General features: G+C 54.9%; 65 protein-coding genes, 1 tRNA gene, 1 rRNA gene and 2 pseudogenes (2 of these 69 only partly in view). 40 read left to right on the top strand and 29 right to left on the bottom strand.

Translation table 11 applies throughout. The annotated features are described in order from the left end of the window. From ACZ5ER_RS11270 to ACZ5ER_RS11250, 5 genes and pseudogenes are all read left to right on the top strand, one after another. Positions 1-785 (top strand): annotated as a pseudogene (locus ACZ5ER_RS11270) (ABC transporter substrate-binding protein); it begins 1330 nt to the left of the window's first position. Between the two features lie 56 nt (positions 786-841). Next, positions 842-1843 carry an ABC transporter permease gene (locus tag ACZ5ER_RS11265; protein ID WP_050001893.1) on the top strand — a complete coding sequence of 334 codons (1002 nt, stop codon included), beginning with the start codon at positions 842-844 and terminating at the stop codon, positions 1841-1843. 12 nt (positions 1844-1855) lie between these two features. Then, complete coding sequence (locus ACZ5ER_RS11260) at positions 1856-3016, top strand: ABC transporter permease (protein WP_050001892.1); 1161 nt, start codon at positions 1856-1858, stop codon at positions 3014-3016. Further along, the gene (locus ACZ5ER_RS11255) at positions 3009-3989 is read left to right on the top strand and encodes an ABC transporter ATP-binding protein (protein WP_464934476.1); all 981 of its coding nucleotides are present in this window, start codon (positions 3009-3011) and stop codon (positions 3987-3989) included. The genes ACZ5ER_RS11260 and ACZ5ER_RS11255 overlap by 8 nt, the downstream gene beginning before the upstream one ends. Before the next feature lie 10 nt (positions 3990-3999). Further along, on the top strand, positions 4000-4977 hold the full coding sequence (locus ACZ5ER_RS11250; RefSeq protein WP_464935220.1) for an ABC transporter ATP-binding protein: 978 nt from the start codon (positions 4000-4002) through the stop codon (positions 4975-4977). Here the strand turns inward: ACZ5ER_RS11250 and ACZ5ER_RS11245 are convergent. After that, the gene (locus ACZ5ER_RS11245) at positions 4972-5550 is read right to left on the bottom strand and encodes a hypothetical protein (protein ID WP_050001889.1); all 579 of its coding nucleotides are present in this window, start codon (positions 5548-5550) and stop codon (positions 4972-4974) included. The genes ACZ5ER_RS11250 and ACZ5ER_RS11245 overlap by 6 nt on opposite strands. Before the next feature lie 73 nt (positions 5551-5623). Here ACZ5ER_RS11245 and ACZ5ER_RS11240 point away from each other — a divergent pair, with 73 nt between their 5' ends. Next, positions 5624-7789, top strand: a complete 2166-nt coding sequence (locus ACZ5ER_RS11240) for an ATP-dependent DNA helicase (protein WP_464934475.1) — start codon at positions 5624-5626, stop codon at positions 7787-7789. Between the two features lie 50 nt (positions 7790-7839). Beyond that, positions 7840-8412 (top strand): dephospho-CoA kinase, encoded by a 573-nt coding sequence (locus ACZ5ER_RS11235; protein ID WP_050001887.1) that lies wholly within the window; start codon positions 7840-7842, stop codon positions 8410-8412. On the opposite strand, the gene ACZ5ER_RS11230 is transcribed toward ACZ5ER_RS11235, so the two are convergent. Continuing rightward, complete coding sequence (locus ACZ5ER_RS11230) at positions 8381-9187, bottom strand: ZIP family metal transporter (protein WP_464934474.1); 807 nt, start codon at positions 9185-9187, stop codon at positions 8381-8383. The two genes, ACZ5ER_RS11235 and ACZ5ER_RS11230, sit on opposite strands and share 32 nt — an antisense overlap. Before the next feature lie 76 nt (positions 9188-9263). Between ACZ5ER_RS11230 and ACZ5ER_RS11225 the strand changes: the two genes are divergently transcribed. After that, positions 9264-9680, top strand: a complete 417-nt coding sequence (locus tag ACZ5ER_RS11225; RefSeq protein ID WP_050001885.1) for an RNA-binding domain-containing protein — start codon at positions 9264-9266, stop codon at positions 9678-9680. A gap of 77 nt (positions 9681-9757) precedes the next feature. Here ACZ5ER_RS11225 and ACZ5ER_RS11220 read toward each other — a convergent pair whose 3' ends face one another. The 7 genes from ACZ5ER_RS11220 to ACZ5ER_RS11190 are packed head-to-tail and all read right to left on the bottom strand — an operon-like array spanning position 9758 to position 13381. After that, entirely contained in the window at positions 9758-11035 is a 1278-nt protein-coding gene (locus tag ACZ5ER_RS11220) for an ABC transporter permease (protein ID WP_050001884.1), read from the bottom strand. Then, entirely contained in the window at positions 11032-11790 is a 759-nt protein-coding gene (locus ACZ5ER_RS11215) for an ABC transporter ATP-binding protein (RefSeq protein WP_050001883.1), read from the bottom strand. Before ACZ5ER_RS11215 ends, ACZ5ER_RS11220 begins: the two co-directional genes overlap by 4 nt. Continuing rightward, entirely contained in the window at positions 11787-12158 is a 372-nt protein-coding gene (locus ACZ5ER_RS11210; protein WP_227738731.1) for a hypothetical protein, read from the bottom strand. Before ACZ5ER_RS11210 ends, ACZ5ER_RS11215 begins: the two co-directional genes overlap by 4 nt. Further along, positions 12145-12342: a helix-turn-helix transcriptional regulator gene (locus ACZ5ER_RS11205; protein ID WP_050001881.1), complete on the bottom strand. Its 198-nt coding sequence runs from the start codon at positions 12340-12342 to the stop codon at positions 12145-12147. The genes ACZ5ER_RS11210 and ACZ5ER_RS11205 overlap by 14 nt, the downstream gene beginning before the upstream one ends. Then, positions 12343-12633: a DUF2178 domain-containing protein gene (locus ACZ5ER_RS11200; RefSeq protein ID WP_050001880.1), complete on the bottom strand. Its 291-nt coding sequence runs from the start codon at positions 12631-12633 to the stop codon at positions 12343-12345. It abuts the gene before it with no gap. Beyond that, complete coding sequence (locus ACZ5ER_RS11195) at positions 12634-12996, bottom strand: DUF2178 domain-containing protein (protein WP_050001879.1); 363 nt, start codon at positions 12994-12996, stop codon at positions 12634-12636. It lies immediately after the preceding gene. Position 12997: 1 nt separating this feature from the next. After that, positions 12998-13381, bottom strand: a complete 384-nt coding sequence (locus ACZ5ER_RS11190) for a DUF2178 domain-containing protein (RefSeq protein ID WP_227738730.1) — start codon at positions 13379-13381, stop codon at positions 12998-13000. Positions 13382-13483: 102 nt separating this feature from the next. Here ACZ5ER_RS11190 and ACZ5ER_RS11185 point away from each other — a divergent pair. Further along, a tRNA-Leu gene (locus ACZ5ER_RS11185) sits at positions 13484-13571 on the top strand. A 129-nt stretch (positions 13572-13700) separates the two neighbouring features. Here ACZ5ER_RS11185 and ACZ5ER_RS11180 read toward each other — a convergent pair. Beyond that, positions 13701-14132: a CoA-binding protein gene (locus ACZ5ER_RS11180; RefSeq protein ID WP_050001877.1), complete on the bottom strand. Its 432-nt coding sequence runs from the start codon at positions 14130-14132 to the stop codon at positions 13701-13703. Positions 14133-14198: 66 nt separating this feature from the next. On the opposite strand from ACZ5ER_RS11180, the gene ACZ5ER_RS11175 reads away from it, so the two are divergent. Continuing rightward, positions 14199-14636 carry a hypothetical protein gene (locus ACZ5ER_RS11175; RefSeq protein ID WP_050001876.1) on the top strand — a complete coding sequence of 146 codons (438 nt, stop codon included), beginning with the start codon at positions 14199-14201 and terminating at the stop codon, positions 14634-14636. Here the strand turns inward: ACZ5ER_RS11175 and ACZ5ER_RS11170 are convergent. Both ACZ5ER_RS11170 and ACZ5ER_RS11165 read right to left on the bottom strand, forming a co-directional pair. Further along, positions 14593-15009 carry an NfeD family protein gene (locus ACZ5ER_RS11170; RefSeq protein ID WP_050001875.1) on the bottom strand — a complete coding sequence of 139 codons (417 nt, stop codon included), beginning with the start codon at positions 15007-15009 and terminating at the stop codon, positions 14593-14595. The two genes, ACZ5ER_RS11175 and ACZ5ER_RS11170, sit on opposite strands and share 44 nt — an antisense overlap. Beyond that, complete coding sequence (locus ACZ5ER_RS11165) at positions 14985-15635, bottom strand: M48 family metallopeptidase (RefSeq protein WP_050001874.1); 651 nt, start codon at positions 15633-15635, stop codon at positions 14985-14987. The genes ACZ5ER_RS11170 and ACZ5ER_RS11165 overlap by 25 nt, the downstream gene beginning before the upstream one ends. 37 nt (positions 15636-15672) lie before the next feature. On the opposite strand from ACZ5ER_RS11165, the pseudogene ACZ5ER_RS11160 reads away from it, so the two are divergent. After that, positions 15673-16472, top strand: a pseudogene (locus tag ACZ5ER_RS11160) (SPL family radical SAM protein). Between the two features lie 199 nt (positions 16473-16671). On the opposite strand, the gene ACZ5ER_RS11155 reads toward ACZ5ER_RS11160, so the two are convergent. Beyond that, entirely contained in the window at positions 16672-17340 is a 669-nt protein-coding gene (locus ACZ5ER_RS11155) for a TIGR00703 family protein (RefSeq protein WP_050001873.1), read from the bottom strand. A gap of 34 nt (positions 17341-17374) precedes the next feature. Beyond that, positions 17375-17803 carry a DUF371 domain-containing protein gene (locus ACZ5ER_RS11150; protein ID WP_050001872.1) on the bottom strand — a complete coding sequence of 143 codons (429 nt, stop codon included), beginning with the start codon at positions 17801-17803 and terminating at the stop codon, positions 17375-17377. Between the two features lie 117 nt (positions 17804-17920). On the opposite strand from ACZ5ER_RS11150, the gene ACZ5ER_RS11145 reads away from it, so the two are divergent. After that, positions 17921-18124 carry a 30S ribosomal protein S17e gene (locus tag ACZ5ER_RS11145; protein WP_042691737.1) on the top strand — a complete coding sequence of 68 codons (204 nt, stop codon included), beginning with the start codon at positions 17921-17923 and terminating at the stop codon, positions 18122-18124. A gap of 33 nt (positions 18125-18157) precedes the next feature. Here the strand turns inward: ACZ5ER_RS11145 and ACZ5ER_RS11140 are convergent, their stop codons facing one another. Both ACZ5ER_RS11140 and rbcL read right to left on the bottom strand, forming a co-directional pair. Next, complete coding sequence (locus ACZ5ER_RS11140; RefSeq protein WP_050001871.1) at positions 18158-18751, bottom strand: ArsR/SmtB family transcription factor; 594 nt, start codon at positions 18749-18751, stop codon at positions 18158-18160. Positions 18752-19005: 254 nt separating this feature from the next. Further along, complete coding sequence (gene rbcL, locus ACZ5ER_RS11135) at positions 19006-20340, bottom strand: type III ribulose-bisphosphate carboxylase (RefSeq protein WP_050001870.1); 1335 nt, start codon at positions 20338-20340, stop codon at positions 19006-19008. 354 nt (positions 20341-20694) lie between these two features. Here rbcL and hpkB point away from each other — a divergent pair, with 354 nt between their 5' ends. Beyond that, complete coding sequence (gene hpkB / locus ACZ5ER_RS11130; protein WP_011251239.1) at positions 20695-20898, top strand: archaeal histone HpkB; 204 nt, start codon at positions 20695-20697, stop codon at positions 20896-20898. A gap of 26 nt (positions 20899-20924) precedes the next feature. Here hpkB and ACZ5ER_RS11125 read toward each other — a convergent pair whose 3' ends face one another. The 3 genes from ACZ5ER_RS11125 to ACZ5ER_RS11115 are packed head-to-tail and all read right to left on the bottom strand — an operon-like array spanning position 20925 to position 22653. Next, positions 20925-21419, bottom strand: coding sequence for a metallophosphoesterase (locus ACZ5ER_RS11125; RefSeq protein WP_050001869.1), 495 nt, complete (start codon positions 21417-21419; stop codon positions 20925-20927). Further along, on the bottom strand, positions 21416-22327 hold the full coding sequence (locus ACZ5ER_RS11120; protein ID WP_050003899.1) for a transcription initiation factor IIB: 912 nt from the start codon (positions 22325-22327) through the stop codon (positions 21416-21418). Before ACZ5ER_RS11120 ends, ACZ5ER_RS11125 begins: the two co-directional genes overlap by 4 nt. Positions 22328-22332: 5 nt before the next feature. Next, on the bottom strand, positions 22333-22653 hold the full coding sequence (locus ACZ5ER_RS11115; RefSeq protein WP_050001868.1) for a Gar1/Naf1 family protein: 321 nt from the start codon (positions 22651-22653) through the stop codon (positions 22333-22335). A gap of 109 nt (positions 22654-22762) precedes the next feature. Between ACZ5ER_RS11115 and ACZ5ER_RS11110 the strand changes: the two genes are divergently transcribed. The 3 genes from ACZ5ER_RS11110 (at position 22763) to ACZ5ER_RS11100 (ending at position 24555) form a co-directional block, all read left to right on the top strand. Next, positions 22763-23602 carry a carbohydrate kinase family protein gene (locus tag ACZ5ER_RS11110; RefSeq protein WP_464934473.1) on the top strand — a complete coding sequence of 280 codons (840 nt, stop codon included), beginning with the start codon at positions 22763-22765 and terminating at the stop codon, positions 23600-23602. A 78-nt stretch (positions 23603-23680) separates the two neighbouring features. Continuing rightward, complete coding sequence (locus ACZ5ER_RS11105) at positions 23681-24193, top strand: NUDIX domain-containing protein (RefSeq protein ID WP_464934472.1); 513 nt, start codon at positions 23681-23683, stop codon at positions 24191-24193. Between the two features lie 5 nt (positions 24194-24198). Beyond that, positions 24199-24555: an Mth938-like domain-containing protein gene (locus ACZ5ER_RS11100; RefSeq protein WP_050001866.1), complete on the top strand. Its 357-nt coding sequence runs from the start codon at positions 24199-24201 to the stop codon at positions 24553-24555. Between the two features lie 52 nt (positions 24556-24607). Here ACZ5ER_RS11100 and ACZ5ER_RS11095 read toward each other — a convergent pair whose 3' ends face one another. Continuing rightward, complete coding sequence (locus ACZ5ER_RS11095; protein ID WP_464935219.1) at positions 24608-25291, bottom strand: diphthine--ammonia ligase; 684 nt, start codon at positions 25289-25291, stop codon at positions 24608-24610. Positions 25292-25384: 93 nt separating this feature from the next. On the opposite strand from ACZ5ER_RS11095, the gene ACZ5ER_RS11090 reads away from it, so the two are divergent. Genes ACZ5ER_RS11090 through ACZ5ER_RS11065 form a run of 6 tightly spaced genes read left to right on the top strand, consistent with a single transcriptional unit; the run spans position 25385 to position 30149 of the window. Then, positions 25385-26668, top strand: coding sequence for a bifunctional L-myo-inositol-1-phosphate cytidylyltransferase/CDP-L-myo-inositol myo-inositolphosphotransferase (locus ACZ5ER_RS11090; protein WP_050001864.1), 1284 nt, complete (start codon positions 25385-25387; stop codon positions 26666-26668). A 58-nt stretch (positions 26669-26726) separates the two neighbouring features. Then, a complete protein-coding gene (locus ACZ5ER_RS11085; RefSeq protein WP_464934471.1) occupies positions 26727-27875 on the top strand; it encodes an inositol-3-phosphate synthase in 1149 nt (382 codons plus the stop codon). Between the two features lie 47 nt (positions 27876-27922). Beyond that, the gene (locus ACZ5ER_RS11080; protein ID WP_050001862.1) at positions 27923-28516 is read left to right on the top strand and encodes a DUF4443 domain-containing protein; all 594 of its coding nucleotides are present in this window, start codon (positions 27923-27925) and stop codon (positions 28514-28516) included. Positions 28517-28520: 4 nt separating this feature from the next. Then, complete coding sequence (gene pyrF / locus ACZ5ER_RS11075) at positions 28521-29168, top strand: orotidine-5'-phosphate decarboxylase (RefSeq protein ID WP_464934470.1); 648 nt, start codon at positions 28521-28523, stop codon at positions 29166-29168. Positions 29169-29170: 2 nt separating this feature from the next. Beyond that, a complete protein-coding gene (locus tag ACZ5ER_RS11070; RefSeq protein ID WP_050001860.1) occupies positions 29171-29689 on the top strand; it encodes an RNA-binding protein in 519 nt (172 codons plus the stop codon). 1 nt (position 29690) lies between these two features. Next, positions 29691-30149, top strand: coding sequence for an FAD synthase family protein (locus ACZ5ER_RS11065; protein WP_050001859.1), 459 nt, complete (start codon positions 29691-29693; stop codon positions 30147-30149). Positions 30150-30193: 44 nt separating this feature from the next. On the opposite strand, the gene ACZ5ER_RS11060 is transcribed toward ACZ5ER_RS11065, so the two are convergent. The 4 genes from ACZ5ER_RS11060 to ACZ5ER_RS11045 form a co-directional block, all read right to left on the bottom strand. Then, a complete protein-coding gene (locus ACZ5ER_RS11060; RefSeq protein ID WP_464934469.1) occupies positions 30194-30520 on the bottom strand; it encodes a CopG family transcriptional regulator in 327 nt (108 codons plus the stop codon). Next, on the bottom strand, positions 30507-31277 hold the full coding sequence (locus ACZ5ER_RS11055; protein WP_464934468.1) for a ParA family protein: 771 nt from the start codon (positions 31275-31277) through the stop codon (positions 30507-30509). Before ACZ5ER_RS11055 ends, ACZ5ER_RS11060 begins: the two co-directional genes overlap by 14 nt. Before the next feature lie 31 nt (positions 31278-31308). Beyond that, on the bottom strand, positions 31309-32547 hold the full coding sequence (ftsZ, locus tag ACZ5ER_RS11050) for a cell division protein FtsZ (RefSeq protein ID WP_050001856.1): 1239 nt from the start codon (positions 32545-32547) through the stop codon (positions 31309-31311). 65 nt (positions 32548-32612) lie between these two features. Beyond that, on the bottom strand, positions 32613-32804 hold the full coding sequence (locus tag ACZ5ER_RS11045; protein WP_050001855.1) for a ribbon-helix-helix domain-containing protein: 192 nt from the start codon (positions 32802-32804) through the stop codon (positions 32613-32615). Between the two features lie 161 nt (positions 32805-32965). Here ACZ5ER_RS11045 and cgi121 point away from each other — a divergent pair, with 161 nt between their 5' ends. The 4 genes from cgi121 (at position 32966) to ACZ5ER_RS11025 (ending at position 36119) form a co-directional block, all read left to right on the top strand. Beyond that, positions 32966-33373 (top strand): KEOPS complex subunit Cgi121, encoded by a 408-nt coding sequence (cgi121, locus tag ACZ5ER_RS11040; RefSeq protein ID WP_464934467.1) that lies wholly within the window; start codon positions 32966-32968, stop codon positions 33371-33373. Between the two features lie 85 nt (positions 33374-33458). Continuing rightward, the gene (locus tag ACZ5ER_RS11035) at positions 33459-34637 is read left to right on the top strand and encodes a pyridoxal phosphate-dependent aminotransferase (RefSeq protein WP_050001853.1); all 1179 of its coding nucleotides are present in this window, start codon (positions 33459-33461) and stop codon (positions 34635-34637) included. 12 nt (positions 34638-34649) lie between these two features. Continuing rightward, on the top strand, positions 34650-34913 hold the full coding sequence (locus ACZ5ER_RS11030) for a TMEM165/GDT1 family protein (RefSeq protein ID WP_050001852.1): 264 nt from the start codon (positions 34650-34652) through the stop codon (positions 34911-34913). 12 nt (positions 34914-34925) lie between these two features. Beyond that, positions 34926-36119, top strand: coding sequence for an MFS transporter (locus ACZ5ER_RS11025; RefSeq protein WP_050001851.1), 1194 nt, complete (start codon positions 34926-34928; stop codon positions 36117-36119). On the opposite strand, the gene ACZ5ER_RS11020 is transcribed toward ACZ5ER_RS11025, so the two are convergent. Next, positions 36116-37216: a TRM11 family SAM-dependent methyltransferase gene (locus tag ACZ5ER_RS11020; protein ID WP_050001850.1), complete on the bottom strand. Its 1101-nt coding sequence runs from the start codon at positions 37214-37216 to the stop codon at positions 36116-36118. The two genes, ACZ5ER_RS11025 and ACZ5ER_RS11020, sit on opposite strands and share 4 nt — an antisense overlap. 66 nt (positions 37217-37282) lie before the next feature. Here ACZ5ER_RS11020 and ACZ5ER_RS11015 point away from each other — a divergent pair, with 66 nt between their 5' ends. From ACZ5ER_RS11015 to ACZ5ER_RS11005, 3 genes are read left to right on the top strand one after another with little or no spacing between them, the layout of a single operon-like run. Continuing rightward, positions 37283-38590, top strand: coding sequence for a prenyltransferase (locus ACZ5ER_RS11015; protein ID WP_464934466.1), 1308 nt, complete (start codon positions 37283-37285; stop codon positions 38588-38590). Continuing rightward, positions 38544-38825 (top strand): hypothetical protein, encoded by a 282-nt coding sequence (locus ACZ5ER_RS11010; protein ID WP_050001848.1) that lies wholly within the window; start codon positions 38544-38546, stop codon positions 38823-38825. Before ACZ5ER_RS11015 ends, ACZ5ER_RS11010 begins: the two co-directional genes overlap by 47 nt. Positions 38826-38830: 5 nt before the next feature. Continuing rightward, the gene (locus tag ACZ5ER_RS11005; RefSeq protein WP_050001847.1) at positions 38831-39256 is read left to right on the top strand and encodes a secondary thiamine-phosphate synthase enzyme YjbQ; all 426 of its coding nucleotides are present in this window, start codon (positions 38831-38833) and stop codon (positions 39254-39256) included. 7 nt (positions 39257-39263) lie between these two features. On the opposite strand, the gene ACZ5ER_RS11000 is transcribed toward ACZ5ER_RS11005, so the two are convergent. After that, positions 39264-39821, bottom strand: coding sequence for an Era-like GTP-binding protein (locus ACZ5ER_RS11000; protein WP_464934465.1), 558 nt, complete (start codon positions 39819-39821; stop codon positions 39264-39266). Positions 39822-39870: 49 nt separating this feature from the next. Between ACZ5ER_RS11000 and ACZ5ER_RS10995 the strand changes: the two genes are divergently transcribed. From ACZ5ER_RS10995 to wtpC, 7 genes are all read left to right on the top strand, one after another. Continuing rightward, positions 39871-40179, top strand: coding sequence for a GTP-binding protein (locus ACZ5ER_RS10995; RefSeq protein ID WP_464934464.1), 309 nt, complete (start codon positions 39871-39873; stop codon positions 40177-40179). Positions 40180-40181: 2 nt separating this feature from the next. Further along, positions 40182-40757 carry an HD domain-containing protein gene (locus ACZ5ER_RS10990; RefSeq protein WP_464935218.1) on the top strand — a complete coding sequence of 192 codons (576 nt, stop codon included), beginning with the start codon at positions 40182-40184 and terminating at the stop codon, positions 40755-40757. A 91-nt stretch (positions 40758-40848) separates the two neighbouring features. Next, positions 40849-41871: a tungstate ABC transporter substrate-binding protein WtpA gene (wtpA, locus tag ACZ5ER_RS10985; RefSeq protein WP_464934463.1), complete on the top strand. Its 1023-nt coding sequence runs from the start codon at positions 40849-40851 to the stop codon at positions 41869-41871. Between the two features lie 36 nt (positions 41872-41907). Beyond that, on the top strand, positions 41908-42651 hold the full coding sequence (gene wtpB / locus ACZ5ER_RS10980; protein ID WP_464934462.1) for a tungstate ABC transporter permease WtpB: 744 nt from the start codon (positions 41908-41910) through the stop codon (positions 42649-42651). A 46-nt stretch (positions 42652-42697) separates the two neighbouring features. Then, positions 42698-43774, top strand: a complete 1077-nt coding sequence (locus ACZ5ER_RS10975; protein WP_081947174.1) for an AAA family ATPase — start codon at positions 42698-42700, stop codon at positions 43772-43774. A 4-nt stretch (positions 43775-43778) separates the two neighbouring features. Continuing rightward, positions 43779-44492: a DUF3226 domain-containing protein gene (locus ACZ5ER_RS10970; RefSeq protein ID WP_050001841.1), complete on the top strand. Its 714-nt coding sequence runs from the start codon at positions 43779-43781 to the stop codon at positions 44490-44492. A gap of 4 nt (positions 44493-44496) precedes the next feature. After that, the gene (gene wtpC, locus ACZ5ER_RS10965) at positions 44497-45531 is read left to right on the top strand and encodes a tungstate ABC transporter ATP-binding protein WtpC (protein ID WP_464934461.1); all 1035 of its coding nucleotides are present in this window, start codon (positions 44497-44499) and stop codon (positions 45529-45531) included. Between the two features lie 85 nt (positions 45532-45616). Here the strand turns inward: wtpC and ACZ5ER_RS10960 are convergent, their stop codons facing one another. Then, positions 45617-46882 (bottom strand): adenosylhomocysteinase, encoded by a 1266-nt coding sequence (locus ACZ5ER_RS10960; protein ID WP_464935217.1) that lies wholly within the window; start codon positions 46880-46882, stop codon positions 45617-45619. A gap of 53 nt (positions 46883-46935) precedes the next feature. On the opposite strand from ACZ5ER_RS10960, the gene ACZ5ER_RS10955 reads away from it, so the two are divergent. Next, positions 46936-47514: a cyclase family protein gene (locus ACZ5ER_RS10955; protein WP_050001838.1), complete on the top strand. Its 579-nt coding sequence runs from the start codon at positions 46936-46938 to the stop codon at positions 47512-47514. 224 nt (positions 47515-47738) lie between these two features. Continuing rightward, entirely contained in the window at positions 47739-48938 is a 1200-nt protein-coding gene (locus ACZ5ER_RS10950; protein ID WP_050001837.1) for a hypothetical protein, read from the top strand. Here the strand turns inward: ACZ5ER_RS10950 and ACZ5ER_RS10945 are convergent, their stop codons facing one another. After that, entirely contained in the window at positions 48939-49301 is a 363-nt protein-coding gene (locus tag ACZ5ER_RS10945; protein WP_050001836.1) for a ribonuclease P protein component 4, read from the bottom strand. Between the two features lies 1 nt (position 49302). Next, on the bottom strand, positions 49303-50790 hold the full coding sequence (locus ACZ5ER_RS10940) for a hypothetical protein (protein ID WP_464934460.1): 1488 nt from the start codon (positions 50788-50790) through the stop codon (positions 49303-49305). 54 nt (positions 50791-50844) lie between these two features. Here ACZ5ER_RS10940 and rrf point away from each other — a divergent pair. Beyond that, a 5S ribosomal RNA gene (rrf, locus tag ACZ5ER_RS10935) occupies positions 50845-50966 on the top strand. Positions 50967-51040: 74 nt separating this feature from the next. Continuing rightward, a protein-coding gene (locus ACZ5ER_RS10930) for a coiled-coil domain-containing protein (protein ID WP_050001834.1) crosses the window boundary here: on the top strand, positions 51041-51456 show its beginning. The gene runs 631 nt beyond the window's last position; 416 of the gene's 1047 nt are visible here — the first part of the coding sequence; its start codon is at positions 51041-51043; the stop codon falls past the right edge of the window.

Below are 51456 nucleotides of genomic sequence, written 5' to 3'. Positions count from 1 at the left end.
CCGTTGGAACCGGACCGTTCTACGTCAAGGACTACCAGGAGAACAGCTACATAGTCCTCGAGTACAACCCGCACTACTGGAACGCCACGGGCAGCCCAGGTCACAAGTACGTCATCTACGTCATCAACAACGACGCCCAGGCCAGGATAAACCTCTTCAAGACCGGTACTGCCGATGTCGTCGCGATACCGCCTGAGAAGATGGACAGCGTGAAGGGCCTTGAGCTCAACGGCTTCCACTCGGTCGTTAAGACCGACATCCTCCAGCCGATTCTGACGTTCCTCGTCTTCAACACCCAGAAGGAGCCCTTCAACAACCCGAAGGTCAGGCAGGCCCTTGCCTACGCCATTCCGTACGACCAGATAAGGCAGCTCGTCTACCAGGGACTCCTGGAGCCCAACTACGGCCCGATACCCAAGCCGTGGCCGGGATACATGGAGGAGGGCATCACCAAGTACACCTACGACATCAACAAGGCCAAGCAACTTCTCCAGGAGGCCGGGATTGACCCGAGCAAGTACTCCATCGAGCTCATCTACAACGAGGGCAACGCCGCCCGTGAGAAGATTATGACCCTCATACAGAACGTCTGGAGCCAGCTCGGCTTCCAGGTCACCGTGAACAGCTACAACTGGCCGACCTACCTCAGCAAGACCGAGCACGGCGACTACGACGTCTACGTCGTCGGATGGGTTCCGGACTACCTCGACTCCGACAACTGGGTTGGCCCGTTCCTCTACGGTGCCACCGAGTTCAAGAGCCTTGAGGTTAACGTCTCTGAATGAAGCTTCCATTTCTTTTCTATTTTCTAACGACATGCACGGCAAGGGGGTGAGCAAAGTTGGCCAACCTTAAGAAGTTCCTCGTCAGGAGGCTCTTGACGTTTATACCCACAATAATTGGAGTCACTCTTATTGTGTTCCTTATCGCCTATGTCATCCCCGCCGACCCCGCAAGGGCGTGGGCGGGTGGAGAAAAGGCTACCCCTGATGCAATCCAGAGGATACGTGAGCAGTACCATATGGACGACCCCTGGTACGAGCAGTACTGGTTTTTGGTTAGTGGGCTCGCTAGGAACAAGATTGTTGACCCGAGGACGTCGAATTACGTATTTGACGATATCGAAAAGAGGTTTCCGGTAACGTTTGAGCTGACGCTGGTGGCGTTCTTTTTCATCCTGATAATAGGTCTTCCACTCGGTATACTCGCCGCGCTCAAGAGGAACACGTGGATTGATACCGTGGTTAGGATATTCGCCCTGACCGGTGTTTCAATGCCCATATTCTGGCTGGGATACATGCTCATGTACATCTTCTTCGTCAAGTGGCGTGTCATAACCCTGGCGGGCTTCCCGGCTCCACCTGAACGTGTGATAACTCACGTCCCTATGATAGACGCGCTCCTTACGGGGGACTTCTCGACGTTCGCCCAGCACATCCACAGGCTCTGGCTTCCGGGCCTCACCCTTGGATTTACCGGCTCTGGAGTCCTCGCCAGGTTCGTGAGGAACTCGTTCCTTGAGGCCCTCAGCAGTGACTACGTGGCCTTCCTCAAGGCGAAGGGCGTCCCCAAGCTCAGGATATACAGGCACGCCCTGAAGAACGCCCTCGTCCCAATCCTGACCGTTTTGGGCCTTCAGTTCGGCGGACTGCTCGGAGGAACTCCGATCACCGAGACCGTCTTCGGACTGCCTGGAATGGGTTCCTACGTCCTGGACGCCATAAGGAACCTCGACTTCCCGGCGGTGGTCGCGATAACCTTCATCTTCGCCCTGATCTTCGTGACGACCAACCTGATAGTGGACATACTGTACGCGGTCGTTGACCCGAGGGTGAGGTACTGAGGTGGTGGTGACATGACGCAGGAAGAATACAAGAAGGGGATTCTTGACAGGCTCGCTGACAAGCTCGTCGATGCAATAGGCTCGTTCATATCCCTCTTCAAAAAGGACTGGAAGAATAAGAACCGCTCGAAGATGGAAGAATGGAAGCTGATGCTCTACGCCCTCAACCGCTCGCCCCCCGGGTTAATCGGCCTTTTCCTGATAGGGATTTTCATCTTCCTCGGCATCTTTGGACCGAGCATTGCGCCGTGGAGCTACCGCTATTTCCCCGCCCTTGAGAACATGACCACCTACCTCGCGCCCCCCGGCACCAAGGCGTATTTGCCGTTCGCCGACAAGACAATAACCTATCCCCTCGGTGCCGACCACTACGGTAGGGACCTGCTGAGCCTAATCCTCTACGGAGCAAGGACGTCGTTCGTGATATCAATCATAGTCATAGTCCTCGGAGTACCCCTCGGCATAATCCTTGGCCTTGTTGCGGGCTACTACGGGGGAAAGATAGACGAGCTCATAATGCGTATAACCGATATGTTCCTTGCGTTCCCGGCGTTAATCCTTGCCATAGCGTTCTCCGCCGTCCTGCCGGATAGGTTGCAGTCCTTCATCAGCAATCACGAGTTCTTCGAGACCCTGTTCCTCAGGATATTCGCGCTGGAGCCGCAGGAGGCAGGAAACCTCGGAAAGCTGCTGGCGGTCATACTGGCGATGGTCATAGTCTGGTGGCCGGCATATGCGAGGATAACCAGGGGTTCAACTCTGACGGAGAGGGAGAAGCTCTACGTTGAGGCGGCGAGGGCGATAGGACTGAGCTCCAGGACGATAATGTTCAAGCACATCCTACCAAACATCGTGGGCCCGATACTGGTCTACATAACCCTCGACTTCGGTGGCGTTATCCTCATGGAGGCCGGCCTGAGCTTCCTAGGTCTCGGTGCGACACCGCCGATAGCGGATTGGGGTAGGATAGTCTACGACGGCTCCCAGTACTTCCCTGAGAAGTGGTGGCTAGTCACGTTTTCGGGCTTCATGATACTCATCGTGGCCCTCGGATGGAACCTCCTCGGTGACACCCTTAGGGACATACTCGACCCCAAGATGAGGCGCAGCATAGAGTTCAAGGTGAAGAAACAGAAGCAGATGGAGGAAAAGGAGGGTGAGGAGAATGCCTGAGCCCATACTCGAAGTCCGCGACCTCACTGTTCACTTTTACACCTATGCAGGCATAGTCAAGGCGATAGAGGACGTTTCGTTCGACGTCTATAGGGGAGAAACGTTCGCCCTCGTTGGAGAAACCGGCTGTGGAAAGAGCGTCACGTCGAGGGCATTGACCCAGCTGATAGAGAGCCCTGGAAGGATTGTCAAGGGCAAAGTGCTCTACCACAGGGACGACGGGTCTACCATAGACCTGCTGAAGCTCAGCGAAGAGGAAATCAGGAAGATAAGGGGCAGGGAGATAGCCTACATATTCCAGGACCCCCACGCCTCTCTCGACCCGCTTTACACGGTCGGCTATCAGATTGCCGAGGCCATGGTGGTTCACGGGACTGTGGAGGGCTGGAAAGAAGGCTTCAGAAAGGCCGTTGATATACTCAGGCGCGTCCTAATTCCAGACCCGGAGAACAGGGTCAAGAACTACCCGCACGAGCTCAGCGGTGGTATGAAACAGCGTGTCGTCATTGGAATCGGTGTCTCCAACGACCCGAAGATTCTGATAGCGGACGAGCCGACCACGGCCCTTGACGTAACTGTCCAGGCGCAGATACTCGACCTCATGAACAAGCTCAAGAAGGAGTACAACACGACGGTGATACTCATCACGCACAACATGGGTGTCGTCGCCGAGATGGCGGACCGTGTTGCTGTCATGTACGCGGGCAAAATCGTCGAAATAGGCTCCGTTGACCAGATTTTCAAAAACCCGCTCCACCCGTACACAAAGGGCCTGCTGAGGGCAGTTCCGAACCCGCTGGCGAAGATAGAGAGGCTTGAGGCAATACCTGGAACCGTGCCCAACCTGATAACCCCTCCGAAGGGATGCCGCTTCCACCCGAGGTGCCCCTACGCGACCGAGAGGTGCAGAAGTGAAGTGCCGAAGCTGAAGGAGTTAGAACCCGGCCACTTCGTGGCCTGCCATCTGTACTGAGGTGGTGACGATGGAACCGCTCCTCAAGGTTGAAAACCTCAAAAAGTACTTCCCCGTCAGGGGACTCTTCAGAACTATAGGATACGTTAAGGCCGTTGACGGCATAAGCTTCGAGATAAACAGGGGTGAAACCTTCGGACTGGTGGGTGAAAGCGGCTGTGGAAAGACGACAACGGGAAGGACGATACTGAGGCTCATAGAGCCAACGTCCGGAAAGATAATCTTTGACGGTAAGGACGTCACCACGATAAAAGGCGACGAGATGAAGGAGTTCAGGAGAAGGGCCCAGATAATGTTCCAGGACCCATATTCCTCCCTGAACCCGAGGCAGACGGTCTTTGAAGTCATAATGGAGCCGGTCCGCTTCCACGGCATCCCGGTTGACGACCCGGAGGAGTTCGTCATAGACCTGCTCGAAAGTGTCGGCCTTAACGAGATGCACCTCTACCGCTACCCCCACGAGTTCTCAGGAGGACAGAGGCAGAGGATAGCCCTCGCAAGGCTCCTCGCCCTCAAGCCGGAGTTTATCGTGCTCGATGAGCCAACCTCAGCTCTTGACGTCTCGGTTCAGGCGAACATTCTCAACATGCTCAAGGACCTCCAGAAGAAGTACGGGTTCACTTACCTCTTCATCAGCCACGACCTCGGTGTCGTCAAGTACATGAGCCACAGGATGGGTGTGATGTACCTCGGAAAACTCGTGGAAGTCGGCCCGGCTGAGAAGATATTCGAGAATCCACTGCACCCATACACCCAGATGCTCCTCTCGGCGATTCCCGTCCCTGACCCCGACTTGGCAAGGGAGCTCAAGAAGAAGCGTGCTCGGATAGAAGGCGAGCCGCCGAGCCCGATAAACCCGCCGGAGGGATGTCACTTCCACCCGAGATGTCCCTTTGCCAAGGCCGGGCTCTGCGACAAGAAGGAGCCACCGCTTGTTGAGGTCGAGAAGGATCACTACGTGGCCTGCTGGTTCTACGCCAAGTCATGACCTTTCCTTTTCTAAACCTTTTTCTTTCTGCAGGAGCCCGAAAAGGGCCCTTCTGAAACCGGCGTCGTCTTCGTAGAGCTGTGCATAAACAGGGTCAACTGGTTTTCCGTCCATCACTTCCAGCCTGAAGACGGCCCATCCAAGGGGCTCAACTGAGAGGTTCTCCAGGTCTGAGGGGCCTTTTATCCCGAGGACGTGTTCTACAATCGAGAGTGCCAGCAGAACCCTCCTTATCCTTCCCGCCAGCTCCTCGTCCTTCTTCAGGTTTTTGAGGTAGCCTGAGGGAATCCCCAGAAAGCGGAGTATGTTCCAGCGCCTCATGTGTTTGCTCCTCTCATCAAAGCTCCTGCCCGCGAGCCTGTACAGTTCGAGGGCAAGCTCTCTGAGGATGTCCTTCACGTTGTCTGGGGTTACGTGGTACTCCCCGCTGACCTGTGGGAGCGGTTTTAGCTCCATCTTTCTAAGCAGGGCCGCCCTGTGCTCAGCTCTCTCCAGAGCGGGGTAGAAATAGCTGTCCAGTCCATAAACCCCGGATTTTGTCCTGAACAGGACGTAGGGCACCTCTATTTCCATACCGCATCCCATCTCCCATTGGGACAATAGACATATAAAACCGCCGGCCAATGGAATGTGGAGCTGAGGGAGAATGAAAGTTGATGAACTCCCTGTTGATGAGAGGCTTAAACGGGTCATCAAGGAGAGGGGCATAGAGGAGCTTTATCCACCCCAGGCCGAGGCGCTGAAGAGCGGGGTGCTGGAGGGCAGGAACCTCGTTTTAGCCATTCCAACGGCGAGCGGAAAGACCCTCGTGAGCGAGATAGTTATGGTCAACAAGCTCCTCAGGGAGGGAGGTAAAGCCGTCTACCTCGTCCCGCTCAAGGCCCTGGCGGAGGAGAAATACCGAGAGTTCAAGGAGTGGGAGAGCCTAGGCCTTAGGGTCGCCGCGACGACGGGTGATTATGACTCAACCGACGACTGGCTCGGGAAGTACGACATAATAGTGGCCACAGCTGAGAAGTTTGACTCACTCCTCAGGCACGGGGCCAGGTGGATTAGAGACGTAAAGCTCGTCGTTGCTGACGAGGTTCACCTCATAGGCTCCTACGACAGGGGGGCAACGCTTGAGATGATTCTCACCCACATGCTCGGGCGGGCCCAGATTCTGGCCCTGAGCGCGACCGTTGGCAACGCCGAGGAGCTGGCGGAGTGGCTCGATGCCGCTCTAGTTATGAGCGAGTGGAGGCCCGTCCAGCTGAGGAAGGGAGTCTTCCACACCGGGACTCTCATATGGGAAGACGGCACGGTGGAAAGATACCCTGAGAACTGGTACTCCCTCGTGACCGACGCCGTGAAGAGGGGCAAGGGGGCTCTCGTCTTCGTCAACACGCGCCGCTCGGCTGAGAAGGAGGCTTTAGCCCTATCGAAGCTCGTCTCAAGCCACCTCACCAAGCCCGAAAAGAGGGCCCTTGAAAACCTTGCCTCCCAGCTTGAGGACAACCCGACGAGCGAGAAGCTGAAGAAAGCCCTCGTCGGGGGCGTTGCCTTCCACCACGCGGGCCTCAGCAGGACCGAGAGGACGCTCATAGAGGACGCCTTTAGAGAGGGGTTGATTAAGGTCATAACAGCTACCCCTACCCTCAGCGCTGGAGTAAATTTACCCTCATTCAGAGTAGTAATCCGCGACACCAAGCGCTATGCGGGCTTCGGCTGGACGGATATACCCGTCCTTGAGATACAGCAGATGATGGGAAGGGCTGGAAGGCCAAAGTACGACAAGTACGGCGAGGCGATAATAGTGGCCAGAACCGACGAGCCGGGCAAGCTTATGGAGCGCTACATCCGCGGGAAGCCCGAGAAGCTCTTCTCGATGCTCGCCAACGAGCAGGCCTTCAGGAGTCAGATCCTTGCCCTAATCACAAACTTCGGGGTTAAGAGCTTCTCTGAGCTCGTCCACTTCCTTGAGAGAACCTTCTACGCCCACCAGCGGAAGGACTTGAGCTCGCTTGAATACAAGGCTAAAGACGTCGTCTACTTCCTCGTTGAGAACGAGTTCATAGACCTCGACCTTGAGGGTAAGTTCCAGGCCCTGCCCTTCGGAAAGAGGACTTCCCAGCTCTACATAGACCCGCTCACAGCCAAGAAGTTCAAGGACGCCTTCCCTGCCCTCGAGAAAAACCCGAACCCCTTCGGAATCTTCCAGCTCATCGCCTCGACCCCGGACATGGCCACCCTGACGGCCAGGAGGCGCGAGATGGAGGACTACCTCGACCTTGCCTACGAGCTCGAAGATAAACTCTACGCGAGCATACCCTACTACGAAGACTCCAGGTTCCAGGGCTTCCTAGGGCAAGTGAAGACGGCCAAGGTGCTCCTCGACTGGATTAACGAGGTGCCCGAGACCAGGATTTACGAGACCTACAACATAGACCCCGGAGACCTCTACAGGCTTCTTGAGCTGGCAGACTGGCTGATGTACTCGCTCATAGAGCTTTACAAGCTCTTCGACCCCAAGGAGGACGTCCTGCAGTACCTGAGAGACCTCCACCTGAGGCTGAGGCACGGCGTCCGCGAGGAGCTCCTTGAGCTGGTCAGGCTCCCGAACATCGGAAGGAAGAGGGCCAGGGCGCTCTACAACGCCGGCTTCAGGAGCGTTGAAGACATCGTTAAGGCTAAGCCTGCGGAGCTCCTCAGAGTCGAAGGCATCGGTGCGAAAATCCTCGACGGAATTTACCGCCACCTTGGAATTGAGAAGAGCGTGAGCGTGCAGGAAAGGCCGAAAAAGAGGGGGACGCTTGAGGACTTCCTGAAGTGACCATTGGGTTACCTTTTTAAATCCCCTCCGAGCTACTCCGGGTGGGCTCAATGATAGTGATAGTAACTGGAATGCCCGGTTCTGGAAAGAGTAAGATTGTGGCGGAGTTTGAGAGGAGAGGTTTTCCCAGCGTTTCCCTCGGTGACATCGTCCGTGAGGAAACGGTGAAGCGGGGTCTTGAACTAACCAAGGAAAACGTCGCAAAGGTGAGCATACGCCTGAGGCAGGAGCTCGGTCAGAACGCGGTCGCGAAGCTCGCCGTTGAGAAGGTGAGGGCTTTTTTAGAGAAGAGCCCGCTCGTTGTCATAGACGGCGTTCGCTCCCTTGACGAGGTGGGGACCTTCAGGAGTGCCTTTCCGGGGGAGGAAATCATAATCATCGCCGTCCACACACCGCCGAAGCTCCGCTTCGAGAGGCTCAGAGAGAGGGGCAGGCACGACGACCCGCAGAGCTGGGAGGACTTCGAGGAGAGGGACTGGAAGGAGCTCCGCTTTGGGATTGGAGGCGTCATAGCGATGGCGGACTACATGCTGATAAACGACGGCTCGAAGGAGGAGTACGAGGAAAAGGTAAAGGCCCTCGTTGAGAGGGTCATCCAAGACTTGAATCGAGGAGGAGCATAACGTAGAACCCTGCGAAGAAGCCCAGCGTGACGAGGGTCTGGTTCTTCTCTTCTCCATATATCTCGGGGATCATCTCCTTTATCGTCACGTAGAGCATCGCACCTCCAGCGAGGCCCAGGCCGTAGGGCAGAACACTTGAGAACGCCGTGAAGAAGAGCGCGCCGATGACCACCATCACCATCTCGGCCAGCCCGCTAAGGATGCCTACTAAAACTGGGCCCAGGCTTTTCTTCTGTATAACTGCTAAGGGGAGCGAGACGACTGTTCCCTCAGGGAAGTCCTGGATGCCTATTGCTATCGCAGTAACGAGCCCGACCTCAAGATTGTAGATAAGGGAAGTCCCGACGGCAAGCCCCTCCGGGAGGTTGTGGATTATCATTGCGAATATGAGGAGCCAGACCTTCCTTAGCTTCTCTTTCATCCCTTTGGGCCCTTCATAACCCCTGACGAGGTGTTCGTGGGGAAGAAGTCTGTCCACGGCATAAATCAGGAGGACACCGAGGGCTATCCCCACCCCCACCGGCAGGAACCCCGCGCTCTCTATCCCTGGGAGGATAAGGGACGTGAAGGACGCGACTATCATCACACCCGCCGCGAAGCTGAGCGAGAAGTCAACACCCCCCTCTGGAATCTTCTTCGCGAAAATTGCCACCATAGCACCTAGAGACGTCATGAGAGCGACGAAGAGACCGGCATAAAAGGACACCCATATCAGGCTTCCCCCGCTCAAGTTCAGCAGGTAGCTTGCAAGGTTTTCGATGAAGCCTTCTAACATATTTAGGCCACCCTAATTCTTTCGGCGGTTGGGTTTATAAGCGTTCCTTCGAGCTTAGCCTGGTGAGGTGAGAAAGATGGAAGAGCTGTTCGAGGAAGTTGAGGTTGAGGCTTACGTTTACCCCACTGAGGACATCGAGAAGGTAAAGAGGGCGATGCTGAACCTCATCCCGGGCCTGGAGTTCGAGGCCTTTGACAGGGGCGATTACATAATCCTCACCGGAAAGACAAAGAACAGAAAAGCCCTCAGCAGGCTCTACGAGCTGTTCAGGGGTCAGGCTATACTCGACACGGCGCGTTCCTTCCTTGAGGAGGGCTACTTCGGGGAGGAAATTATCATAAAGGTGAACAAGCAGGCGGCCTACGCGGGAGTTGTGAACTTCAACGAGGAGTCCCCGCTCGGCCCGATAACGATAATAATCCGCACGAAGAACCCGAAGAAGCTAATGAAGTGGTTAGCTCCGAGGACAAAGGACGGCGTGCCGATAGAGTGATTTTTGTGCTGTCCGCCGTTTGATTTTTGTTTTCGCCGTTTTTGTTTGTTTTGGGCTCTAAAAAAGGAAAAGTCGAGTCAGGTTTTCTTTCTCTTCTTCCCCCAGCTGATTTTGGCAGTCAGCACCTTTTCGCTTGAGAATATCCTGGCAGTCATGTAGAGGGTCACGAGGGCTATGACGCTGAGGTATGCAACGCTGAGGAGCATTGAGGAGTAGTCACCGGTGAGCGCATACCGGTACGCGACTATCGGGTGCGTGAAGGGCAGCGCGAGGAGAGCGTAACGGGCCACCGTCGGTACCTGAGTTAGGTCAACGAACATCAGCATGAACGCCGGGAAAGCGAGGGGCAGTATGACAGAGCTGACGACGGTGTTGGCGCTCTGGACGTCCTCTGCGTAGACTGCCAGAAGCATTGCCAGTGAGAGCGCGAAGATTATCGTCAGGAACACTATTAGGGCAAAGAGCGCCATGCCTTCGGGGGTAAGCCCTAGTCCGAGCTCTTCAAGGCTTATGCCAGTGTCCACCTGGAAGGTACCGAGGTAGCTTCTGAGCCCTATCATATACGCCAGCGCAGCTACGAGGCCCATGACCGCAGTCCCGGATATCTTGGACGCCACTATCGTCGTCCTCTTGACCGGGAGCGTGAGGAGCGTTTCGAGGGTCTTGTTCTCCTTTTCGGCCGCAACCGCTCCAGCAGACATCTGGGCCGTTATCGTTACCATGAGAAAGACTATTAGAGGCAGGCTTACCGATTGTGAGGAGAGTACCTGCGAGACCACCGTCGGGGGGACGTCTACCACCCGTCCCATGAAGTACGACTTGCTCTCGGCGCGTATGGGGTGCAGGACTGCCCCAGGGTTTGAAACGCCGAGCCTGGCAACCTTAAGCCGTGCAATCTCCTCGGAAAGGACATTAATGACCGCATTAATCCTGCCCTCGCTTACACTCTCAGCCATCCCCGAGCTCAGCCCCTTGAAGACGCCGTATATCTGGACAGTCGCGACTTCGTTTGATTCAATGCCCTCGCTGAAGTTGGAGGGAATCACTACGAGGACGTTATGCTCCGCTTCAACCGCCTTCTTGAGGGCCTCCTCCACCGAGCCTGCGCTTATCACGGTGACAGTAACGTTTGGAGTGGCGTTCAGCGCCTTTATGAGAAGTTCTCCGTAGTTCCCATCGTCGAAGTTCACGATGGCGACCTGTGTCTCCTTCGTCGCGCTCTCAAAGCCGAACTGCATCATCTTGCCGAGCGCGGGGTAGATAATAAGCGGCACCACGATGAGGCCAAAGAGCAGCTTTTTGTCCCTCACCAGGTTCATTATCTCCTTTCTGGCTAGCACCCAGAAATCGCTCATGAGCCTTCACCTCCAACGGGCTCTGGGATGTGCACTCCGATGGCCCTCATGAAGACCTCCTCGAGGTTCTCGGCGTCGTACTTCTCCTTCAGCTCCTTCGGCGTGCCGATTTCCACTATCCTGCCCTCCGCTATCATGGCAACGCGGTCGCAGAGGAACTCGACCTCAAGCATGTTGTGGCTTGAGACGAGGAAGGTGACGCCTTTCTCCCTGGCAAAGCGCTTTATGGTCTTCCTTATCTCGTAGGCGTTTACTATGTCAAGCCCGCTCGCAGGCTCGTCGAGAATCGCCAGCTTGGGGGTTACCATGAGGGCCCTTGCCAGGAGGAGCTTCCTCGTCATGCCCTTCGAGTACGTCGAGACTTTGTCATTTAGCCTCTCTCCGAGGCCCGAAAGCTCGACTCCGAGCTTGAGCATCTCTTCTGCCCTTTTCTCGTCCTTTGCGTAGAGCCGTGCCATGAACCCCAGGTACTCCTTCCCGGTGAGGTTCTTGTAGGCGCCGGCCTCCTCCGGCAGGTAACTTATGAGCGCCCTGACCCCCTCTGCCTCTTTTACAACGTCGTGGCCAAAGACCTCAGCCCTACCTCCGGTGGGTTTCAGAAGGGTCGCGAGGATTTTGAGCGTAGTGCTCTTTCCGGCGCCGTTGGGCCCGATAAGGCCGAAGATTTCGCCTTCCTTTATCTCGAAGCTTATCCCCTTGAGGGCCCTAACGCCCCCGTAGTCCTTTTTGAGGTTCTCAACTCTAACCGCGGTCATTTCCGTCCCCCCAGTTTGTACAGAATCAGCCCGAGGGTCGCGAGGGCTACCCCGAACAGCGTGAGTGTATCTATACCGGCGTAACCTCCAATTATACCAGCCCCCAAGCCAGTGGAGATGCCAAGCCACCCGTTGAGCTTGTGGGTGTTCCTAAAATCGCCGGAAAGACCCATCAGAAGGGCGCCGAGCATTACCAGGAGAAGCTCAATCACCAGCAGTGGGGTGTTTATCCTCGTCAAGACCTCCCCGCTCGGCAACCTCATGCAGGCGAGCCTCTCGACGGGAGGCCTGGCGATTCCCAGGCCGATTCCTGCGAAGTAGGCCACAAACCCGACCAGTTTTTTCGTGTTCATCTCAGTCACCCTCATAAATGAATATATCTTCAATTTTAGCGTTAAAAAACCTTGCAATCTTGAAGGCCAGCCTCAGGGACGGGTCGTACTTCCCCTTCTCGATTGCTATGATGGTCTGCCTCGTGACGCCGAGGGCCTTCGCAAGCTCCTCCTGAGTTAATCCTTTCGCCTCCCGCAGCTCGCGCAGGCGGTTCTTCACTTACATCACCCTCGAATAGTGGTACCGTATCAGGGCGTGTCCAAATATGGCAACGACGTAGATTAGGGCGAGAACCTTGGCGGGGTCGAGCCACCGAAAGGCATCAACCGCGAGAATTCCCATGAGGAGGAGCATCTGGACGATTATGAGGGTCTTCTCTGAGGCGACCTGGTTTATTCTCCTTCCGCGCTCGTCCTTCATCTGGCCCGTCTCTTTCATGAAGCGGTAGAATGCGAACCAGTATATCACTGTGGCGGCCGCTATGAAAAGAAACAACCACTCGCTCCCCATTCACATCGCCCTCCCGTAGTAGTACTGCGAGATTAGGAGCACTACGCTGCCGACACCGAGGGGAACCAGGAGCTTCACCGCAACGTCCATGTTGCCGTGGGCGTACTCCCAGACGTACTCGGCGAAGAGGAGAAAGCTCATTACCGCATAGCCGTTTTTCGTGCTCTTTGCATCTATGAGTTCAGTCCTCTCGTCCTTGATTCTCTCAATCTTCGAGTTGTAGTACCAGTTCAGAGCCTGGACCAGCAGAACTCCCAGAACGAGCGTGCCCACCGCTAGATATGGCCTGCCTGCCTTCACGGAATAGGCCAGCCCAATTATTATAGCCGCACTGAGAATGCCGAGCAGATGCCCGTACTTCATCTCACATCACCCGCGAGTAGTAATGCCTGAACAGAAGGTGGAGCATCAACATGACTGCCAGAACGAGACCGACCGCTATGAAGGCACCTTCCATCTTCGGATTCGAGGTTTTTCCCGATAGGGCGAGCAGAGCGACTGCGAGCCCCATGCTCGTCACCTGGAGGGTTCTTCTGGAAGCAATCTCGTTTATCCGCAGGGTTCTCTCGTCTTCAAGAACAATGCCCCTCTTTTCGAGGTGGGAGAAGTAGATGTTTATGAACACTGCCCCAAAGGCAAAGGCAACTATTGCGTATTCGCTTTTTTCTGAACTGGTGGCCCACCCAACGACCCAGCCTAGGGCCATAACCGCGAGGAGCGCTGGCAGTAAGGCCTTTTTATCTTCCATCACCCTCACCATGTAAAGTTTCCTTTACGTAAAGCTTCCTTTACATCTTTATAAGCTTTTTCCCTCAAAGTTTTTAAAGCTCCGGGAAGAAGTTCAATCCGCGCGGGGGTAGCCGAGCCTGGCCAAAGGCGCGGGATTTAGGGTCCCGTCCCGTAGGGGTTCCGGGGTTCAAATCCCCGCCCCCGCACCATTCAAACTTCGCCTGAGCGAAGTTTGATCAAGGTTTGTGATTCTTCTTGAGCATTCAAACGGAGTTTCCTCTTCTGGGCTACCTAGAATTTGAGGGAGTTTCCCAACAAAAGCTGAAAGAAAAAGCCCATCACTCTCCAATAAGCCTCTCGTGCTCCTGCTTTATGCACCTGTGGGCAACTGCAGTGAGGCCGGCCTCCTTCGCCCTCTTAAAAGCCTCCCTGTTGTAGGTGTTGAACTGGAACCAGACGACCTTCGCGCCCTTCTTTATTGCCTGCTCAACGTAGTCCATCGTGAACTCGGGACGGACAAAGAGGTCGACTATCTCAACCTCATCGGGGATATCTAGAACGCTCGGGTAGCACTTCCGCCCAAGGACTTCCTCGTAGCGGGGGTTCACGGGGTAGACCTCATAGCCCTTCTCGATGAGGTAGCGCATGACCATGTTCGCGTCCCTTTCAGGTTTCGGCGAGGCGCCAACGAGGGCTATCGTGCGGTACTTTGTTAGAATCTCTCCGATGTCATCGTCGCTCAGTCTGTCAACGGGCATTATCCTAACCATTTTATCACCACCATTGGTTGGAGAAGAAGTTTAAAGCCCTAACGGAAACTTCCATCGGTGGGAAGCATGGCGCTCTACGAGGAAACGCTGACGAGCCGGGCCTTTCAGGCTCTAATGGTAATCCCTCTCCTCTCCTTGCTTGTCGGCCTCTACGCCACCTACCAGGTGGGCGAGGGCTTTGAGATAATGCTCGCGGCACTTGCGGTCACTGTTCTGGTGCTCCTTGAAGTTATGGGACTGCGCGTGAGGATTTACGAGGAGGGAATCGTCATCAGCGGCCTCATAGGGCTCTTCCTCAGGAAGACGATACCACTTCAAGATGTTGAGTGGTTCGCCGTCAGGGAGGGCTGGGGGAGCTGTCCCGCGAAGATGCACTTCAACTACCCAGCAAAGGCGTGCGTTTACCTCAAGAGGCGCGACAAATGGGACGTCTCATTCTCCACCAACAGGCCGGAGGAAATTAGGGCAGTCCTCCAGTCCCTCGGCATTCCACGAGGAGCTTAGTCCCCTTAACGTCCGCAACCCTAACCCGCTCCCCTCTCTTCACCGTTCCTGTGATGCACTCGGCCCGCCAGAGTTCGCCGTCGAGCTTAACGAGGCCCTCCGGGGAGAGGTCTTCAACGACAACTGCTTCCCGGCCTATCAGGGCCTCTGCCCCGGTCTGCGGCTTCTTCTCAAGCCCGCCTTTGAGCACGTACGGCGCTATCAGGACGTCTTTAATCAGGAGGATTCCCAGAACGAGTCCAACCACTGGAAAAGGAACATCTAACCCCGCTGAAGGGAGGACAGCGAGCAGGACTACTGCCACCACTATCTCGTCCGCCAGCAGTGCAATCAGCTTGAGGGCCCTTTTCAGGACTCCCTGCCCTCCAGCCATCTCCACCCCTCGTTCACTTCGATTATACCCCACCAGCGCTTCAGCTCCTTTCTCGCGGCCGCGTAGTCGGGATAGAACCGCCCCACGAGCGCCCAGAACTCCCTAGAGTGGTTGAGGTGTCTCAGATGGGCCAGCTCGTGGATTACAACGTACTCGATTAGCCTCTCCGGCAGTGCGAGAAGGCGGAGGTTGAAGCTGAGGTTTCTCCGGCTTGAGCAGCTCGCCCATTTGGTTCTCTGGTTCCTGATGTACACCTTTCCGGGTGAGACCCCCATCATGACCGAGTAGACGGCAACGAGAGGGGTTATCTTAACCCTTAAGAGGTTTTTCAGGGCTTTTACGGCCAGTTCGCGCCTGGCGGGGACCCTGAGCGTTCCGTCTCGGATTTCAACTTCCCTGACATCTCCTTGCTCCAGCCGGTAGAACTCCCCGAAAAGCGGAAAGCCCCTTGAAGACTCTCTCCTGAGCTCTTCAAGCTCCCGCAACCTGCTCTGAAGCCATCTCTCGTGTTTTTTCAGGAATGCGTCAACGTCAAAGCCCCTCGGCGCGGTAACCACGACCCTGCCGCCGGGTCTGAGCTCAAGCCTCGCGTAGCGGACGGGCCTGTAGCGAACCTCGACTTCCATCGTATCACCTTTTAAGGTCTGGTTCCGATATGGGCTTATGAACGTTAAGGTCATAAAACGGAGCGCCAAGTCCCTCTATACCCGCTCCAGGATTCCGGGCGTCTCGTGGAGCGTGAACCAGTACGTCGGCTGTGCCTTCGCCTGCGGGTACTGCTACGCCAAGTTCATAGCTAAGTGGAAGGACTACGGAAAGTGGGGGAGCTGGGTTGAGGCCAAGACAAACGCGCCCGAGTTAGCGAGAAAGCACGTTTCTGGGAGCGTCGTGATGTCCACGGTTAGCGATCCGTACCAGCCGATTGAGGCCGAGCTAAAGCTCACGAGGAGGTTCTGAGGTATATGGACAAGAGGAATGAACTCTCGATACTCACCAAATCGCCGCTGGTGACCAGGGATATTGACATTTTCAGGGAGTTCCGGAAGATAGAGGTTGGTCTCACGATAAACGGCTTCACAGGAAGGGAGAAGAGGCTGTTTGAACCGCTTACACCCGTCCACTAGGCAAGGATAAACGCCCTCAAGGAGCTCCATGAGGCCGGGCTGAAGACCTACGCCTTCGTTAGCCCGATAATTCCAGGGGTTACGGACGTCTCGGCCATATTCGAGGACACGAGGAGCTTTGCGGACCACTACTTCTTCGAGGTGCTCAACCTCCGCGCGGCCGGAAGGAAGTTCCAGGAGCTTCTCCGCGATGAATATCCAGAAAGCTACGAGGTTCTAACCAACGAGGAGGCCTTTAAAGAGTTCCTGTGGGGGCTGAAGAAGGAGATAAAATCCCTGAACGTGAGGACAGCGGGAATAGAGACCCACCAGAAGGGCTGGGAGTTCGTTGAGGTGTGAATTCACTGACGTCCCCTTGAACCACCGCTATGACCGGAGAGTTCACGTTCGTCCCGGTCGGCCCTGTCTTAAGGAGCGCGCCGGCCCTTTCCAGCGCGGTGGTTCTAGTCCCCTCGACCAGTTATTTCTCCCCCCGCGTCTGCACTGGAGGAGAATAAGACGGCTGTTCTTTAATAAGTTTGTGGAAAAATAAAGAAGGTCAATCGAGCATCGCCAGTATCTTGTCCACCTCGTTTGATATCTCGACGTCGAAGAGATGTATGGTCGGCAGGAGCCACCAGAGGCGGTAGTTGTGGGTTTTATCTTCTTCTCCATAGTACTGGAAGACGAACCTTCCAAAGCCTGTCATGTCGCGGTGGACGTCCCTGACTGCCCTGAGGACGCGTCTAACTTTCGGTGGGTACTCATCGAACGGCAGTGGGATGCCCTTAACAAAGACCCTGTCCTTGAAGAAGTCCGTTGTGAGGCCAACGCTTCCGACGTGCTTTTCGAGCTGGTTGAACTTCTTGGCAGTCCAGAAGCGGTGCAGGATTAGCCTCGGGTCCTCCTTGGCGAGCGGGTAGTTGCCTTCCTCCGTGTCGAGCCAGAACTCAAGGTATGGCTGGCCGCGCTCGATGACTATTCTCGCAAGGAGCCTCGCGTCCTTTGGAATCTCCTGTTGGGTCTCGCTGATGTAGTACTCCCTGCCCTTCTCGGTGTAGGTCTCGCCCTCCTCGTGAGTTCCGGTTCTTGAGACGAAATATGCTTCCCTTCCGTCTATCGTCCCGAGGTGCAGGTCATAACCCCACGCTTTCAGGTCTTTGAACCGGAACCTTCTCTCCGCCGGAACGACTCCAGTGTTCTCGACTATGTAGTATCCCTCAAGCATTTTTTCACCCTAAGTAAATAAAAGGGTGAAGCTTTTAAGCTTTTTTGTCCTCGATTATGAGCTCAACTACAACCTCCGTTTCCGGGTTCTTGAGCAGCTCAACGAGTTCCCTACTTATGTCTTTGGCGGCTTTGTTCGCTCTTATAGCGAGAGTTCTACCGTCTACGTAGTCGCTTTTCCTTATGACCATCGAAATTGGGCTCTCAAGCTTTAAGTCCGGGTTCCCCTGTGCGATAAGCTCGTCGGCAATGTCTCCGGCACGTATAACTACCCTCAGCTTCGCACCCTTCCTGAGGGTCTCTTTGAAGTCCTCGCTTAGGTCGCTCAGAGCTTTATCGGCTGAAACACAGATGATGCAGTCCCCTCTTGGTGTTAAGAAGTCCTCCCTCGTTATTTCGAGCGTTGAGCGGTGCGTTGCCTTCACGTTTTCATGTCCCCTGCAGCGAATTATTTCCCGTAGCATGGGCTGAGCTTTTTTGTTCCTCTATAAAACACTTGGGTTTTTGAGGGGGTAGGAAAACTTTTAAAAGATGCCTTTGATTTGAGATACGGCCAAGAGTTCAGGCTAGAGGTGATGGGAATGGGGAACATAAAGCAGACCTTTATCAAGAGGACCGCTCGCGAGCTCTTTGACAGGTACCCGGACAAGTTCACCAGGGACTTTGAGCACAACAAGAAGATGGTTCAGGAGCTCACCAACGTCACGAGCAAGACCATCAGGAACAGGATTGCTGGCTACATAACCAGGCTCGTGAGAATGAAGGAAGAGGGCAAGATACTTTAATGCTGGCCCTCTTTATTCTCTACCATCCGCTTCCTAAAAGTCGTTCAGGTCTTCTACTATCTTTCTTGGAAGCCTTGAGCTGAACTCACGCATGAGCTTCTCGAACTCCCTTTCGTCTTCCTGGGCTACCCTTCTGAGGAGGTTCTCAATGTAAGTCTCCACCAGCAGTCTGACCTCTTCGAGCTCCTGCTTTGTCCTCATGACCTCATCAACGCGCCTCTCTATCTCGCTGAGGAACTGGAGGAGCTCGTTTATCTTCCTCTCCACAGGCTCCGTTGATTTTATGAGCTCCCTCGCCTGGGTGTACTCAGCCGTCTGCCTCGGCTTCTTGGGCTCGTACATCTCCGTGCCGAACGTGTAGGGCGTCAGGAGCACCTCAAGCCTGAAGCCGCGCTTTATGGTGTAGTACTTCCTTGGGCGCCCCCTGGGTATCTTCTCAGTCCTGCCCTCGATTAGTCCAGCCCTTTCGAGGATTCTCAGGTGTTCAAGGACGGCTTTCTGTCCTACCCCAAGCTCCTGACTTAGTTCACTGACGAAGTACGGCCGCTTGGTGAGGAGGATAAGAATCCTCCGCCGAGTCTCATTCCCAAGGATATCGAGCAGTTTTCCCATCTCGCCCCACTCCATACTCTCACCCCCTTTATCTAACCATAGGTTAGTAAAAATCCTTAAAACATTTTCTATCTCATTGTCAAAAAAAGGTGAAGTTTAAAAATTCATCTTTACACAAGAGTCGCGTAATGGTGGATGCAGTCTTGGGTTGAGTTTCTAACATCTAAACAGGCAACGAGGCTTCTTGGTTTTATCACTCTTCAGAACCTTCACGTCTGTGAAAGTTTTGCAGGATGCAAAATGAGTTAAAAACGGAGAAATAAAGCTCATCAAACCGGAGTGACGTGGCCCCACTTCTCGAGGGCACGGGCGAGCTCTTTGTGAGTCTTGGCGTACTCGTCGAGTGGAATGCCCTTCATGATGGCGTCTATCGCTTGCCTGACGGCCATAGCGCCTGCCCTCGGTCCGTCCGGGTGACCCATGGTTCCACCGCCGAGCTGGAGGACGATGTCCTTTCCGAGGGCCTCTATGACCGGCTGGATGTTGCCTGGGTGAAGGCCACCTGAGCTCGTCGGGAAGACTGGCTTAATGTGGTAGAACTTCTGCTCCATGTGGAAGACGTCATTCTCGTCCGGAACGTAGTGGTCTTCAGTGATTATCCTCTTGTACTGAATGACCTCCCACTTCTCGCCCTCCATCTTGCCCGCGCCGGCGGTTCCAATGTGGAGCTGGTCAACGCCTATGACGCGGTAGAGCTTCGCCAGGACGAACATCGAGATGCCGTGGTAGGGGTTCCTAGCGAAGGCCGTGTGCATGGCCCTGTGGGCGTGGAGAGCAATGCCGTAGTCCTCAGCGAGCTCCCTTACGTAGTCGAGGACGCCCCAACCAAGGACAACGACGTCAATCATCGCGTGCGGGACTCCGTAGTCCGCGAGTATCTCAAGCCTCCTCTCAAGCTCCAGTATCGGCGCTGTAATGTTGGCGAACCAGGTCTTCTTCTCGCCGGTCTCGTTCTCGGCCTTTTCCATCGCCTTCGTGACGACCTTGACCCTATCCTCGAAGCGGTTGTACCAGGGGCTGGTGAGGTTCTCATCGTCCTTGAGGTAGTCAGCGCCGCCCATAAAGAGATCGAGGGCGAGCTGGTAAAGCTCCTCCGGAGAATAGCCGACCTTCGGCTTTGGAACGACACCGTAGAGGGGCCTGTTGTATATCCCCAGCTTCTTTCTAACGCCCTCGATACCGAAGTTTGGACCGGGGTAGTTGCGGAGGAACTTCTCGGGAAGGTATATGTCCTCCAAGCGGAGCCACTCGACGCGCTTCATTCCAAAGACGTTGCCCGCTACGCTCGCGAGGAAGCCGGGCATGTTCCCGTCCTCAAACGCGTGAACTGGGTAAGCTATCTTCACTATCCAGCTGCCGTCGCCCATGTCGTGGAAGTCATAGGCCTTGGCTGAGAGGTCGGCCCAGCGCTCCTGCTCGTACCACGGGTATAGGGTTGTCCACGTTCCGGTTGAGCTCTCCGCGGCAACCGCACCCGCGGCCGCTTCGATGCTGTAGCCCTCAGCGGGGGTCACGCGGAAAACGGCTATGATGTCCCTCTTCTTGTTCGGCTCGTAGTCCTTGTCCACGTAGTAGTCGTATATCTTGTCGAACTTCTCCACCATCTGCAACACCTCCTTGGTAACTATAGTGTTCTATCGCTGACTATAAAAATCCTACTGGTGAATTTTGGGGATTGATGGTCGTATCTTTACATGTGTGCTGGACATGTTTGGAGGTTTCAAACCCCTTCATTTGGCTTTTGGGGCGTTTTCCGTTCTTTCCCCAATCTTCCTCTGAAGGTTGCCGTTTTGGCTTAGGTTGGTGTTAAGCCGTATGGGGTTGAAGTTCTCGACTATTAACTGAAATCACACCCATAGGCCCGGTCAGGAGGCTCCTTTTCCGAAAGGTTTATATAGCTCTTTGTTCTTAGAATAGAACGCAGAAACCTGCAAAACAGAAAGTAGGAGGTGTTGTGAATGGCTGAGCTTCCAATTGCCCCGGTTGACAGGCTTATAAGGAAGGCCGGCGCCGCCCGCGTCAGCGAGGAGGCAGCGAAGGTCCTCGCCGAGCACCTTGAGGAGAAGGCCCTTGAGATCGCCAAGAAGGCCGTTGCCCTTGCCCAGCACGCCGGCAGGAAGACCGTCAAGGCAGAGGACATCAAGCTCGCTATCAAGAGCTGATGGCCTTTTTCTTTCCTGTTCCTCTTTTACCAGAGCTTTACCCTTCTGACGCTGGGTTCTTCTTCTGGTCTCAGGAGGACAAAACCGGCCTCGTCCCACCTTGGGAACGTCGGTGAACCCGGATTCAGAAGGTAGACCCTTCTTCCGTAGACACTGAAGGAATCGAAGTAGAAGCGGTGCGTGTGCCCGAAGACGAGCAGGTCAACACCCATGTCGAGGGCCTTGAGCGTCAGGAACTGGGCGTTTAGCGAGAGGAGCTGGTGGCCGTGAATCAGGCCTATTCTGAGCTTTTCGATCTCGACGGTCTCTTCCTCCGGGAGGCCGAGGTGGTCAACGTTTCCCCTGACTGCTATGACGGGAGCTATCTCTTCGAGGGCCTCAAGAACTGAAGGGGAAGTTATGTCGCCCGCGTGGAGTATAAGCTCCGGACGGGCCTTTTTCAGCTTATCCAAAAGGGGAACAGGAAGGGCCTTTGCCTTGTCCCCCACGTGGGTATCGCTTAAAACTGCTATCGCGGTCATATCGGCACGTTTATACCAAGCTTCTCGACGAGTTCCTTATACCTGTTCCTTACGGTGACCTCGGTGACGTGTGCAACCTCAGCCACTTCACGCTGGGTCTTCTTCTCACCCTCGAGGAGGGAGGCAATGTAAAGGGCTGCGGCGGCAAGTCCTGTCGGGCCTTTTCCGCTGGTTATTCCGCGCTTTATGGCCTCACGCAGGATTTTCTTTGCCCTCTCCTTTGTCTTCGAGCTGACGCCGAGGGCGTCGCCAAAGCGGTCCACGTACTCTATCGGGCTCGTTGGCCGGAGGTTCAGGTTGAGTCCCCTGGCCATGAAGCGGTAGCTCCTCCCGATCTCCTTCTTGGAGACCTTGGAAACCGCCGCAATCTCGTCGAGTGTTCTTGGGATGCCCTCCATCCTGCAGGCGGCATAGAGAGCGGCGGAAACCATGCCCTCTATCGAGCGGCCGCGGATTAGCTTCTTCATGACGGCCTTTCTGTAGAGGGAAGCCGCGACCTCCTTGACGCGCCTCGGAAGGCGCATCTGCGCGGCCATCCTGTCGAGCTCACTCAGCGCGAACGCGAGGTTTCTCTCGGCGGCGTCGTTTATGCGCATCCTTCTCTGCCACATGCGGAGCCTTCTCATCTTGTTCCGGTACATGCCGGTAATCTGGTTGCCGTGTATGTCCTTGTCGCGCCAGTCTATGTCGGTCGAGAGGCCCTTGTCGTGTATCATCAGCGTCATCGGCGCGCCGGTTCTCGCTCTACGTGCCCTCTGGTCCGGGTCAAAGGCCCTCCACTCCGGCCCCTCATCGACCACGTTCTCCTCGATGACGTAGCCACATTTGGCGCAGACTATCTCCCCCCTCCTGGGGTCGTATATGAACTCGGTTGACCCGCACACGGGACAAACCCTTTTCGGAGTAATCGTTCTCACCCCCTTCTCCTGGGGGCGGGGCGAGAACGCTTGGGCCCCTTAGAGCCCTTGAACTTTGCCCTATTTCTTTTTCCTGACCTCTTTTCTTTCTTTCTCTTGTCCACGTACAGAAGAGCGCCAACGTATCTCTCGGGGTTCTTAACGCGCGGTTTAACAGCAACATAGGGGTAATCAACGGGACCAAAAACATCCTTAACAATGCCTACCGGTCTCAAATCCTTGTCAACGACGGGCTCGTTGAGCGATGGAACCCAGTTCGTCCTGACTATGAGGAAGCCCTGCTTTGCGTAGTGAGAAACCTTTCCTAAGCGCTTCATAGCCCCACCCCAAAACGACATCTCCTTTTAAACTTTTCGCTTTTTCCCCTTAAAAGCCTTTCGGTAGTTTAGGAAAGGTTTTTAATGTCCACTCACAAAAAGTATAAGATTGGGACGGGGAAAGATGAAGTGCCTTGTCGTCGGCCACGTCGTCAGGGATTTGATAAGGCGCGGTTCAAAAATCGAGGAGAGGCTCGGTGGCGGTGCCTACTACTCCGCTCTGGCACTTTCGCGCTTCTGCGACGTTGAGATTCTCACAAGCTTTTCTCAGCTCCCTAAGGAGTGGGTTGAGGAGCTCCGCTCCATTGGAAGGCTGGAAGTGCTTCCGTCTGAGGAGACTACCTCGTACGAACTCAACTACCTGGACTCCAACAGGAGGGAGCTGAGGCTGATTTCACACGCTTCCCCCATTACAGAACTCCCGGCCCGGAAGTACGATGCCATAATTCTCAACCCCGTTGCCAACGAGATTCCCGAGGACATCGTGAGGGAAGCACTGAACAGGGCAAAGCTCGTCTCCGCAGACCTCCAGGGGTTTATACGCTCCCCTCGGCCCGGCCCGGTGGAGCTAATCAGGAGGGACTGCTCTTTTCTTAAAGGGCTCAGCGTCCTCCACGCAGACATCGCTGAGCTCCCCTACGCGAAGGTAAGCCCGAACTCCGTGGAGTCCCTGCTACTCACCGACGGCCCCAACCCCGGAAAAGCGTACCTGCGCGGCAGCCCCTACCGCTTCGTTCCGCTGAAGGTTGAGGTCGGTGAATCAACGGGTGCTGGGGACGTCTTTCTCGGAGCTTTCACTGGTTTCTACCTGGAATGCCCCTTCATACAGTCCCTCAAAAGGGCAGCTGCCTTCACGGCCCTGTTCCTCAAGCACCGCTCGGTGGAGTTTGAGCTGGACGAAGTGAGCGAGCTCGCCAGGAAAGTGACCGTTGAAGCTTTAAGTGAGTGAGCCCAAAGAAGGACGACCGATGATGAAATGTCAGCACGCTGAACGCTGATGAGAAGGGACTTCCCTGAGGTGAAAAAGATGGACCGTTACGTTCTGCTTGTCAAGGCCCCCAAGGGGGCCGACATAACCCGGTTCCGCGAGGAAGCGAAGCTTCTTGCCGAAAAGCACGGCCTGAAGGCCGAACTCCACAGGTGCATAGGCCTGACCGTGGATGGGATAATCCTCTACAAAGGCGGCGTCGTCCTCATAAAGCGGAAGAACGAGCCCTTCAAAGACCACTACGCCCTTCCTGGTGGGTTCGTTGAGTACGGCGAGACCGTTGAGGAGGCCCTGAAGAGGGAGATGAAGGAGGAGACCGGCCTCAACGTCAGAATCCTCAGACTTGTGGGCGTTTACTCAGACCCGAACAGGGATCCAAGGGGCCACACCGTTTCAGTTGCCTTCCTCTGCCTTGGAGAGGGCGAGCTTAAAGCTGGAGACGACGCCAAAGAGGTTCACGTTGTCCCCATCGGGGAGGCTGGGAAACTCCCGCTGGCGTTTGACCACGCAAAGATTCTGCGGGACGCGCTCCATCCAAAGGATTGCTGGTGATGGCTGTGAAGCTCGAATACCCCTCCTTCGGGAGGATAATCGTTGATGGGAAAACCTACGAGCACGACATCGTAGTATACCCGAGCGGGAAAGTTGAAAAGCGGAAGAAGTGGCTCAGCAAGTCCAAACACGGCACCAGCCACAAGCTCGACCCCGACGAGCTGAAGGAGTACCTCACGGAGGACTTTGACGTCCTTATCGTTGGCACCGGCTACTATGGTTACCTCTCGCTCCTGCCGGAAAGTAGAGAGCTGGTCAAAGGAAAGGAAGTCTACGGGCTCCCGACGGGAAAGGCTGTTGAGCTTTTCAACGAGCTGAACGGAAAAAGAAAGGTGCTGGGAATCTTCCACGTCACTTGCTGAGGTGACAGAGTAGCTTTTGCCCTTGTGATAATTTAGAAGGGCAGTTTGCTCTCTAAGTACTCCCCTTTTTCTCTAGGTGCGCCCTCTTGACTTCAAGGACTCCTGAGTAGTTGCACTCGCTCCACTTCTTTTCCACTTCATCGAAAACTATCTTAGCTTTGAAGAACGGCGCGTCCCTCACGAAAGTTTCAAACTCACCTCCTTCTCCGGCCACGTGGACTTTGTACCTCTCGTGGAGCCTTACCAGCTCTTCCAGGGCCTTCCCGTCTATCTTCCTCCCGAGCCAGCCCTTGTCCAGGCCGTAGGCCGAGACACCAACCATCACGATGTCGAAGATTTCGATCAGCTCGCGCATGTAGTCAACCGGGTCTCGGTGCCATGCCGGGGCGAAGCTCTCGATACCGAGCTCTTCCGCTACCCTGTCAACGCGCCTCTTCTGATACTCGCTTTCCAATGCACCAGCAACGACTCCGTCAATTTTCAGGCCCTCGAGGACGGCCTTCAGATCCTCGACTTCCTTCTCCTTCTCGCCGCTCGTGAACCCCTTGACGAGCGGGATTCCTATCGCCCTCGCCTGGAGTTCCGTGAGGTGAATGTTTGGCACGTGGTACATGTAGCTCTCATCGCTCTCGCTGACCATCGAGACGAGATATTTGACTTCAAAACCCTGCTTTAGGGCCCAATAGAAGGCATAGTTTGAGTCCTTTCCGCCAGAGTACAAGACCGCAACTCGCATTTCCACCACCGAAATCTTTAAATTACTGGAAGTTAATTTAACTTTGGTTCTCTCAGTAGGGCCACAGAAAAGGGCCTTAAAAAGGTGGTGCCAATGACCTCAAAGACGGCAGTGGTTCTCGCGGCCGGCCTTGGAACGAGGATGGGCGGGAAGCCCAAGGGACTTATTAGAGTTGCAGGAAGGGAGATTCTGTACAGGACTATCTACCTTCTCCAAAAGAACGGCGTTGAGAGGTTTGTAATCGTAACGAACGAAGGGTATGCAGGACTTTACAGGGAGTTCATAGAGAAACACGGCTTCAACGCCGAGCTGGTGATAAACCCTGAGCCAGAGAAGGGCAACGGGCACTCCCTTCACCTCGCCAGGGAACACGTCTCGGGAAGGTTCGTGCTCGTGATGAGCGACCACGTCTACGGCGAGGAGTTCGTCGCGGAAGCAGTGGAAGGGAACGGCCTCATAGCCGACAGAAGGCCGAGATGGGCCGACGTGGGCGAGGCCACCAAGGTGAAGGTCATGGACGGCAGAGTTGAGGATATAGGCAAGTCTCTCAGAGAGTGGGATGCAGTGGATACTGGCTTCTTCGTCCTCGATGAGAGCATCTTTGAGGTAACGGCAGAACTTGAGCGTGAACGGAACGGCGACTATCCCCTCAGTGAGGTCGTGAAAAGGGCAAGGCTCCCTGTGACTTTCGTGGACGGCCTTCCCTGGACTGATGTTGATACCCCGTCTGATGTCAAAAGGGCCAGAAAGATGCTCGTTAAGAGCGCCCCCAAGGGAATCGGGGACGGCTTTATCAGCCGGCACATCAACAGGAAGCTCTCCACCGAGATAAGCTACCTCCTCGCGGAGAAAGTGACTCCAAACCAGATGACGGCCGTCACGTTTGCAGTCGGAATTCTCTCGGCAGTCCTCACGTTAATCAACCTTCCGCTGGCGGGGGTTCTCTACCAGCTCAGCTCAATCCTCGACGGCGTTGACGGCGAGCTCGCGAGGGCCCAGCTGAGGGCCAGCAGGCTCGGTGGTTACATTGACTCTATCCTCGACCGCTACGTTGACGGAACCTTCCTGGCCCTGCTGGCGTATTCGACTCTCCGCGAGCCCCTCTGGTATCTCGTGGCGCTTGTAGCGCTCCTCGGCTCGGTGATGGTGAGCTACTCGACCGAGAGGTTCAAGGGGGCCTTCTGCAGGGACGCTTACATGGAAGTCCCCGGCCTCAGGAAGCTTCCGGGCAAAAGGGACGAGCGCATATTCCTCACGATGCTCTTCCTGCTGTATCCAGTGGAGGTCTCAGTCAAAGCGCTGTTCGCGCTCTTGGCCTTACTCACCAACCTCCGCGTTGGGGTGACCCTCTATATTATAGCCAGAAAAGTTTCGTAACCAAAAACTATTTAACTGCCATAAAATATCTTAAAACAACAAAAAGGAGGTGGAGGAGATGGTGAAGGTTGTCATACTCGGACAGGGATACGTTGCCAGCATTTTTGCGAGCGGCCTTGAGAAGATAAAGGCCGGGAAGATGGAGCCGTACGGCGTCCCCCTCGCTGACGAGCTCCCGATTAAGATTAAGGACATCGAAATCGTCGGTTCCTACGACGTTGACAAGGCGAAGGTCGGAAAGGACCTCTACGAGGTCGTTAAGGCCTATGACCCCGAGGCGCCGGAGAGCCTCAAGGGCATCACCATCAGAAAGGGAGTCCACCTCAGAAGCCTCAGGAACCTCCCGCTCGAAGCCACTGGCCTTGAGGACGAGATGACCCTCAAGGAGGCCGTTGAGCACCTCGTTAGCGAGTGGAAGGAGCTCGGCGCCGAGGTCTTCATAAACGTCTGCACCACCGAGGCCTTCGTGCCCTTTGGAAACAAGGAGGAGCTTGAGAAGGCCATCGCAGAGGACAACAGGGACAGGCTTACCGCTACCCAGGTCTACGCCTACGCGGTTGCCCAGTACGCCAAGGAGGTCGGCGGAGCGGCTTTCGTCAACGCCATACCAACCCTCATAGCCAACGACCCTGCCTTCGTTGAGCTCGCTAAGGAGAGCAACATGGTCATCTTCGGTGACGACGGCGCCACCGGTGCGACCCCGCTGACAGCTGACATACTCAGCCACCTCGCCCAGAGGAACCGCTATGTCCTCGACATAGCCCAGTTCAACATCGGTGGAAACCAGGACTTCCTCGCTCTCACCGACAAGGAGAGGAACAAGAGCAAGGAGTTCACCAAGAGCTCCATCGTCAAGGACCTCCTCGGCTACGATGCACCCCACTACATCAAGCCCACCGGCTTCCTTGAGCCGCTCGGCGACAAGAAGTTCATCGCCATGCACATCGAGTACGTCTCATTCAACGGCGCCCACGACGAGCTTGTCATCACCGGCAGGATAAACGACAGCCCGGCACTCGCGGGCCTGCTCGTTGACCTCGCGAGGCTTGGAAAGATAGCCCTCGAAAAGAAGGCCTTCGGAACCGTTTATGAGGTCAATGCCTTCTACATGAAGAACCCCGGCCCCAAGGAGATGCCCAACATCCCGCGCATCATTGCCCACGAGAAGATGCGCACCTGGGCCGGGCTCAAGCCGAGATGGCTCTGACGGCAAGCTTTTAACTCCTTTTTCCCTACTCTTCTCGGTGGGTGAGAATGAGCTGGAAGAGGGGAGCGTATCCTGAGTTCACGATTGAAGACGCGGTCGCGGTTCTGTACCTGATGAAAAATCCTGTTGGAAGAAAGACGATTTCGGAGCTTCTCGGCCTTGGCGAAGGAAGCGTCAGGACGCTTTTGAGAAAGCTTTCGAAGATGAACCTTATTGAGTCCTCTCAGAGGGGCCACACCCTCAGCGAAGAGGGAAGGGAGCTCGTGGAGAGGCTCTCGAAGTCCTTCTCCGAAGTCCACGCCGTTGGCAGAGTCGAAGGCTACCCTGCTTATGCCATCGTCGTGAGGAATCCCCCTGAATTCAAGAGTATTGAGCTCCGCGACGAGGCCATAAGGTTCTTCGCAAAGGGTGCAATGATTCTCGTAGTTAAAAACGGGGAGGTAGTTTTTCCAGAAGACGGCAGGCCCCTAAGAGAGACTATGTCAGAGCTCGCCGAGAGACTCTCGGTTCTGAGGTTCGAAGAAGGAGACATGGTCGTAGTCACGTGGGCTGAAAACCCAGCCGATGCGATGAAGAGCGCCTACCACGTGGCGGTTTTCCTTAAGGACGTCCCCGATGAGATAAAGTCCCTCGTGAGGTGACGAAATGAGCGGGAATAACGAGAGCAGGCTAATCCTTGCCCTGGACGTCTACGAGCGTGAGAGGGCGCTTAAAATAGCGGAGCAAACGGCCGAGTACCTCTGGGCGATTAAGGTGAACTGGCCGCTCATAATCGGCTCGGGCCTGGGAATCGTCACGGAGCTCAAAGATGCAACAGGTCTTCCGATTATAGCCGACCTCAAGCTCGCTGACATTCCAAACACCAACAGGCTGATAGCGAGCAGGGTCTTTGAGGCCGGTGCGGACTACATAATAGCGCACGGCTTCGTCGGTAGCGACAGCGTTCGGGCTGTTATGGAGCTCGGGAAGACGATAATCGTCGTCGAGATGAGCCACCCCGGAGCGAAGGAGTTTATTCAGCCCGCTGCCGACAAGCTGGTGGAACTCGCCAACAGGCTTGAGCCCTTCGGCGTCATAGCACCCGCCACGAGACCCGAGAGGGTTGCCTACATACGCTCAAGGCTTAATAGCGAAGTCAAAATCCTAACCCCTGGAGTTGGCGCCCAGGGTGGAAAGGCGGGCGAGGTTTTAAAGGCCGGTGCCGACTACATCATCGTGGGGCGTTCAATCTACGCGAGCGAGAACCCGAGGGAGAGCGCGAGAAGGCTTTACGAAGAGACCATGGAGGTGTGAGGATGGAGCTGAAGGTCAAGCACCCCCTCAGCAAGAAGGAGGTAAAGGCCATAATCCGCGAGATGGCCGAGATTTTCGGCGAGGAGATAGCCGAGAAGATGCTGAGCAAGAAGGACCGCGTTGAGGTCGCTGAATTCGACAAGACCACAGAAATCCTCCTTGTCAACGGAAAGCCCTTCTTCATACGGAGGAAGGGCCTGATTTTCCCGCTCGTCATAGCGCTCTACGAGCTGTCCAACGAAGAAGACCTGAGGAAGTGGCCGAGGCGCGTCGTCGTTGATGAAGGGGCAGTTCCGTACATCATCAACGGCGCCGACGTCATGGCCGCGGGCATAGTTGACGCCGATGAGAACATCAAGGAAGGGGATTTCGTCTTCGTTGTTGAGGAGAACTATGGGAGACCCCTCGCCATCGGGATAGCCCTGATGAGCGGCAAGGCGATGAAGGAGAAGCCTAAGGGCAAGGCAGTTAAGAACATCCACCACGCCAAGGACAAGATTTGGAACGTCACGGTGGGCTAAAATGGGGGAACCTGGGGAAGAGAAGGAGAAAATCCGTGTTCTTGTTGGGGGAGTTTTTGATATCCTCCACGTCGGCCACATTCATTTTTTGAGCAAGGCAAAGAGCCTTGGGGACGAGCTGGTGGTCATAGTCGCCCATGACGAGACCGTCAGGAGACAGAAGCGCCGTGAGCCCGTAAACCCCGCCGAAGACAGGGCCGAGCTCCTGAAGGCAATTAGATACGTTGACGAGGTCTACATAGGCTCTCCTGGTGGGATAGACTTCGAGCTCGTGAAGCGGATAAACCCCGACGTTATAGCAATTGGCCCGGACCAGAACTTCAACTGCGAGAAGCTCAAGGAGGAGCTCAGGAAGCACGGGATAAACGCTGAGGTAATACGGATTCCTTACCTCTACAAGAGCGACAGGGCGAAGACGAGCAAGATAATAAGAAGAATAATCGAGGAGTTCTGCGAGTGATCGGGGCTTATTTTACCTTTTGATTTGACCTTAGGGGTGGGGCCCTAAGGTTTTAGCTTTGCAAGGTAATCGCGCAGGAACTCCGGGTCTTCCCTTTTGACGGCGCTTAGAAGCTCCTCGAACTTCTTCTCCCCGAGGGCGAGGCGGAGGTAGTAGTAGAGATTAACCGCGTCCTCGACGATGGCGCTCTGCCTCCTTCCTTCCTCGGCGTAGAGCTGGATTAGCTTCATGTTCATGTCCCTGCTTACGTAGAGGGTCTTCTGCATCTTCTCCTTCTTCAGGCTCTGCTCCTTCCTGGGCTTTGCCTTGGTCGGCTTTGTGAGCTCATCTACCGAGCCATCAAAGAGCTTGGGAATTTTATCCTTCGGCAATCTCAACCACCTCTTTCGCGAGCTTTTGAAAGGCTTTCGCGGCGCGGTTCTGGGGCTCAAACTCAAATATGCTCTTGCCCTCGCTCTGCGCCTTTTCCAGGGCTATTGCCTTTGGAATCGTAGTCAGTATCGGTGCATCTGGGTAGGTCTCCTTGAGCTCCTTGAGGCGGAGCTTTGGAACCTTTGTCTGCTTCGTGAACTTGTTGGGAACGAGTCCGAGAAGCTTGAGGTTCTCGTTGGTCTCCTCGCGAATCATCCTCATGAGGTTGAACATCAGCTGCATTCCTATGACGCCGAAGTAGCTCAGCTCCAGAGGTATGAGCACGTAGTCCGAGGCGGTGAGGGAGTTAACGAGGAATATCCCCATGCTCGGCGGGTTGTCTATTAGGACGTAGTCGTAGTCCGGCAGAACGGGCAGGAGGGCCTTTTCAAGCCTTCTCTCACGGTTGTAGGCGTTGATAATCTCAATCTCCTTGGCGGACAGGTTGAGGTGGCTGGGCACGAGGTCGAGGTTCTCCTGGATATGGACAAGGCTCTCCTCGATTTCGCTCTCCCTCGTCATCAGCGTACCGACGTTCCTGTCCCCGTACTCAAGAACCTTCATGCCGATCAGGCCAAACGTAAGGTTGAACTGGGGGTCTATGTCAACGAGCAGGACTCTTTTGCCCATGTCTGCTAGGGCGTAGCCGAGGTTCATCGTCAGGGTCGTCTTCCCGACTCCCCCCTTCTGATTGGCAACGCTGATTACCACTGCCATGGTTTTCACCCTATGAGTTAAAAAGAGTTAGTCAGGAAAGGTCTTCGAAGTCGTCGAAGACCCTGCTCACATAGGGCGGAAGCCCTGCCTTCGACTCTTCTCTCCTCGCTATCGTCTTGTAGAGCTTGTCCTCAAATGATGAACCGAATTCCCTCTTTGGCTTCGCTGGAAGGAGCGACTCCTTCGGTGCGAGCTGGAGTGCGGTTTCACCACCGAGGATGTGCGGGCTCTTGACGCCGGTCATTATCACCATGGCCCTGACCATCTTGCCCATGTCCTCGTCAATCCTCGCTCCCCACTTGATTTCGCTCTTCTCTCCGAGCTTCTCGTAGACGATGTTCATTGCTTCGTTAATCTCTCCAAGGCTGACGTCCGGGCCGACTGTGAAGTGGACGAGGGCCTTTTCACCGCTTCCATACTCAACGTCGAGGAGCTTGTTCTGGAGGGCGTTCTTAACGGCATCAACGGCCCTGTTGCTCGAATCGCTCTCGCCGATTCCTATAAGGGCGGCTCCACCGTTCTTCATGACGCTGTAAACGTCCGCGAAGTCAATGTTCACCATAGACGGGAGCTTTATGGTCTCGGTTATTCCCTTGACCATCCTCGCTATTATCTCGTCGGCAAAGCGGAAAGCGGCGTTTATCGGGAGCTTTGGAACGAGCTGGAGGAGTTTGTCGTTCTCGATTATCACAACGGTATCGGAGTAGTAGAGGAGGGCCTTTATACCGGCCTTTGCCTTCTCTTCCCTCAGGCGCCCTTCGTTCTTAAACGGGAACGTTACGACGCTGACAACAAGCGGCTCGCGGAAGCGTCCGTTGTGCCTTGCGCGCTCCTTTATGACCCTTGCGACAACAGGAGCGGCACCGGTTCCGGTTCCGTTACCCATTCCGGCGGTTATGAACACGAGGTCAGCGTCGCCGATGGTCTCGGCGATTTCATGAGCGCTCGCCTCTGCCGCGCGGTAGCCGGTCTCGGGGTCACCGCCAGAGCCCTTTCCCTGTGTTATCTCCTTGCCAAGGAGGAGCTTTTTGTGGGCCTTAGCGTGCTTCAGCGCCTGGGCATCGGTGTTCATGGCTATAAGCTCTGCCCCCTGGACGCCAAGTTCGTATAGGCGGGTTATTGTGTTGTTACCGGAGCCACCAACACCGACAATAACAATCCTTATCAGGTCTTCATCATCGTCCATGATATTCTCTTCCATCTTAGGCCTCTTCGGCTCGTCGTCAAGGTCTATCTTTATCCCCGCCTGTTCAAGCAGCTTAAACACCATTGCCCCAACCCCCAATCTTAAATGTGGGCTGATTTTTTGCTTATTTGAAACCTTATTCAAGTGTCTTATTTGATAATATAGTCCGGCGTTGAGCGGTTTTCAGTATCGAGGTGGTACAGTTCTTTTTTCAGAAGCTCACGAATGGCCTCCCTGATGACTTCACTCCTGTTAGGATACACACCCTTCTTAACAAGCTGGTCCATAGCGTTTATAAGGCCCTGCGGAAGCTGGACACTGATGATTCTCATTCTGCTCATCGCTGCACCACCACGTCCATTAAGCCGCTGTGATAGTTGTAGTGCTTAATTAGTTAAATACTTTATGCTTCCATGTTAATACTAGAATATTATCTTTTTCAAAAATTTTTTGAAAAACCCTTTTAAAGCGGGAGTCTGAACGGAAAGACGGGGGTTCAGAAATGATTCCTGTAACAGATGGAGTCTTTATCACGAGGGTCTCAGTCCAAAACGTTGAAGAAATTGTCCCCTATCTCGGAGCGGACGTTCAGCTTGTTAATATTCCATGTTGGAAGGCCGTCGCTTTTGCCTCACTGCTGGCCATAAGGGCCTTTGAGCGGGGTACTAACCACGCGAAGACGCTTGGGGGGGAACTGCTCCTCAGGCTGGCCGGAGTGCTCCAGATTAGGGACGCTATTCGGGAAGTGGGTGCAAAGCCCGGCGAGAACTACCTCGTGGTCTTCGGTGGCGAGGCCAAGGCGAGAGAACTCCTCAACAAACTTGGGCTCAAAGAGCTTCCCCTTGACGAGTGTCCCGATGGGGCCGTGAAAACTTTTTTTGAAAAATCAGCTCTGGTCGAAGTTTTGTAGGTACGAATTGCCTTTTTCCGTCTTCAATTGAGGATAAATTTATATACTGTCTCCCTACACCCCGCAGTGCCCGGGGGGATGTTAGATGCGCTACAAGAAAAGGAAATACTTCCTTGCCGGAAGGATAAACATAATTCAGCGCTCGAAGATTAGGGAACTCTTCGAGAAGGCCTCGAAGATGGAGAACGTTATTTCTCTCGGAATTGGTGAGCCTGACTTTGATACTCCTGATGTCATTAAAGACGCCGCGAAGAGGGCCCTCGACGAGGGTTACACCCACTACACGCCCAATGCAGGCATCCCGGAGTTTAGGGAGGCAATAGCGGAATACTACAAGGACTTTTACAAGGTTGATGTTGAGGTTGACAACATCCTCGTCACCGCCGGCGCTTACGAGGCCACTTATCTCGCCTTCCAGAGCATCCTTGAGCAGGGCGACGACGTTATCATCCCCGACCCTGCCTTCGTCTGCTATGTGGAAGACGCCAAGATAGCCGAGGCGGGCATCATAAGGATTCCTCTCCGCGAGGAGTACAAGTTCCGCATCAACCCCGACGAACTCGTTGAGGCCATCACCAAGAGGACGAGGATGATTGTCATCAACTATCCGAACAACCCGACCGGAGCCGTCATGAACAAGTCCACCGTTAAGGCCATCGCCGACATAGCCCAGGACTACAACATCTACATTCTCAGCGACGAACCCTACGAGCACTTCCTCTACGAGGGGGCGAAGCACTACCCAATGATTAAGTACGCCCCGGACAACACGATACTGGCCAACTCCTTCTCAAAGACCTTTGCCATGACCGGCTGGAGGCTCGGCTTTGCCATAGCGCCCAAGCAGGTAATCAGGGACATGATAAAGCTCCACGCCTACGTCGTTGGAAACGTCACGTCCTTCATCCAGATAGCGGGAATAACTGCCCTTCGCGACAAGAGGAGCTGGGAAGCCGTTGAGACCATGAGGAGGGTTTACGACGAGAGGAGGAAGCTCGTCCTCAAGTACCTCAACGAGATGCCCCACATACAGCCCTTCAAGCCCAAGGGTGCCTTCTACATCTGGGCCAAGATTGACCCGGAGCTCGACATGAGCAGCGAGGACTTCGCGAACTGGCTCCTTGACAACGCCCGTGTGGTCGTCATCCCCGGAACTGCCTTCGGAAAGCAGGGCGAGGGATGGGTCAGGATAAGCTACGCAACGGAGAAGGAGAAGCTCATCGAGGCGATGGAGAGAATGAAGGAGGCCCTCTCCAAGCTGTGAGGTGGTAAGTTAATGCAGGAGCTACTCGCAGTCTTTATCTCCATCTTTTTGGCGGAGCTGGGTGACAAAACACAGCTGGCGACGATAGCCTTCGCCTCTAAGTATGGGTGGAAAACAGCTTTTCTCGGTGCGGTCTTCGGTCTCGCCGCCGTCAACCTCATCGGCGCCCTGCTCGGCGATAAGCTCGGGGACGTTCTCCCCGTGGAGTTTATACACAAAGGCGCTGGGGTGCTCTTCATAGTGTTTGGTGCCCTGATGCTGCTTGGAAAACTCTAAGGAGGGTCGGATATGGACAAAAGGTGGTCAACGGTATTGATTAACACCCTTCTAGTTGCTTCAGGCTTTGGGACGATGCACATGCTTGAGAAATTCAAGGGTGCGGTTTTGATGCACTACGGCATCACGGAGGCGATGATGGGCTACCAGCAGACGGCCTACGTTGTCGGCCTCTTCGTCGCTTTCCTCCTCGGTGGGACGAGCCTCTTCAAGGGCTCTTTTAAGAGGAGTGTTGCCTTGATAGTGAGCTTTGCCGCGATTCCTCAGTTCCTGATCCCGTTCATGCCTAACTGGTGGGGTGTCGTTGCACTCCGCTTCTTCCAGGGATTCATAGTTGCTTTGATAGCTGTATTCAGCAACCAGATTGCCAGGCTCTTTGTGGCCGAGAGGCCCTTCGCCAAGGGCATAATCCTATCTGGAATCTTCTGGGGTGGAATCTACGGTATAAACCTGGCCAAGTGGGCCGGCGGCAGTGATGCGAGCTGGTCGTCGGTTACTCAGGCCTTCCTAATCTCCGCCGTCCTCATGTACGTCATGCTCGCCATATGGTGGCTCTTCGTCGAGGATTTTGAAATTCCCAAGGAGGAGCACTCGTCCAAGGCCAACGTCTGGAAGATTCCCTTCACGTGGGTCTTCGGCTTCACGTTCTTCCCTGCCCTGTGGGTTGTCTTCACCCTGGGCTCCTTCACGCTTCACAACGTCCACTTCAGCGACGACCAAGTGGCGAACCTCGTCATGACCCTTGAGGTCTCGATGGCCCTCTGGTCGATAATCATGGGCTACCTCGGCTACCGCCTCTCCCTTAAGAACACGAGCAACCGCGGCCTGTTCAAGGCCATCGTCAGCGTTATGACCCTCTCCTACGCGGTGACCTTCGTGGGCCTCTTCATTCTCTGGAGAGCCATAAGCGCAAACGATTACACGCTGGCGCTCCTCGGAATCGCGATAACTGGAATCGTTCAGGGAACGGGCCCGGCGTTCTGGACCACCGCTCCGGCGGCGTACCCGAAAGAAATCTACCCGGAGGCCAGCTTTGCCCTCGGGCTCATCTCGAACTCGGCCAACGCCGTCGCACCCAACGTCATGTTCGTCCTCGTGAAGAGCGTCACGACCGGGATGGTCATCTACATCGGCATGACCCTGCTTGGAATACTCCTTCTCCTTGTTTCGAGCAGGATGAAGCTCCCGATCGAGGAGCTCTCTTAGCTCCTTTTTCTTATCACGTGGATGTCCCTGACCAAGCGGTGCCTCTCCTCGTAGTCGAGGTGCCTCGACAGAACCTCGAAGCCTAGTTTCCTGAGCCACTTCCGGTCTTTCCGGTAGATGCTCCCGTCCCTCAGTCTATACGCCGGAAAGACGAAGACCACCCTACCGTTCCTCTTCAGGACGTCCGAGAAGCTCTCGAAGACCGAAAAGTACAGCCTGTCCAGTTCGTTGGCGAGCTTTATCGCCTCTCCCCTGCCCGGGTTCCTCTTCAGGGGCTTCCCGAGGTAGGGCTCGGTAACTATGGCATCAAACCTCTCGCGGAAACAGCGCTTCAGCTTCCTTGCGTCGCAGACCTCTATCCTTGCCGAGTTCTTGAGCCTGAACTCCCGCCTGAGCCACTCGATGTTCCGCCTCGCTTCCCTCACCCTTTCAGGGTCTCTGTCGCTCCCGTAGGCAGGCAGTCCCTGGAGGACGAACTCCTGAAGGACAGTTCCAATGCCGCAGAAGGGGTCAAGGAAGAGGCCCTTCCTCACCTCGGTGAGGTTCACCATTATCCGGGCAAGCCTCGGCGGAATAGAGAGGATTGGCCTCTGAACTGGTCTTTCCACGTCGAGTTTCTTCAGCTCGAAGGGGTCGGTAACCTTAACCGTCTCGCCCACGAGAAAGCTTCCGTCGTCCCTGAACAGGAAGACCACGTCCTTTGTCTCCGGAAAGCCCTTCAGGATTAGCTCGGCCGGCATGGAATAGACCTTGGCCGGCTTGAAGAACTTGGCTGGCCCCTTCTTCTTGAACTCCTTCTTAACGGTGCTTCCAAGCTTTCTCCAGAGCTTCCAGTCGTCCTTTCCATAAAGGCTGACTGTGAAAAGTTTCGCGTATTCGAGGTCTTTTATCGCCTCTTCCCCCTCGCCGACGATTCTGACCAGCTTGAGAGAACCGCCGAGCCAGCGGAAGTGCCTCTCTATTGAAGGCTTTGACTCGAAAACAATCCAGTTTTTTCCTTCCTCGATAGGTTTGACCCTTAGCCCGAAGCGCCTCGCGAATGAGTAGAACTCTGCCCTTCCAAGCTCGGGGTTTTTGCCCAGTATCATGCCATACATGGAATTGCGCTGTGAGTAAGCTTTTAAAAAACTTCCGCGTAAGATATGCAGTGATTCGTCCCGGTGATGGTCATGCTGGTTGCCGAGATACTTAAATCAGCCGGCGAGATTCCAGACCCCTACGTTAAGGCCGTTACTTACGCCAAAATAGGTGAGGAGCTCGCCAGAAAGTCTCACCCCCTCTACAAACAGGCTTTTCTCGAGGCCTTCGAGTCTCTGGCATCAATAGACGACCCGTTTGGAATGCTGAAAGCCCTTCTCTCGATAGGCGTCTCGATGGGCAGGGTGCGGATTAAAGCCTACCGGCGCGTGTTCGTGAGGGTTCTCTCCGAGTCGCGCAGTCTGGCCCCTCCACAGAGGGACGAGCTCCTCAAAACGGCCTCTCTGGCCCTCCTTGGCCTTGGGGACATCGGGGAGGCAATATCATTCGCTGTGGAAATAGGAGACGATGTCCTGCGGCAGACGACCCTGGTCTCCATCGTCAGGGGAATTTCGCGCTCCCTCGAAGTGAACCCGATTAAGACCGCCTACAGGCTCAGAAAGATGAAGCTAGCCCTTGAGTACATCACAGATGAGCCCTACCGTTCGAAGGCCCTCTTCGAGCTTTCGAAGGCGTTCGTCACACTTGGAAGCTACAGTGGTGCTTTTTCGGCTATCAGGGATATGGGTTCCCGGGAGTGGGCGAAGCAGGCCTTTAAGGAGCTCGCCTTCAGCCTCAGCGAACTCGGCGTCGTGGAGAACTACGTTGACTCCTTCACGGCACTGGCGGAAGAGCTTTCTCAGAAGTTCGACGAGAACCTTGCACTCGAGGTCGCCACAGTCCTTGCGCTGGCCGGAAGGGGTTCTCTGGCCGCACAGATGCTCAGGAAGTTCGGTGATGAGAGCCTGTTTGAGGCCGTCGCCCTTGACGTCCTCGACAAGAATCCCTCAGCTCTTCCAGAATTTCTTGGTGCCCTGAATGCAGAGGAAGCTCTGCTGGTGGGCAGGGCATTAATGAACCGCATACTGGAGGAACCAACGCCGGATAAAAGGGGCATTGTAAACACGATAGCCCGCTTTGTTCGCCTGGAGGAAGTGTGGACGAAGGTGGCTCGCTTCTACGTCCTAATCGGCGACGTCGAGTCCGCTAGGAGAATTGGCCTCTCCCTCCAGAACCAGAAGCTCCGCTCCCTCGTCATGGCCGACGTGGCGCACCACTACTTAAAGCTCGGCGAGGTCGAGAAGGCCATAGACACGGCCCTTGAGGTCAGAGAGGGGCGCTTTGCGTCCCTGCTTATGTCGGAGATACTTGTAAAGGCTCTCAACAAAGAGTTAGAGGGGTTGAGAAATGGAAAGGCTAGGATTACCCAGGAGAAAGCGGGAGAACAGGATTGACTTCCTCAGAGACCTCATCTCTTCCCTCCTGGTCAGGGAGGATTTGTACTCCAGCGAGGCGCTGTTTAAAGACGCCGTTGAGGAAGTTTACTCTCTCCTCAAGTCCGAGGTTCTGTCCGGCAACTCTAAACTCCTCGACGCCTACGAGACTGCGGTAGTTTTAAGGGCGGTTGCGTTCAAAGAGAACCTTGAGGTCGAGGCCCTGCTCAGAAAGCTCCTCTCCCAGCTGGGGTGATGGTTATGCTCTATGAGATAACCATTGACACGAAGGAGCGCGTCCAGATTATCGACATAACGGACGAGGTTCAGAGGCTCGTCTACCGCTCCAAGGTGAAGCACGGAATAGCCGTCGTCTTCACCCACCACACGACGACGGGCCTCCTCATAAACGAGTATGAGAAAGGACTTATAGAGGACATCAAGGCCAAGATGGCCGAGCTCGTGCCGAGGGGGGCTGGCTATTCCCACGACAGGATCGACAGCAACGCCCACGCCCACATAAGGGCGAGCATCTTCCTGAACCCTGAGGTCGTCGTCCCCATAGACCAGGCCGAGCTCTACCTCGGGACGTGGCAGAGGATTCTCTTCGTTGAGCTCGACGGGCCGAGGCACAGGAAGGTCTACGTTATGGTATGCCCCTGCCCGGAGTTTCCCGAGGAGTATTGAAGAGTAGTCAGACGTACATCGCCATGTGGGCAATCCTCTCAAGGAGCTCGTTGAAGCCCTCGTAGGTGACGAGCGATAAAGCTAAGGGCTCCTGCTCAAGCCTCTTCTTTATGACTTCCTTAAGCTCCTCCACGCGCTCCCTTGGGACGAGGTCAATCTTGTTTATTACCACTATTATCGGCTTGTCGTAGCGCATTTTGAGCATGTGGTGGAGCTTCTCCATTCCCCTGTGCAGACCAACCGTCGCGTCGACCATGTGGATTATCATGTCCGCCGATACTATCTCGTCTATCAGCTCCTTGAACTTCTCCTCGCTGAGCACCTTCCCGCGCAGTTCGAGCTTGGGGTCGAAGAGTCCAGCAGTGTCAATTAGCACGAACTCGTCTGCACCTCCGAGGGGGTTCTTCATGCCCTTTGGTATCTTCAGCTTGCCGAACCTCCTCCGTACAAGCCCCTTTGTAGTCCCCGGCAGGTTCTCTACCTCGCTCACCTTACCACCTATGAGGGCGTTCATGAGGGTTGATTTCCCAACGTTCTCTGCACCGATTATCGCAACCTTTATCATTTCATCACCCCATAACCAACCTCAGCGGTGGGGTTTAAAGGTGATTGGTATGAAGCGGGTCAAGCTGGGTCATCACTATTACTACGTCGTAACCCCCGGTGAGCTCAACGGAAAGCTTAGGGGCAAGAACATCGTCCTTGAAGGAGAAATAGAGGACAAGCCCGTTGTGGAGTTCCTGCCGATGGAGCTCCCGAGCTGGAGGACGACCTTCAGGATTCACGGAATTCGGGTTGACTTCGCTGGCAGCCCGTGCATCGGAAAGGGGGACGTAGTGAAGGTCTACGGCCGCTTCCTTGGTGATGCTATCATCGCGACTGCGATTGAGACTGAAAGGGCACTCTTCACGACGGAGGAATGACCATGCTGGAGCTGTTTTTAGAGCTCGGCAACCTGAAGAGGTTTCCGAGGGCGGGGTGGCTCCTCAGGGGAGTCCCCAATCCGGAGAGCGTGGCGGAGCACGGCTACCGCGTGGCCCTTATTACGCTGTTCCTCGCCGACGAGCTCAAGGCCAGGGGGATTGAAATAGACGTTGAAAAGGCCCTGAAGATAGCCCTCCTCCACGACGTTGGGGAGGCGAGGATAACCGACATCCCGATGCCGGCCCAGAAATACTTCGACAAGGTCGGGGGCGAGGTCAGAGCGCTTGAGGACATGCTGAGGGTCACTGGCAGAGCGGAAGAATACCTCGGCCTCTTCAGGGAGTATGAGGCGGAGCTCAGTCTCGAAGGCAGGCTCGTGAAGTTCGTGGACAGGCTGGAGATGCTGGTTCAGGCGTTCGAGTATGAGAGGGCCGGCGTCAGGAACCTCGACGAGTTCTGGGGGACGGTTGATAAGCTTAGGAAGAACGAGCTCTATGAATACTTCAAGGACATCGTTGAGGGGCTCGTGGAAATGAGGGAGAAGCTGTTTCGCGAAGGCAGCTATGGGTCAAAGTGAGCCCGGTGAAAACATTTCTATTTGCCGTTAACGCTTTTGTTTGCTCACAATGTTTAAATACTCACTTATGTCCATTCTTCTGGGGTGTGCCATGAGGAAGGCAGTGCCTTTAATCGTCCTTGCCCTTCTGCTGTCGGTCGTGGCCTCTGGCTGTACGACCGGCGAGAGCGAGAAGGAGGAGACGCTTGTAATTTTCCACGCGGGTTCTCTGAGCGTCCCGCTCCAGCAGCTTGAGTTGGAGTTTGCCGAATATGCTCAGAAAAACCTTGTCGTTAGGGTTAACTTCCAGGACGAGGCGAGCGGGAGCGTCAGGGCCGTCAGGAAAGTTACAGACCTCGGAAAGAAGGCCGACGTGGTGGCCGTCGCGGACTACACCCTTATCCCACAGCTCATGGTGCCAAACTACACGGACTTCTACGTCCTCTTCGCCACCAACGAGATAGTCATCGCCTTCACCGGGAACAGCAAGTACGCGGACGAGATTACCTCCGAGAACTGGTACGAAGTCCTCGCGAGGCCAGGGGTCACCTTCGGCTTTTCAGACCCCAACCAGGACCCCTGCGGCTACCGCTCTGTCATGGTCATGAAGCTGGCCGACTATTACTACGGCAAACCCGTTTTCGAGACCCTAGTGGAGGAGAACACGAACATCTACTACAACGGCTCGGTCATCGTCGCCCCGAAGGAAATCCAGGTCAAGGGCGATAAGGTCGTCATAAGGCCCAAAGAGACGGACCTCGTTGGCCTCGTCGAGAGCGGGAGCCTCGACTACTTTTTCATCTACAAGAGCGTCGCCGAACAGCACGGTCTCAAATACATCACCCTGCCCGACGAGATAAACCTCAAGGACTTCAGCAAGGCCGACTTCTACGGGGAGGCCTCCATATACCTAGGCTCCACCGGCAGGGTAATCACGGCCAAGCCGATAGTCTACGGCGTCACAGTCCCAAAGGACGCCCCGCACAGGGAGCTCGCAATGAAGTTCCTCCGCTTCATGCTGGGAGAAAACGGCAGGCGGGTCTTCCAGGAGAACCACCAGGACTTCATCTGGCCTCCGATAGCGTTCGGCAACGTCCCGAAGGAGATTAGGGATATTGTTAAGGTCGAGGGGTGAGCTTTTATCTTCCCTTCCAATTTTAGGGGGAGCGCCATGAGAAGGGACTACACTCTATACCTCTTCGCGTCGCTGGGAAGCTTTCTAATCGCCTACATAGCCCTGCCTCTGGTTATCATCTTCGCCAAACAGCTCATGGACTGGGAGATGCTCGTAAAGACCCTCCACGACCCTTACGTCATCGAAGCCCTCAGGAACTCCCTTCTAACCGCGACGGCGACCGCTCTAATAGCTCTCTTCTTCGGCGTCCCCCTGGGCTACGTCCTGGCGAGAAAGGAATTTCCCGGAAAGAGCCTCGTCCAGGCCCTGGTTGATGTTCCAATCGTTATCCCGCACTCGGTCGTCGGCATAATGCTCCTCGTCACGTTTTCGAGTGCAATTCTCGACAGCTACGCGGGCATAATCGCGGCAATGCTCTTTGTATCGGCCCCGTTCACGGTCAACGCCGCGCGCGACGGTTTTCTTGCAGTTGATGAGAAAGTCGAAGCCGTTGCCAGAACCCTCGGGGCTTCCCGGCTGAGGGTCTTCTTCTCTGTCTCCCTTCCGATAGCGTTCCCCAGCGTGGCGAGCGGTGTGATAATGACGTGGGCGAGGGCGATAAGCGAAGTTGGGGCAATCCTCATCGTTGCCTACTACCCCAAGACCGCCCAGGTTCTGATAATGGAGTACTTCAACAACTACGGCCTCAGGGCCTCAAGACCTATCTCCGTCATAATGGTCGCAATCAGCCTTGTTATATTCGTCCTCTTAAGGTGGCTCGTCGGGAGGAAGGTTGAGTGAATAAAGGCTTTAAGAGGTACTGACAATATCGACTTAGGTGGTTGCCATGATCACTTCATTGTCAATTAAAAACTTTAGAGGAATTAAGAGCTTGGATCTTGAAAATTTTGGGCAGGTTAACGTCTTCGTAGGCAGGAATAACGTTGGAAAATCATCAGTTCTCGAAGCAATTGCTATCGCTCTTAGTGCCGCAAATCGAGATCCCACTCAGTTAAAGGCTATCTTCGGCCATGTGTTGAAGTGGAGAGGCTGGGTTGGGCACACATCGCTGTACTCTCTTTTTACAAACTCTCAGATCCCAATTGAGCTAAAATTTATTGCTGGCGGTGTTCCATTCGTTGTTACTATCATGCATCCTGGCAATCTGACCCAGTTAATGGAAACTAAGTCCAAACTTAAACTTGACACCGAAACTCTGAAGAACATGCTATCTGAATCTGTTGAAGCAATTTCTCTTCAGATTAAAGCTGGCCCCCTTCAGCGCAACGCCATGGTACTGGTTTCTGGTAGTGGTAATATGACCGTAATGACTTCTGAAGATGAGCCATACCCCGTTGAGCTTCCCGTCGAGTTTGTAACTCCATACGATATGGTCACACCAGGGTTTATTGAGACAGTTTTTTCAAAAGCTTTTAAAGTTAGAGCATACTCCATTGCCCTCGATTTAATCAGAAGGGCTTACCCAGATGTTGAGGGACTAAGTCCAGTTCATGAAGAAAATGGTGTTTTGATGTACGTCGACATAAAACATGCTCCTAAGAGCATCCCATATTACAGCATGGGAGACGGATTTAAATTCCTCTCTGCAACTGCATTTCTTGTATCCTCAATGAAAAATGGTTATCTTCTCATTGATTCCGCAGAGGCTTTCCATCACCTTGCATCCTTGAGGGCAATGGTAAGAACCCTTCTTGAAGGCTCACTGAAAAACAACGTTCAAGTATTCCTCACAACTCACAGCCTTGAGCTTATAGACATGCTACTTGAAGAGGGCATCAGGATGGGAATTAACGGCAGGGTTATTTACATGAAGCGTGAAAATGGAAAGCTAACACATAGTATTGAGACGTTTGAAAACGCTAAAGAATTAAGAGAAGATCTTGGGATTGATCTAAGGGGGTGATCCAATGAAACTCAACTTATTACTCATTGAAGGATCCACAGACAAGGCCTTCTTTGAAACTTTAATCGAGAATATTTATGGTTTTAAAAAGGAGAAAGTTGAAATAGAGGGGTTTAGCAAAACTAAACTTAATTTGCCTCCTATCACATTCAAAAGAGAGAACACTGTTATCGCTCTTATTAATGCCCAAGACAAAAACAGAATGAAACGAATTCTTAAAAACATACTTTTGTGGGCAAATTTTCATAGGGTAGGACTCCATAAAGTTGGAGTGGCAAGGGATATAGATACCACCCGGGATATTATGGAGTGGGCAAAAAGTTCCCTCAGACAGTTTTATCCAGTTGTAAAAGAAGATTCCCTGTGGGTTGGGGAGATTGAGATTATACCATTTGGCCTTGGGAATATAAGCATTCACAATCCCAACATCGAGAGAAAGAAGGAACTTGAACTCTTGCTCACAGCGCTCGCAGAAAAGGAGAGCACGTTATCGCAGTTTGAACGTTCATTGAATCAGCTTAAAGAAGATGCTCAAAGAAGACTCAAGCCCAAGGACGTTATGCATGTTCTCGCTATTGCCAAAGACTATGATGGAGACTCAATGTCTGGACTTTATAGAAAATTTGTTGAAAAACTGATCAATGAAAAACCAGAACTTATAGAGGGGCTTCTCAGAGAATCTGGTCTAAAAGAATTCCTCGACAGAATAACAGGGTGATGTCATGCTCCGGGCTGAGGGAATCTCCAAGGACTGGAAGGAGTTCCGGCTGAGGGAGATAAGCTTCGAGGTAAACGAGTGCGAGCACTTCGTAATCCTCGGCCCGAGCGGTGCTGGAAAGACAGTCCTCCTTGAGATAATCGCCGGCATAATAGAGCCCGACTCCGGGCGGGTCTACCTCAACGGCCGGGACGTCACGGACTTGCCGCCTGAAAAGCGCGGCTTGGCCTACGTCCCCCAGAACTACGCCCTCTTTCCGAACATGAGCGTTTACGACAACATCGCCTTTGGCCTCAAAGTCAGGAAAGTCCCGAAGGCCGAAATCGAGCGAAAGGTGAGGGAAATCTCAAAGGTTCTCGGGATAGAGCACCTTCTCCACAGAAAGCCGAAGACGCTCAGCGGCGGGGAGCAGCAGAGGGTTGCGCTCGCGAGGGCGCTTGCGGTCGAGCCTCCGCTGATCCTTCTCGACGAGCCCTTTGCCAACCTCGACGTCCAGACCCGCTCCCGGCTCATCGGCGAGATGAAGCGCTGGAGGGAAGAGCTCGGCTTTACAGCCCTACACGTCACCCACTCCTTTGAGGAGGCGGTGAGCCTGGGCGACAGGGTCGGCGTGATGCTCAACGGGAGACTCGTCCAGGTCGGGAGCGTGAAGGAGGTCTTCTCAAAGCCAGCTAGCGAAGAGGTTGCGCGGTTCCTGGGCTTCGAGAACATAATCGAGGGGACAGCCGAGGGCAGGAAGCTGAGGGCGAACGGCGTTGAGATTGAACTGCCGGTGAAGGCGAGGGGGAGGGTCCGCGTCGGTCTGAGGCCGGAGGATATAATTCTGTCCCTCGAACCGATAAGGACGTCCGCGAGGAACGAGTTTAGGGCAACGGTCGAGTTGGTGGAAGAGCTTGGCCCGCTTGTAAGGGTTCATCTGAGGGTTGGAAATCTGCGCCTGAGGGCCTTTATAACCCGCTCCTCGATGCTGGAGATGGGGATAACAAAGGGAAGAGAAATCTACGTCAGCTTCAAGGCGAGCGCGCTGCATGTCTTTTAATAATGGATTTCGGCGCTGTCTGACCTCCTCCCCGCCCTGAAGGGCGAGGCTTGAGAAGGGAAAATATAAAAGAAAAAGAGGGGTCTCATGTCCCGTGCTCCCAGCTCTCAAGGTATTCCCTCTGCTCTTCGGTGAGCTCCTCAATCTTTATCCCCATCGAGGCGAGCTTGATCCGAGCTACCATCTCGTCTATCTCCCTTGGGAGCACGTAGACCTTCGGCCCGAGCTTCCCGCGGTTTTCCTTGATGTACTCTGCCGCCTTTGCTTGGAGGGCGAAGCTCATGTCCATAATCTCCGCGGGGTGCCCGTCAGCGGCCGCTAAGTTGACGAGCCTTCCGTCGGCGAGGAGGTAGAGCCTCCTTCCGTCCGCGAGCCTGTACTCCCTTATGTTCGGCCTCGGCTCGTTTATCTCAACCGCGAGGCCCTCAAGGTCAGGCTTCCATATCTCGACGTCGAAGTGGCCCGCGTTGGCCATTATCGCGCCATCCTTCATCAGCTCGAAGTGCTCTCTCCTGATGCACTTGATGTTGCCGGTTGAGGTGACGAAGATGTCACCGATTTTGGCGGCCTCCTTCATGTCCATGACGAGGAAGCCGTCCATTCTCGCCTCCAGGGCCCTAATCGGGTCAACCTCGACGACTATCACCGTCGCACCCAGTCCGCGAGCGCGCATCGCTATTCCCCTTCCGCACCACCCGTAGCCCACAACGACGACGTTCTTGCCGGCCACGAGCAGGTTGGTCGTCCTTATTATGCCGTCCCAGGTTGACTGGCCCGTGCCGTAGCGGTTGTCGAAGAGGTACTTGGTATAGCTGTCGTTCACCGCTATTATCGGGAACTTCAGAACGCCGTCCTTCTCCATCGCGCGGAGCCTTATCACTCCCGTCGTCGTCTCCTCGCTCGCGCCCCATATTTCGTCTATCAGCTCGGGCCTCTCCTTCAGAACCGTCGAGACCATGTCCGCGCCGTCGTCTATTATGATGTTGGGCCTTATGTCGAGGGCCTTGTGCATAAACTCGTAGTACTGCTCCCTGCTCTCGCCCCTTATGGCGTAGACCTTGACCCCTGCTTTGGCAAGGGCGGCAACAACGTCGTCCTGGGTCGAAAGCGGGTTGCTCGCCGCGGCGGAGACCTCTGCACCGCCTGCTTTAAGTGTCAGGAGCAGAAAGGCGGTCTTCATCTCAAGGTGGAGCGTCGTGGCGATCCTGACGCCCTTGAAGGGCTTCTCCCTCTCGAACTCCCTCCTTATCGTCTGGAGGACGGGCATGAAGCGCGAGACCCAGTCTATCTTCTTCTCGCCGCTGGTGGCGAGGCTCAGGTCTTTAACGCAGTAATCCTTCGTGCAGTCCATAACAACCACCGATGGGTTTTTAATTTCTGGAGTTAAAAAGGGTTGGTGTTGCCATGATAATTGACCTCTCCCGTCCCCTGAGTGAGGACACGCCGGTGTACCCCGGCGACCCCGAAGTGAAGGTGAGGCCCTGGGCCTTCATCGAGCGCGACGGCTACTACATGAACGCACTCCGCCTTGGGGAGCACTCCGGGACGCACGTTGACGCGCCTGCCCACTTTGTCCCCGGCGGGAAGACCGTGGACGAGATGCCCCTTGAGAAGTTCGTTGGCGAGGCCTTTGTCATAGACGTAAGGGGTGGCGAAGGGCCCATCAAGCTCGACGAACTGCCAGATTCTGGCTATTATGGGAAAATTGTCCTCCTCCTTACAGATGGGCGAGAGCTTTCACCAGAGGTGGCGCTGTTCCTTGTGGCTGAGGGAGCAAAGGCCGTCGGTACCGACGCGATGAGCATAGGCGATGAGACCGTCCACACAATCCTGCTGACCGCTGAAGTGCCTGTCTTCGAGAGCCTCAATCCTACAGGCCTTGAGCGGCTCATCGGAAAGACGTTCACTTTCATAGGCATTCCACTGAAAATCGAAGGGGGCTCGGGGAGCCCGGTCAGGGCGGTTGCGATACTCGAAGACTGAAGTTCCTCTTGGTTCCTGGAGTTTTTCCTGGCCCGATTTTGGGTTAAGGGGCTCTGTCTCTGTTTCTGGGACGGTTTGGAACGACGTGGTACCTTCTGGTCTGATGGGGAAAGTAAGAGAACGGACGAAATTTCTCGGATTTTTGAGAAACGCTGTATAAAGCCTTGATTTCGTGAAAAAAGCTTAAATAGGGCTTTTTTGTTATTTCATACTGGTGATGAGCCATGATGGGTAAGAAGTTGGTGGCGGTCCTGTTTGGACTGCTCGTGATTGGAATGACCTTCGGCGTCGAGGGTGCTTATGCCTCAGAGACTCAGGCGGCAACCGCTGAAGGCGTCACCGTGATACTCGTCAGCGACAACGTTGCGGACAGTGCGATAGCGCAGTACCTCGCCAATCTGACGGGCGCCGTTGTCGTGACTACCACATGGGGTGCGTACGACCCCAACGTGACTGCGGAGATACTTGCCTACGCCCCTGACCAGGTAGTTATAATAGGCGGCCCCAAGGCAGTCGTTGATGAGTATATCACCGACCTTGAGGAGTACGGCATAACCGTCTACCGCTGGTGGGGTAAGAACAGGTACGAGACCAACATCGCAGTTATTAACAATGCGACCAAGGTGTTAGGGCTCAGGTTCAACGCCACCGTAGTTGCCCCAGGCAACGACAGTGCCTCCATCGAGGTCTCCCTTAAGCTTGCCCTTAAGGTTCAGGGGGTAATCCTCTACGTCAATGAGTCAACGAACGTCACAGAGGTCGTGAAGAAGCTTGGGGTGAAGAATGTTGTTATGGTTCGCAGCAGGGCCTCTGAGGGGGTTATGGAGAAGCTCGCGAAGGGGCTTGAGAACTGCAACTGCACCGCTGAGGAGGTGGAGGCAAACATCACCGAGGAGCACGTCGTAAGGGTTCTGGAGAGGGTTCAGGTCAGGCTCATGGCCCTTGAGGAGATGGCAAACCTGACGAACTCCACCAACCTCACTGAGCGCATCGGGGAGCTCTACCAGCTCATGGAGCAGGCGAACCAGAGCCTCCGGAGCGGGAACTACACCGAGGCCTACCAGCTCGCCCTCAAGCTCCAGGTGCTCACCGAGTTCGCCGTGGGGGACGCACACCTCGAGTTCGTCAATGCCCTCAAGTCGAACGAAAGGCTCGGCCTCTGGCTCGGGCTCAGGAGGCTTGAAGTCCAGGTCAGAGTACTTGATAGGGCGGGCATCAACGTAACGTCAGTCAAGGAGACCATCGAGAAGGCCGAGGAAGCCGCTGAGGCGGGGAACTACAGCGTTGCCAGAGTTCTCCTGAACAAGGCCAGGAAGGCACTCCACGAGCTTTACGTGCAGAACAGGGGAGCAATAAGGATGAACATGGGCATGGGCCCCAAGTCCTGGAAGAATCCGGGGTCCGGAAAGGGAAGGAGGCCGTGATCAGGCCGCTTCTCCTTTTCTCCCTGCCTTTTTCTCCCGCAGGTATGGATAACGCATTATGTGGCCGCAGTTCAGGCACTTTATGACCACATGGGGGTACGGTCTGCTCCTCAGCCTTACGCGTGCGTTCTTTCCCGGGACGAGGAATGAGTGACAGCGCTTGCAGTAGCGGCGCTTCCACTTCCTCGGAAGTCTTATCTTGGCCTTCTGCTGGACGGCAAGAGCTATCTCAACGTACCTGTTCGCCAGCTCCGGGCTGTATGGAAAAACCCTCTCCGCGAGGGTGAAGAGAGTTTCAACCCGCTCCTTTGCTATCCTCCTCTTCTCTCTCTGCTCCTTTTTTCTCAGGAACTTTTTTCCCACACTACCACCTCACCAGCTTCAGCTTTCCGGGAAACGGCTCGTAGATGTAGCCCTCGCGGAGTAGCTTCTCAAGGGTCTCCCCCGCGTGCTCCCTCCTGAAACCGGCCTCGATGAGGGCCTTTAAGAACTCCTCCCTCGTGACCGTGCCGTCAATTGATGTCGCCTCGAGGTCTTCAAAGATTCTGACGCCAATCTCCGCCACCCGGGAGTTTCCTATGTAGCGCTCGTACTCCTTCAGGAGCCTCAGTTTTTCCCTGTCCGGGAGCTCGTTTATCCACGTGTCGGTTATCTCCTGGTACAGCCCGAGCAGGTCGCTTATAAGGCCCCTTCTGAGTTTTCCCTCGAAGCGCCCCATCGCGCCGAGAAGCCTCGCCCCAAGCCTGTACCTGAGCCCCACGTTGAAGACCTTACCCGAGAGCGTGAGCGCGTCAAACAGCTCCCCGTACTCGTTTCTGTTCCTTATCAGGAAGGCCTCAAAGCGGTACCTGTAGTCCTCCATTTCGCCCAGGTTGAGGGTTCCAACACGCCTCCGCGCCGCCATAACCGTGGCGACGATGTTTGGCATGAGCTCTTCAAGCTCGCGGTTCCTCTCGTACGCGACGTCCTCCGTTATCACCAGCGGTGCCTCCCCCAGGGTTGCCGTCTCGTCCTCCGGCTTCATGACAAGCCTCGGGCTGAGGAAGCCCGCGTTCTTTCCCCTGAAGTACTCCTCTGCCCACTTTGGGACTGGGCTGGGCCTCTTCAGCATCGCCCTGGTGTGGGGGACGTAGTAGGCCAGCCCCACGGGCGGTCTCGCAAACCTGAAGTCGAGGCCCAGGAAGTCGTCCTCAAATTCGCTCCACCTGTCCCGCCTGAGCTTCAGCTCCTCTGGAATGAGTGAGTGGAGGTATTTTAACGCCTCCCAGAGCGAGAGAACCGAGAGCTCGCGCTCTCCTTTGAAGGCCGAGAACGTTACTCCCTCCCCCCACTCTCCGGCCCCTATAACCGTTGGCGCGCTCAGGAGCGCGTATATCACCGCCCGCTCCGTTTCGTAGTTGGCGTATATCGTGTCCGAAATCAGGCCCTCAAGCTCGCCCCTGCTCAGCGCGTACTCTTCGTACCGGAGCCAGCGGTTCTCGTAGGGGGCTTCCTTAAGCTCCCTGACGTGGAGGAGCCTGAGGTTCCCGTATGGGTACGCGTCGAGGACTCCTTTGGCCCTCACATAGGCCCCGGAGTGGAGGCTCCCCCCGATTGAGCTCGCTTCGGTAATCCAGAGGACGAGGTATGCCCTGAGCCTGCTCTTCTTCAGTTCTTCTGGCGAGAGGGGGGAGAGCAGGTAGTAGACAGCGTCTCTCGGTGCGTTGGGGGGCTGTCGGAGCAACAGAAAGCCCTCAACCTCAATTTCCTCTCCGTTTTTTCTCCTGATTTCTTTAAGGAAGTCCCTAACCCTGACTTCCGGAGTTAGGGGCCGTCTCATCTCTTCCCTGAGCAGTTCGAGTAGCGCCTCCATCAACTGTTGAAGAACCGTAAAGTTTATAAAGTCATCTCTGGAGGTATGAATCGGCACGGCGGCCATAGCGGCGGGGTTACACCCGGTCTCGTTTCGACCCCGGAAGTTAAGCCCGCCAGCGTTCCCGGGTGTACTGCCCTCCGAGAGGGGGCGGGAAACCGGGAACGCCGCCGGCCACTAAATTCTCTCGTAACTACCTACACAAAAGCTATTTAAGACTATTATGGCTATTCTTTTACGGTTGGTGCGCATGCTTAAGAAGTCATCTAAAAACAGGCTTACGTGGGATTATATAAAAAGTCGGCATTCTGAGGTCATTGACGAATTAAAGAGCCTACGTAACTGGGACGATGTTAAATCAGTTATCCCTGAGTCGGAGACTCTCGGCGACTATTCTCTTCTGGCCCTTGAGGCGATAGCGGCCGTTATCCGGGAGCTCCGTATCGAGCGTTCTTTCATTAATGAGAGAATTGACAACGTGGGCAGAAAACTTGAAGATCTCGGGACGTCATATAGGGAGTTCAGCTATTCCGTTGACAAGAGGTTTAGTGAGCTTGAAGGCCGGATTTCAGAGCTGGAGCGGAGGACGCTTTTCCTTGAGGGCGTTGAGGCTATAGTCCCGAGGATAAACGAACTCGAAGAAAAAATTGACCGCCTCCCTGCGGA

The organism is Thermococcus marinus (assembly GCF_055389025.1).
This window is presented reverse-complemented; position numbering and strand designations above follow the sequence as displayed.

What these genes read in the sequence shown, in the direction of transcription:
- ACZ5ER_RS11255 (WP_464934476.1), top strand. Translation starts at nt 3,009, where the DNA reads ATGCCTGAGCCCATACTCGAAGTCCGCGACCTCACTGTTCACTTTTAC.
- ACZ5ER_RS11215 (WP_050001883.1), bottom strand. Translation starts at nt 11,790, where the DNA reads ATGACCGCGGTTAGAGTTGAGAACCTCAAAAAGGACTACGGGGGCGTT.
- ACZ5ER_RS10975 (WP_081947174.1), top strand. Translation starts at nt 42,698, where the DNA reads ATGATCACTTCATTGTCAATTAAAAACTTTAGAGGAATTAAGAGCTTG.
- ACZ5ER_RS11125 (WP_050001869.1), bottom strand. Translation starts at nt 21,419, where the DNA reads ATGACCGCGATAGCAGTTTTAAGCGATACCCACGTGGGGGACAAGGCA.
- ACZ5ER_RS11010 (WP_050001848.1), top strand. Translation starts at nt 38,544, where the DNA reads ATGGAAAGGCTAGGATTACCCAGGAGAAAGCGGGAGAACAGGATTGAC.
- ACZ5ER_RS11000 (WP_464934465.1), bottom strand. Translation starts at nt 39,821, where the DNA reads ATGATAAAGGTTGCGATAATCGGTGCAGAGAACGTTGGGAAATCAACC.
- ACZ5ER_RS11140 (WP_050001871.1), bottom strand. Translation starts at nt 18,751, where the DNA reads ATGGAGTGGGGCGAGATGGGAAAACTGCTCGATATCCTTGGGAATGAG.
- ACZ5ER_RS11240 (WP_464934475.1), top strand. Translation starts at nt 5,624, where the DNA reads ATGAAAGTTGATGAACTCCCTGTTGATGAGAGGCTTAAACGGGTCATC.
- ACZ5ER_RS11065 (WP_050001859.1), top strand. Translation starts at nt 29,691, where the DNA reads ATGGGGGAACCTGGGGAAGAGAAGGAGAAAATCCGTGTTCTTGTTGGG.
- ACZ5ER_RS11115 (WP_050001868.1), bottom strand. Translation starts at nt 22,653, where the DNA reads ATGAAGCGCTTAGGAAAGGTTTCTCACTACGCAAAGCAGGGCTTCCTC.
- ACZ5ER_RS11030 (WP_050001852.1), top strand. Translation starts at nt 34,650, where the DNA reads ATGCAGGAGCTACTCGCAGTCTTTATCTCCATCTTTTTGGCGGAGCTG.
- rbcL (WP_050001870.1), bottom strand. Translation starts at nt 20,340, where the DNA reads ATGGTGGAGAAGTTCGACAAGATATACGACTACTACGTGGACAAGGAC.
- ACZ5ER_RS11145 (WP_042691737.1), top strand. Translation starts at nt 17,921, where the DNA reads ATGGGGAACATAAAGCAGACCTTTATCAAGAGGACCGCTCGCGAGCTC.
- ACZ5ER_RS11015 (WP_464934466.1), top strand. Translation starts at nt 37,283, where the DNA reads ATGGTCATGCTGGTTGCCGAGATACTTAAATCAGCCGGCGAGATTCCA.
- ACZ5ER_RS11095 (WP_464935219.1), bottom strand. Translation starts at nt 25,291, where the DNA reads ATGCGAGTTGCGGTCTTGTACTCTGGCGGAAAGGACTCAAACTATGCC.
- ACZ5ER_RS11080 (WP_050001862.1), top strand. Translation starts at nt 27,923, where the DNA reads ATGAGCTGGAAGAGGGGAGCGTATCCTGAGTTCACGATTGAAGACGCG.
- ACZ5ER_RS11250 (WP_464935220.1), top strand. Translation starts at nt 4,000, where the DNA reads ATGGAACCGCTCCTCAAGGTTGAAAACCTCAAAAAGTACTTCCCCGTC.
- ACZ5ER_RS11020 (WP_050001850.1), bottom strand. Translation starts at nt 37,216, where the DNA reads ATGTATGGCATGATACTGGGCAAAAACCCCGAGCTTGGAAGGGCAGAG.
- ACZ5ER_RS11025 (WP_050001851.1), top strand. Translation starts at nt 34,926, where the DNA reads ATGGACAAAAGGTGGTCAACGGTATTGATTAACACCCTTCTAGTTGCT.
- ACZ5ER_RS11200 (WP_050001880.1), bottom strand. Translation starts at nt 12,633, where the DNA reads ATGGGGAGCGAGTGGTTGTTTCTTTTCATAGCGGCCGCCACAGTGATA.
- ACZ5ER_RS11045 (WP_050001855.1), bottom strand. Translation starts at nt 32,804, where the DNA reads ATGAGCAGAATGAGAATCATCAGTGTCCAGCTTCCGCAGGGCCTTATA.
- ACZ5ER_RS11235 (WP_050001887.1), top strand. Translation starts at nt 7,840, where the DNA reads ATGATAGTGATAGTAACTGGAATGCCCGGTTCTGGAAAGAGTAAGATT.
- ACZ5ER_RS11220 (WP_050001884.1), bottom strand. Translation starts at nt 11,035, where the DNA reads ATGAGCGATTTCTGGGTGCTAGCCAGAAAGGAGATAATGAACCTGGTG.
- ftsZ (WP_050001856.1), bottom strand. Translation starts at nt 32,547, where the DNA reads ATGGTGTTTAAGCTGCTTGAACAGGCGGGGATAAAGATAGACCTTGAC.
- ACZ5ER_RS11260 (WP_050001892.1), top strand. Translation starts at nt 1,856, where the DNA reads ATGACGCAGGAAGAATACAAGAAGGGGATTCTTGACAGGCTCGCTGAC.
- ACZ5ER_RS11070 (WP_050001860.1), top strand. Translation starts at nt 29,171, where the DNA reads ATGGAGCTGAAGGTCAAGCACCCCCTCAGCAAGAAGGAGGTAAAGGCC.
- ACZ5ER_RS11035 (WP_050001853.1), top strand. Translation starts at nt 33,459, where the DNA reads ATGCGCTACAAGAAAAGGAAATACTTCCTTGCCGGAAGGATAAACATA.
- wtpB (WP_464934462.1), top strand. Translation starts at nt 41,908, where the DNA reads ATGAGAAGGGACTACACTCTATACCTCTTCGCGTCGCTGGGAAGCTTT.
- ACZ5ER_RS11165 (WP_050001874.1), bottom strand. Translation starts at nt 15,635, where the DNA reads ATGGAAGTCGAGGTTCGCTACAGGCCCGTCCGCTACGCGAGGCTTGAG.
- ACZ5ER_RS11210 (WP_227738731.1), bottom strand. Translation starts at nt 12,158, where the DNA reads ATGAGGGTGACTGAGATGAACACGAAAAAACTGGTCGGGTTTGTGGCC.
- ACZ5ER_RS10955 (WP_050001838.1), top strand. Translation starts at nt 46,936, where the DNA reads ATGATAATTGACCTCTCCCGTCCCCTGAGTGAGGACACGCCGGTGTAC.
- ACZ5ER_RS10940 (WP_464934460.1), bottom strand. Translation starts at nt 50,790, where the DNA reads ATGGAGGCGCTACTCGAACTGCTCAGGGAAGAGATGAGACGGCCCCTA.
- hpkB (WP_011251239.1), top strand. Translation starts at nt 20,695, where the DNA reads ATGGCTGAGCTTCCAATTGCCCCGGTTGACAGGCTTATAAGGAAGGCC.
- ACZ5ER_RS11195 (WP_050001879.1), bottom strand. Translation starts at nt 12,996, where the DNA reads ATGAAGTACGGGCATCTGCTCGGCATTCTCAGTGCGGCTATAATAATT.
- wtpC (WP_464934461.1), top strand. Translation starts at nt 44,497, where the DNA reads ATGCTCCGGGCTGAGGGAATCTCCAAGGACTGGAAGGAGTTCCGGCTG.
- ACZ5ER_RS11170 (WP_050001875.1), bottom strand. Translation starts at nt 15,009, where the DNA reads ATGGCTGGAGGGCAGGGAGTCCTGAAAAGGGCCCTCAAGCTGATTGCA.
- wtpA (WP_464934463.1), top strand. Translation starts at nt 40,849, where the DNA reads ATGAGGAAGGCAGTGCCTTTAATCGTCCTTGCCCTTCTGCTGTCGGTC.
- cgi121 (WP_464934467.1), top strand. Translation starts at nt 32,966, where the DNA reads ATGATTCCTGTAACAGATGGAGTCTTTATCACGAGGGTCTCAGTCCAA.
- ACZ5ER_RS11175 (WP_050001876.1), top strand. Translation starts at nt 14,199, where the DNA reads ATGGCGCTCTACGAGGAAACGCTGACGAGCCGGGCCTTTCAGGCTCTA.
- ACZ5ER_RS11245 (WP_050001889.1), bottom strand. Translation starts at nt 5,550, where the DNA reads ATGGAAATAGAGGTGCCCTACGTCCTGTTCAGGACAAAATCCGGGGTT.
- ACZ5ER_RS11230 (WP_464934474.1), bottom strand. Translation starts at nt 9,187, where the DNA reads ATGTTAGAAGGCTTCATCGAAAACCTTGCAAGCTACCTGCTGAACTTG.
- ACZ5ER_RS10950 (WP_050001837.1), top strand. Translation starts at nt 47,739, where the DNA reads ATGATGGGTAAGAAGTTGGTGGCGGTCCTGTTTGGACTGCTCGTGATT.
- ACZ5ER_RS11090 (WP_050001864.1), top strand. Translation starts at nt 25,385, where the DNA reads ATGACCTCAAAGACGGCAGTGGTTCTCGCGGCCGGCCTTGGAACGAGG.
- ACZ5ER_RS11085 (WP_464934471.1), top strand. Translation starts at nt 26,727, where the DNA reads ATGGTGAAGGTTGTCATACTCGGACAGGGATACGTTGCCAGCATTTTT.
- ACZ5ER_RS11105 (WP_464934472.1), top strand. Translation starts at nt 23,681, where the DNA reads ATGGACCGTTACGTTCTGCTTGTCAAGGCCCCCAAGGGGGCCGACATA.
- ACZ5ER_RS11180 (WP_050001877.1), bottom strand. Translation starts at nt 14,132, where the DNA reads ATGGTTAGGATAATGCCCGTTGACAGACTGAGCGACGATGACATCGGA.
- ACZ5ER_RS10970 (WP_050001841.1), top strand. Translation starts at nt 43,779, where the DNA reads ATGAAACTCAACTTATTACTCATTGAAGGATCCACAGACAAGGCCTTC.
- ACZ5ER_RS10990 (WP_464935218.1), top strand. Translation starts at nt 40,182, where the DNA reads ATGCTGGAGCTGTTTTTAGAGCTCGGCAACCTGAAGAGGTTTCCGAGG.
- ACZ5ER_RS11155 (WP_050001873.1), bottom strand. Translation starts at nt 17,340, where the DNA reads ATGCTTGAGGGATACTACATAGTCGAGAACACTGGAGTCGTTCCGGCG.
- ACZ5ER_RS11225 (WP_050001885.1), top strand. Translation starts at nt 9,264, where the DNA reads ATGGAAGAGCTGTTCGAGGAAGTTGAGGTTGAGGCTTACGTTTACCCC.
- ACZ5ER_RS11190 (WP_227738730.1), bottom strand. Translation starts at nt 13,381, where the DNA reads ATGGAAGATAAAAAGGCCTTACTGCCAGCGCTCCTCGCGGTTATGGCC.
- ACZ5ER_RS11055 (WP_464934468.1), bottom strand. Translation starts at nt 31,277, where the DNA reads ATGGCAGTGGTAATCAGCGTTGCCAATCAGAAGGGGGGAGTCGGGAAG.
- ACZ5ER_RS11150 (WP_050001872.1), bottom strand. Translation starts at nt 17,803, where the DNA reads ATGCTACGGGAAATAATTCGCTGCAGGGGACATGAAAACGTGAAGGCA.
- ACZ5ER_RS10960 (WP_464935217.1), bottom strand. Translation starts at nt 46,882, where the DNA reads ATGGACTGCACGAAGGATTACTGCGTTAAAGACCTGAGCCTCGCCACC.
- ACZ5ER_RS11005 (WP_050001847.1), top strand. Translation starts at nt 38,831, where the DNA reads ATGCTCTATGAGATAACCATTGACACGAAGGAGCGCGTCCAGATTATC.
- pyrF (WP_464934470.1), top strand. Translation starts at nt 28,521, where the DNA reads ATGAGCGGGAATAACGAGAGCAGGCTAATCCTTGCCCTGGACGTCTAC.
- ACZ5ER_RS10995 (WP_464934464.1), top strand. Translation starts at nt 39,871, where the DNA reads ATGAAGCGGGTCAAGCTGGGTCATCACTATTACTACGTCGTAACCCCC.